At 66.5% G+C, this 47216-nt stretch carries 38 protein-coding genes and 2 pseudogenes; 17 read left to right on the top strand and 23 right to left on the bottom strand.

Translation table 11 applies throughout. The annotated features are described in order from the left end of the window. Positions 1–177: 177 nt before the first annotated feature. The 15 genes from C6A77_RS17045 to tagH form a co-directional block, all read right to left on the bottom strand. Positions 178–639, bottom strand: a complete 462-nt coding sequence (locus tag C6A77_RS17045) for a hypothetical protein (RefSeq protein WP_114170507.1) — start codon at positions 637–639, stop codon at positions 178–180. Between the two features lie 19 nt (positions 640–658). Continuing rightward, positions 659–1099, bottom strand: a complete 441-nt coding sequence (locus C6A77_RS17040; RefSeq protein WP_114170506.1) for a hypothetical protein — start codon at positions 1097–1099, stop codon at positions 659–661. Next, positions 1096–1989, bottom strand: a complete 894-nt coding sequence (locus C6A77_RS17035) for an NAD synthetase (RefSeq protein WP_114170513.1) — start codon at positions 1987–1989, stop codon at positions 1096–1098. Before C6A77_RS17035 ends, C6A77_RS17040 begins: the two co-directional genes overlap by 4 nt. 127 nt (positions 1990–2116) lie before the next feature. Further along, positions 2117–3022: a type VI secretion system-associated lipoprotein TagQ gene (tagQ, locus tag C6A77_RS17030; RefSeq protein ID WP_114170505.1), complete on the bottom strand. Its 906-nt coding sequence runs from the start codon at positions 3020–3022 to the stop codon at positions 2117–2119. 73 nt (positions 3023–3095) lie between these two features. Continuing rightward, positions 3096–4922 (bottom strand): SUMF1/EgtB/PvdO family nonheme iron enzyme, encoded by a 1827-nt coding sequence (locus tag C6A77_RS17025; RefSeq protein WP_241507435.1) that lies wholly within the window; start codon positions 4920–4922, stop codon positions 3096–3098. After that, positions 4915–6117 (bottom strand): ABC transporter permease, encoded by a 1203-nt coding sequence (locus tag C6A77_RS17015; protein WP_114170504.1) that lies wholly within the window; start codon positions 6115–6117, stop codon positions 4915–4917. Before C6A77_RS17015 ends, C6A77_RS17025 begins: the two co-directional genes overlap by 8 nt. Then, complete coding sequence (locus tag C6A77_RS17010) at positions 6117–6821, bottom strand: ATP-binding cassette domain-containing protein (protein WP_114170503.1); 705 nt, start codon at positions 6819–6821, stop codon at positions 6117–6119. The genes C6A77_RS17015 and C6A77_RS17010 overlap by 1 nt, the downstream gene beginning before the upstream one ends. Continuing rightward, positions 6821–9826, bottom strand: a complete 3006-nt coding sequence (locus tag C6A77_RS17005) for a serine/threonine-protein kinase (protein ID WP_114170511.1) — start codon at positions 9824–9826, stop codon at positions 6821–6823. Before C6A77_RS17005 ends, C6A77_RS17010 begins: the two co-directional genes overlap by 1 nt. 8 nt (positions 9827–9834) lie before the next feature. Next, the gene (locus C6A77_RS17000; RefSeq protein ID WP_114170502.1) at positions 9835–10554 is read right to left on the bottom strand and encodes a protein phosphatase 2C domain-containing protein; all 720 of its coding nucleotides are present in this window, start codon (positions 10552–10554) and stop codon (positions 9835–9837) included. Further along, positions 10551–11207, bottom strand: coding sequence for a type VI secretion system-associated protein TagF (tagF, locus tag C6A77_RS16995; RefSeq protein WP_114170501.1), 657 nt, complete (start codon positions 11205–11207; stop codon positions 10551–10553). The genes C6A77_RS17000 and tagF overlap by 4 nt, the downstream gene beginning before the upstream one ends. Further along, positions 11204–14713, bottom strand: coding sequence for a type VI secretion system membrane subunit TssM (gene tssM, locus C6A77_RS16990; RefSeq protein WP_114170500.1), 3510 nt, complete (start codon positions 14711–14713; stop codon positions 11204–11206). Before tssM ends, tagF begins: the two co-directional genes overlap by 4 nt. After that, entirely contained in the window at positions 14710–16005 is a 1296-nt protein-coding gene (locus C6A77_RS16985; RefSeq protein ID WP_114170499.1) for a DotU family type VI secretion system protein, read from the bottom strand. Before C6A77_RS16985 ends, tssM begins: the two co-directional genes overlap by 4 nt. Positions 16006–16011: 6 nt before the next feature. Continuing rightward, positions 16012–17346, bottom strand: coding sequence for a type VI secretion system baseplate subunit TssK (gene tssK / locus C6A77_RS16980; RefSeq protein WP_114170498.1), 1335 nt, complete (start codon positions 17344–17346; stop codon positions 16012–16014). Positions 17347–17361: 15 nt separating this feature from the next. Further along, positions 17362–17859 (bottom strand): type VI secretion system lipoprotein TssJ, encoded by a 498-nt coding sequence (gene tssJ, locus C6A77_RS16975; RefSeq protein WP_114170497.1) that lies wholly within the window; start codon positions 17857–17859, stop codon positions 17362–17364. 39 nt (positions 17860–17898) lie between these two features. Then, positions 17899–19284: a type VI secretion system-associated FHA domain protein TagH gene (gene tagH, locus C6A77_RS16970; RefSeq protein ID WP_114170496.1), complete on the bottom strand. Its 1386-nt coding sequence runs from the start codon at positions 19282–19284 to the stop codon at positions 17899–17901. Between the two features lie 393 nt (positions 19285–19677). Between tagH and tssA the strand changes: the two genes are divergently transcribed. The 14 genes from tssA (at position 19678) to C6A77_RS16900 (ending at position 37793) form a co-directional block, all read left to right on the top strand. Beyond that, entirely contained in the window at positions 19678–20709 is a 1032-nt protein-coding gene (gene tssA, locus C6A77_RS16965; RefSeq protein ID WP_114170495.1) for a type VI secretion system protein TssA, read from the top strand. Positions 20710–20781: 72 nt separating this feature from the next. Further along, positions 20782–21297 carry a type VI secretion system contractile sheath small subunit gene (tssB, locus tag C6A77_RS16960; protein ID WP_025340314.1) on the top strand — a complete coding sequence of 172 codons (516 nt, stop codon included), beginning with the start codon at positions 20782–20784 and terminating at the stop codon, positions 21295–21297. An 11-nt stretch (positions 21298–21308) separates the two neighbouring features. Continuing rightward, on the top strand, positions 21309–22805 hold the full coding sequence (gene tssC, locus C6A77_RS16955; protein WP_114170494.1) for a type VI secretion system contractile sheath large subunit: 1497 nt from the start codon (positions 21309–21311) through the stop codon (positions 22803–22805). Between the two features lie 71 nt (positions 22806–22876). Next, entirely contained in the window at positions 22877–23365 is a 489-nt protein-coding gene (locus tag C6A77_RS16950) for a type VI secretion system tube protein Hcp (RefSeq protein ID WP_114170493.1), read from the top strand. A 70-nt stretch (positions 23366–23435) separates the two neighbouring features. Beyond that, on the top strand, positions 23436–23876 hold the full coding sequence (locus tag C6A77_RS16945) for a type VI secretion system amidase effector protein Tae4 (protein WP_114170492.1): 441 nt from the start codon (positions 23436–23438) through the stop codon (positions 23874–23876). After that, the gene (locus C6A77_RS25795; RefSeq protein ID WP_178082389.1) at positions 23873–24316 is read left to right on the top strand and encodes a hypothetical protein; all 444 of its coding nucleotides are present in this window, start codon (positions 23873–23875) and stop codon (positions 24314–24316) included. The genes C6A77_RS16945 and C6A77_RS25795 overlap by 4 nt, the downstream gene beginning before the upstream one ends. Then, positions 24310–24825, top strand: coding sequence for a type VI secretion system baseplate subunit TssE (gene tssE, locus C6A77_RS16935; RefSeq protein ID WP_114170491.1), 516 nt, complete (start codon positions 24310–24312; stop codon positions 24823–24825). The genes C6A77_RS25795 and tssE overlap by 7 nt, the downstream gene beginning before the upstream one ends. After that, the gene (gene tssF, locus C6A77_RS16930; RefSeq protein ID WP_114170490.1) at positions 24822–26684 is read left to right on the top strand and encodes a type VI secretion system baseplate subunit TssF; all 1863 of its coding nucleotides are present in this window, start codon (positions 24822–24824) and stop codon (positions 26682–26684) included. The genes tssE and tssF overlap by 4 nt, the downstream gene beginning before the upstream one ends. Next, on the top strand, positions 26681–27697 hold the full coding sequence (tssG, locus tag C6A77_RS16925) for a type VI secretion system baseplate subunit TssG (protein WP_114170489.1): 1017 nt from the start codon (positions 26681–26683) through the stop codon (positions 27695–27697). The genes tssF and tssG overlap by 4 nt, the downstream gene beginning before the upstream one ends. Beyond that, positions 27690–30365 (top strand): type VI secretion system ATPase TssH, encoded by a 2676-nt coding sequence (gene tssH, locus C6A77_RS16920; protein WP_114170488.1) that lies wholly within the window; start codon positions 27690–27692, stop codon positions 30363–30365. Before tssG ends, tssH begins: the two co-directional genes overlap by 8 nt. Positions 30366–30376: 11 nt before the next feature. Continuing rightward, the gene (locus C6A77_RS16915; protein ID WP_114170487.1) at positions 30377–32314 is read left to right on the top strand and encodes a type VI secretion system tip protein VgrG; all 1938 of its coding nucleotides are present in this window, start codon (positions 30377–30379) and stop codon (positions 32312–32314) included. 11 nt (positions 32315–32325) lie between these two features. Then, entirely contained in the window at positions 32326–32760 is a 435-nt protein-coding gene (locus tag C6A77_RS16910; protein WP_114170486.1) for a DcrB-related protein, read from the top strand. Positions 32761–32769: 9 nt separating this feature from the next. Continuing rightward, entirely contained in the window at positions 32770–37128 is a 4359-nt protein-coding gene (locus C6A77_RS16905; RefSeq protein WP_114170485.1) for an RHS repeat-associated core domain-containing protein, read from the top strand. Between the two features lie 14 nt (positions 37129–37142). Next, positions 37143–37793 carry a hypothetical protein gene (locus tag C6A77_RS16900; protein WP_241507436.1) on the top strand — a complete coding sequence of 217 codons (651 nt, stop codon included), beginning with the start codon at positions 37143–37145 and terminating at the stop codon, positions 37791–37793. A gap of 90 nt (positions 37794–37883) precedes the next feature. Here the strand turns inward: C6A77_RS16900 and C6A77_RS16895 are convergent, their stop codons facing one another. From C6A77_RS16895 to C6A77_RS26010, 8 genes and pseudogenes are all read right to left on the bottom strand, one after another. Continuing rightward, entirely contained in the window at positions 37884–38780 is an 897-nt protein-coding gene (locus tag C6A77_RS16895; RefSeq protein WP_114170483.1) for a LysR family transcriptional regulator, read from the bottom strand. Between the two features lie 172 nt (positions 38781–38952). Then, positions 38953–40989 (bottom strand): pyridoxamine 5'-phosphate oxidase family protein, encoded by a 2037-nt coding sequence (locus C6A77_RS16885; RefSeq protein WP_114170482.1) that lies wholly within the window; start codon positions 40987–40989, stop codon positions 38953–38955. A gap of 26 nt (positions 40990–41015) precedes the next feature. Further along, positions 41016–41645 carry a glutathione S-transferase gene (locus C6A77_RS16880; protein WP_114170481.1) on the bottom strand — a complete coding sequence of 210 codons (630 nt, stop codon included), beginning with the start codon at positions 41643–41645 and terminating at the stop codon, positions 41016–41018. Between the two features lie 277 nt (positions 41646–41922). Further along, positions 41923–42477: a UPF0149 family protein gene (locus tag C6A77_RS16875; RefSeq protein ID WP_114170480.1), complete on the bottom strand. Its 555-nt coding sequence runs from the start codon at positions 42475–42477 to the stop codon at positions 41923–41925. An 84-nt stretch (positions 42478–42561) separates the two neighbouring features. Beyond that, positions 42562–43551, bottom strand: coding sequence for an asparaginase (locus C6A77_RS16870; protein WP_114170479.1), 990 nt, complete (start codon positions 43549–43551; stop codon positions 42562–42564). Continuing rightward, positions 43548–44702 carry a hypothetical protein gene (locus C6A77_RS16865; protein WP_114170509.1) on the bottom strand — a complete coding sequence of 385 codons (1155 nt, stop codon included), beginning with the start codon at positions 44700–44702 and terminating at the stop codon, positions 43548–43550. Before C6A77_RS16865 ends, C6A77_RS16870 begins: the two co-directional genes overlap by 4 nt. A 10-nt stretch (positions 44703–44712) precedes the next feature. Further along, positions 44713–45609 (bottom strand): nitrilase family protein, encoded by an 897-nt coding sequence (locus tag C6A77_RS16860; RefSeq protein ID WP_114170478.1) that lies wholly within the window; start codon positions 45607–45609, stop codon positions 44713–44715. Positions 45610–45754: 145 nt separating this feature from the next. Beyond that, positions 45755–46069 (bottom strand): annotated as a pseudogene (locus C6A77_RS26010) (amine oxidase); the annotation flags it as partial. Positions 46070–46205: 136 nt separating this feature from the next. Here C6A77_RS26010 and C6A77_RS25525 point away from each other — a divergent pair. From C6A77_RS25525 to C6A77_RS16840, 3 genes and pseudogenes are all read left to right on the top strand, one after another. Continuing rightward, positions 46206–46445, top strand: coding sequence for a hypothetical protein (locus C6A77_RS25525; protein WP_161959676.1), 240 nt, complete (start codon positions 46206–46208; stop codon positions 46443–46445). Between the two features lie 17 nt (positions 46446–46462). Further along, positions 46463–46726, top strand: a pseudogene (locus tag C6A77_RS16845) (transposase); the annotation flags it as partial. Between the two features lie 67 nt (positions 46727–46793). After that, positions 46794–47054 carry a DUF6429 family protein gene (locus C6A77_RS16840; protein WP_114170508.1) on the top strand — a complete coding sequence of 87 codons (261 nt, stop codon included), beginning with the start codon at positions 46794–46796 and terminating at the stop codon, positions 47052–47054. Positions 47055–47216 lie beyond the last annotated feature (162 nt).

Here is a 47216-nt window from a genome sequence, read left to right as displayed (position 1 = left end):
TGGGAGCGGCCATGGCCGCGAACACCGGCGTAGCCGGTGCCATCCACCGCGTCGCCTGCTTCGCGGGCTTGCCCGCTCCCACAGGTACTGCGCTGGCTTGGGGTCCACGCTATACCTGTGGGAGCGGCTTTAGCCGCGAACACCGGCGCAGCCGGTGCCATGCAAAGCTCATTACCGCTACTTCCCCTCCCCAACCGCCTCCACCCGCTGCACCACGATCTGCATGTGGGTCGCCATGTCAGTCAGTATCACCTCGCCGTCCTTGTACTCCGGGGTAATCATCAGCGAGCGAACAAAATGCTCGTTGCCGCCTTCGCGCTTTTGCACGTTCTCGAACGCCACGATGATCGTGTCATTGCGCCAGTTGCTGATGTCGAAACCACCCGCTGCAACGAACTCGCTAATGTCACGCTCGTCGTTGAACACCTTGGCCGGCAGGATTAGCAAGCGGTCGTTGAGAAACACCTCGTAGTACTGCCGAGGCCCCACCGGCCAGTTCTGTGCCACGACATGCTCGATGCGCCAGTGATGGACGGTGTTCTGGTAAACCACCACGCGCTCGACCTTGTGCCCGTTGCAGGCGGCAAGCAGTGACAACAACAAGGCACCCAGCCCCATACGCAGTCGGCGCACACTCATACAGAAGCCTCGCTAAACATCACTTGCCAGCTTTTGCCGCCTGGCGGTTGGCCCGGCGAATGTCACGGTAACCCGCCAGGCGCACGCGCATCTCCCGGTAGCGCTGGCTATTGATCACCAGCAAGGCCAGCAGCCCGAACACCAGCACCGAAACAAACGCGCCCATGTGTGGGCGATAGGCATAGCTGGGCAGCACGGCCAACACGGCCAGCCCGTTGATGCCGATCACACCGCGCACGCCCCACGCATAACCGCGCACCATGGCGATATGCGACGCGGCGCTGACTGCCCAGGCCAGCGCCAGGGCCAGCATCGACAGCCCCCGCTCGGGGCTGCGCAGCCAGGTGGAGAACACCAGCGACACACAACCACCGATGGCCAGGCAGGACAGAAAGAATTCAACGAGGAAAACGCCGAAATAGCGGGATAGAAATTGCTGCAGTTCCTGGCCGCGACTCACTCGCTGATCTCCTCGTAAAGCCCCACGGCAACGGATTGCACGAAGCTGCTGCTGCCAAAGCCGGACAAGGCGCCAATCGAATCCTGGATCAGGGTCCGCGTGGCATGCTGGATCTGCGTCGGGGTGAAGCGCTTGATCGCCGTGCCCGCCGCTTGCTGCAACTTCAACTGCCTGGCAGTCAGCGAAGGGTGGCGGATCAGCAGCAACTCCTTGGCCAAAGCCTTGCGTTGCTGGCGGCTGAGGTTGTGGAACAGTTCGCTCCAGCTCTTGCCGGTAGCCGCCTTGCGCACTTGCAGAAAACGCACCGTATTCGCCCCGGAAGCACCTACCCCCAGCAGCGCCACGCCGTCGAGAATACTCATGACGGTCTGCACGGTGTCATTGCTGTCGAGCCAATCGTTCTGCTCCGGGTCGTTCATTTCGTTGTACACACGGTACGCGCCCATCATGCACTGGCCGGTGCCCGCCGCCGCCGCAGCGTAACCCACCGCCGTCAGGGCCAGGCTGGCGCCGCCGGTGAACGGCACGGCGACGGTGCCGCTGAACATGACGATCCAGCCCAGCGCCGCCGACAGGCAGGTGGCGGTCGCGTTCATCGCCTCGCTGACCACCTTGCGCTCGCGCGCGCCGGTTTGCAGCTGGGTCATGAACTGTTCGGGCGAGGTGTAGGGGGGTGCCTCCTGCAGGATGATGCGCTTGGGCGCGATGCTGCAGATCGGCTTGAATTCGCGCAGCACGATCACGTTGTACTGGGCATCGATGTAGACAACACCAGCGCCGACGATGCCCGGGTCGGCATCGATGGCCCTGAACAGCTTCTGCTGGTCGAGGGTCAGCAACAACCGCTGGCGTGCCATTTGCTGCCGGTAGCCGCCGAGCACGCCGGTCATCAGGTCAGTCACGACAACTCTCCTTGTTTCAAAAAGCCGCTGCGCCGGCGCACCTGCGGCCCGGGCAGGTCAGGCGATCTGCACACGGGCTGCGGGTGCAGCGGCGCGAGCGCAACGCAGCGTGGGGTTAAACGTTAGGGCACGGTACCGGCGCCCAGTCACCCATGTCGGGGCTGCGGCACATCTTGTTGACCTGGTCCACGCCAGCGTTGGCCACCTGTTGCGCCTCGGCCTTCTTGGTGGTGGCCTTCTGCAGGGTCTTCTCGGTGGCGACAGCCTCTTGCGGCACGGCCTTGTTCACCTTGACGGCCTGGGTTTTCTTCTTGCCGGTGGTGGTCTTTGGCGGTTCAGCCACGGTCGCTACGTCGGTACGGGCCACGCCAACCTGCTTGAGGTCCTGCTCGTAGGCCTGGGTGTAGCTGTCGAGGTTTTCCGCGACGCGGCCATTGACGGTCGCCAGCAGCTTGTTCGACTCCTGCAGGCCCGAGACGATCTCGGCCAGGCGCTTGCGCCCTTCGGTGTCGTTGATGCGGTTGGCCTTGCGGCCTTCGATCAGGCTGGTGAACTCACGCTGATAGCAGCTTTGCGAAGCCTTGGCATAAGCCGTGGTGCGGTCGAGGTCGGCGGCGCTCTTGTCGATATCGGTGGCGTACGAGGCGATGCGCTGCTTGTCGTCGCTGATCTGCTTCTGGCGCTCGGTGTAGTAACCGGCCGCGCCACCCACCAGGGCACCACCTGCTGCACCGATGGCGGCATTGCGGCCACGGTTGTCGCCGTCGACCAGGGCGCCGGTCAGGGCACCGCCGAGGGCACCGATAACCGCACCGCTGGCCACCGAGCGGGTCATGTCACCGTCGGTGGAACGCAGGTGCTGCACCGGCTCGTAGCAGCTCGGGTAGTACTCGACCTTGGTCGTGGCACCTACCTTGGATACCGGCGAGCTGGAGCAGCCGGCGACCAGGACAGTGCTGAAACCTGCGGCGAGCAGCAGGGCGGAACGGGCATGGGAAGCCGTGAAGAGGGTCTTGAACATGTCACTTTCTCACGTGGTTGGTTAAAACGGCGGGCCTCATGCCCACCGCGGGTACGTCAGGCAGAAGCCACTACTACGAGGGCCGCGCCGCGGCCGATGCCAGGAGCTCCTTGAGGATCGTCGCCGGGTCGGCCCGCCGGTTCTGGCGGTACTCCCCAACGTGGCGGACGAACAGGGTCGCGCGGCTCACCAGGCTGTTGCCCAGGACCGGCTTGCGGTTGAGTTCTTCCTTGACCCGCTGGAACTGCGCCTGGATCACCGCATCGGTGTAGCGCGTGCCACTGGCCAGGTTGTCGATGTAGATCGCCACCGCGCCATCGAGGGCGGCGCGGCCGTTGCTGATGGCGGCGGCGTACATGCGCACGCTGGTCTGGTCGCCACGCGCCTGGGCCTCGGCCTGGGTGTTGCGCAGGTTGGTCAGGCGGATGTTGTAGTTGTTGATGGTCTCGGCCACCAGCGCGGCGGACTGGATCAGGTTGCCGGCAGCTTCCTCGCGCTGGCGGCCGAGCAGCGACACACTGCGCTTGAGTTCTTCGTTGACCAGGCCCAGCTCGGCTTGCTGGCGTGGGTCGGTGGTGGTGGCGATGATGCTGTCCAGGCGCTTGGTCGGGTCCTGGGCGGCGTCGATGTCGTCGGTCAGGCTGGTCAGGCGGCCTTGTTTCTGCCACTGCTCGAACAGTTCCTGGTAGCGCGAACGGGGTGCCGACAGGGCACCGATGGCCACCCGGAAGCCGGTGGTCTCGTTGCGCTGCTCGGTACCGTCGGCGCCGAACAGCGGGTACTCGCGGCGCATGCCGGTGAACAAGGTGCCCTCGCCTTCCAGGTAATTGCCGCCCTTGACCACGAAGCCGCCATAGGCGCCTTGCAGGCGGCCGGCATGCACCAGCTGGAACGACTCCTGGACCATCTCTGCGGCATTGCCGATCACATCGAACAGCCCCAGCGGGTTTGCCAGGCGGGTGCCGATCGGCATCAGCCGGGCGGCCTGCCCGGTGCCACCGGCCACCTGATTGAACACCGCCCAGTCGGCCAGCGGCCCGTCGCTGTCACTGCCCGGCACCTTGCGCGGGAACAGGCGCCCTTCCAGCTCCTGGCGGCTCACCGCCGAGCCACCCCGGGCAGCGAATTCCCACTCCACTTCGGTGGGCAGGCGCACGAAGCCGACCCCGCCGTCCTCGGCCTTGCTGCCGCGGCCACTGACCGGCAGCAGCTCGCGGTGATGCTTGAGCAGCCAGGCGCTGTACACCGCGGCAAAGCGCTCGGCCTCGAAACGCGACAGCTTGACCTTGGGCAGGCGCCCGGCCGCCGCGGTGTCGGGCTGGCAGGCCGGCGCCGGCTCGCCGCTGGCCAACGATTGCGCCTGGGCCATCACCTGGGCGTATTGGCGGGCGCTGACCTCGTACTTGCCGATGAAATACATCATCGGCTTGAGCGGGCCGGCCTGGTCGAGCTTGGGCAGGCTCGGGGCCACGGCTTTCTGCCAGTCGGCGGAAAGGTCGTGGAGGCTGAACTGGCCGTTGATGAAGTCACGCCGGTAGCCGGAAATGAACGACTGCTGGTAGCCGGCCTCGCCCTCGCTGAATGGGTAGCCGAGGTTGACCTCGCGGTCGTCCAGGCTGCCCTGGGCCAGCACATAGACACTGCGCAGCACCAGCTCGCCGCCGCACGGCAGCGGCAGGCTGACGTCACCCGGCAACGGCTTGGGGTTGTCCAGCTTGCTGGTGTCGACTGCCTGTGCCTGTGCCTGTGCCTGTGCCTGTGCCTGTGCCGGGGCCTGTGCCGGGGCGCTGGCAGCGCTGGCCTGCGGCTTGGCAGGCGGCTCTTCGGCGCCTGGCGAGCAGGCTGCCAGGCCCAGCGTGGTCAACAACAGGGTCGCAGCCCCAAGGCGAAGTTCAGACATCACGGATTCCTTGACTGGCATCGATGCGCGTCACCCGCCAGCCGCCCAGGGCAGCGGCGGCGGTGCTGGCCAGCAGCACCGCAGACAACGCAACGAGGTAATGCATCGGCAACAGATGGCTGGCGTATTCGCCGGGCACCTGCGTGAATATTCGGTTCAGGCCCTGCTCGGCCAGCAGGTACAGGCTGCCGGCAACCGCCGCCGCCAGCACGCCGCTGTACAGCGCCTGCAGCACCACGAACAGCAGCAGCGCCGCCGTGCCGAACCCCAGCAGGCGCAGCACCGCCAGTTCGCGCTGCTTGCGTTGTACCGCCGCCACCGCGCCAGCGGCGACGGCTGCCACGGCACCGGCCACGGCCAGGCTGGTGATGATCCAGAACACCAGGTCGAGGTTGCGGCTGAGCGCCTGCACCTGGGCGATCTGCGCCGCCTGGGTCGATACCAGCCACTTGCGTTCGGCGAAATACGCGCGCAGCGGCTCGACATCGGCCAAGCCCCGGGCATACAGGCGAAACGCCGGGTACACCCGCCGGGCATCGCTGCCTGCGGCCTCGCCCGGCCAGCCCAGCGCCGGCACGCCGCGCCCGTCGCGGTAGTCCTCGACCGCCTCGAGCAGGGCCAGGGAGGCGAACAGGCCATCGCGCTCGAACGCCGCCAGCGGCAGCACCGCCGCCACCTGCAGGCGGGTCTGGCGCCATTGCAGCTGGCCGGCCTGCTGGCGGCTGAAGCTGGCCTGCAGCTCGTCACCGGCCGTGGCACCGAGCTTTTCCGCGGCGGTAAAGCTCAATACCACCTGCTGCAGCCCCTGCGGCGGCGCCACCTGCTGCAACAACGGGTCGCCGGCGGCGGTCGGCAGCATCTCGACGGTCACCGCACGCCCACGTGCCGGCAGCAACAGCTCGGCAGTGGCAGCGATCTGCCGGGTGCGGGCGATGGCGAAGGCAACGTCCGGTCGCTGCGCCAGTGCGTGGATGAAATCGGCGCGGAAACGACCACCGCCCAGCGGCACGATCTCGCGCACCGCCGGGTCGCGTTGCAGGCGCTCGGTCAGGCTGCCGACCAGGCCAAACTTGAGCCCGAACAGCACCAACAACGGTGCGATCACCGCGACCAGCGCCAGCACGCTGCACGCCGACAGCCGCGCATCGTTGCGGTAGTCCTGCCAGGCCAGGCCGGCGATCAGCCACGGGCGCATCAGCAGGCCTGCCCCAGTGTGGCGGTGACGCCGCCGTCGGCATCGCGGCGGCAGGCCATGCGCAGCACGCTCAACCCGGCCCGGCGTGCCAATGCTTCGTCATGGGTGGCCAGCACACAGGTCACCTGGCGTGCCTGGGCCTCGCGCAGCAGCAGCTGCATGACCCGCTCGGCGTTCACCGGGTCCAGCGCTGCGGTAGGTTCATCGGCCAGCAACAACGCTGGCGCATGCGCCAGGGCGCGGGCGCAGCTGACCCGCTGGCGTTGCCCCAGCGACAACGCGGCAGGCTTCTTGGCCAGTTGATCGTGCACATCCAGCGCCTCGGCCAGGCGCTCGACGCTGCCGTCCTCGGCCAGCCCCAGCAGCTGCCGGGGCAGGCGGATATTGCCGCGCACATCGAGAAAGCCGAGCAACCCGCCAGCCTGCAGCACGTAGCCCAGCTGGCGGCTGCGCAGCGCTGCCAAGCGGTCCAGGCGGCCCTGCTGCCACAGCCCGGCCACGTCGCTGCCAGCGACGACGAAAGCGTCGGCGGCATCCGGCGCCAGGACCAGCGCCAGCAGGTCGAGCAAGGTGCTCTTGCCGCAGCCGCTGGGGCCTACCAGCGCCACCCGCGCGCCCGCCGCCAGTTGCAGCCGGTCGATCTGCAGGCTGTAGCGCTGGGCGCCCTGCCCGCGCGTTTTGCGCACCCCGTGCAGGCTGATCATCACGGCAGCGTCGACAACGGCACACGGTACAGGGCATCGCCGGGCTCGGCCTTGCCGAAGCGCACCCAGTTGGCCATGTCGTTGTGGAAGGTTTCGTACAGGCGGATCTTCGAGTCCAGCTCGTCGATGAAGTCCTCCTGTTCGGCCACCGACAGCGACAGCCACAGGTCCTCGGTCATGCTCAGCGACTTGCTGCGGTACGGCAGGCCTTCGAGGTATTCGCCGAGCACCCCGCCCTGGGCCAGGTTGGCGCCCTTGCGCAGGGCGCCGGGGTCGCGGCTCATGTAGGCGCTGGCGCTGGCGATCTCGTTGAAGAAGTCGCCCGGCGAGCTGCGGGTCTTGCGCGCGGCATCGACGATCAGCTTCAGCGACTGTTGCAGGTCGTTGAGCTGCAGCTTGGTCAGCATCACGCACACTTGCAGGCTCGGCAATGCCGGGTTGCTCAGGTCGCGGTCGGCGGCCCAGGCGCTGACCAGCTGCGGCGCCTGGCTGGCGCCGGCGCGGCCGAGGAAGTCCATGTGCATGGCATAACCGATGGCCTGGGTCTTGGCCGCCAGGGTTGCCCCGGCGTTCAGCTGCGGCAACGGCTGCGGCTGCTGCTGGCGCACCTGGTGCACCAGCTCGGCGAACGTCGAGCCGATTTCGCGCACGCGCTCGCCAAAGGCCCCGACATCGCCGCCCGGCACACCCACGTAGAGGTCGCCGATCTGCGGGTTGCTGTCGGCGGTCAGCACGCGGTACTGGCTTTCGGCTGCGCCATGGTTGTTCGCCCCGACTGGCGTGCGCAGGTGCAGGGCGTAGATCTTGATCTGCTTGCTCAGCGCAGCCTGGCGTACCTCGGCCTCGTTCATCTGTGTGCTGCTGTAGGGGTCGTTCTTGCGCAGCGCGCCGGCATCGCTGACCAGCAGCACGATACGCCCGCCGTAGCCGGACCAGTCCATGCCCTCGACGGCCTGCATCACCCCGGCGAAGGCATCTTCGTTGAACGAATGGCTGGAAACGCTGGTGGCCTTGACCTGCGCGGCGGCCTTGAGGAAGCGCGCCGGGTCGCGGCCCTGCTCCAGGCTGACCAGGGTCTTGCTCAGGTAGTCCAGGCCGGGGGTGCGCTTGACGCTGTTGCGAAAGCCCACCAGGCCGAAGCTGACATTGTCCAGCTCGCCACGCGCGGCCAGTTGCGCCTGCAGTTCGCTGACCACCTGGCGCACGCGGTCGATGTAGGGCTGCATCGACACCGAGGTATCGACCACCAGGACGATGCCGGTGCGGAAGCGGTTGTCCGCCGCCAGCGCCGCGCCGGCAGCCGTGGCCGCCTGGCTGCGGGCGCGGCTGCCGGGGTCGATGGAGGCGACATTGAGCAACTGCACCGGCTGGCCGTCGGCACCGAAGCTTTCGCGGTAGTCGAAGATCGGCATCAGGTAGAACTGGTTCTGCGGCACCGCGCTGGCGGTCGGTTCCAGCGCCAGCACCTGGGGCACCTGTTCCGGCTGCTGCTGCGCCTTGAGCAGCTCGGCGCGGGCCTTGCCGCTGTCGTCGAGCAGCTGCTGCAGGTCATCGGCCTGGCGCATGAACATCACCGGTGAACGGCCGGAACGCTCGGTGAACTTGAGCACCAGGCTCTGCTTCCAGTCACTGGTCTGGGTCGCCGGCAACCAGCCATCGCGCTGGCCGGCGCTGGAGGCGCCAACTTCCAGCCATTGCTGGCCGTCGATGTCCTTGCGCTGGTACACGTACAGCACCGAGAACGCCGGCAGGGGCTCACCCGCGCTGTCGCCGGGCCGCGCCAGCAGTTGCGCCTCGGGCTTGCTCAGCACGCGCTGGAACAGGGTTTTCTTGCCCGGCATCAGTAATGGCCGGCCGTCCTCGCTGGCGGCGAGTGGCGGCGTGGCCGGCGTCTGCGCCTGGCTGGCGGCTTGCGCCACGGGCGGCGGCGCAGCCGGCTGGTCGCTATCCGCCGGCCACCACAACCAGGTCGCGCCCAGGCCCAGCGCCGCAGCGATGGCCACGGCCAGCAGCGCTTTGGCCGGTTTGCCCGGGCCGGCTTGCGCTGGCGCACTCGGTTGCGGCCGGGTCGGCTCGGGCGCAGGCGTGGGGCTGGCGACTGGCGCAGCCACGGCCTGCGGGATATCGATGGATACCGGCGTCAGTCCGCCCAGCTCAGCCTTGCCCGGCATCGCCACTGGCAATGGCCGGATCACTGTGCTGTCCGGGTCATCGACAGGCAAGCGGTCGAGCGCCGCCAACAGCGCGGCGGCATCGGCAAAGCGCTGCTCGGGGTCCTTGGCCAGCAGCCCGCGCAGGATGCTCTGGTAGCGCCCATGCTCGATCGGCAGTTCCGGCAGCGGCTCGGTCAGGTGCGCCAGTGCGGTCGACAAGGCATCGGTGCCACGGTACGGCAGCTCGCCGACAAGGATCTCGTACAGCACCACGCCAAGCGCGTACAGGTCGGCGCGGCCGTCGATGTCCATGCCACGCGCCTGCTCCGGGCTCATGTAGCTCGGGGTGCCGACGGCGAAACCGGCCTGGGTGAACTGGGTGCGGTCATCCAGCGACTTGGCGATGCCGAAGTCCGAGAGCACCGCCGTGCCGTCGGCGCGGAACAGGATGTTGGCCGGCTTCACATCGCGGTGCACCAGGCCCTGGGCGTGGGCATAGCCCAGCGCCTGGGCGATCTGCCGCACGTACAGCAGGCCCTGCTCAGGCGCAAGCCCGGCGGCGATGCGCTCCTTGAGGGTGCCGCTGGGCAGGTACTCCATGGCCATGTAGTACAGCTCGCCGACATTGCCGATGTCATGGATGGTGGCAATGTGCGGGTGCGACAGCCGCGCCAGGGTGCGCCCTTCGCGCAGGAAGCGCTCGCAGAAGGTGGGGTCGGCGGCAAGGCTTGCGGCCATCACCTTCAGCGCCACCTTGCGCTGCAGCGAGCGCTGGGTGGCCAGGTAGACACTGGCCATGGCGCCCTGGCCAATCTCGCTGTCGATGTCGAATCCGGGAATCTGCATGTTCAGGGTGCTCTTCAATTCGCCTTCACCACCACGGCGGTGATGTTGTCGGGCGCGCCACGGGTCAGCCCCAGGTGCACCAGGCTGCGGACCACCTGGTAGGGGTCGGCGTGGCCGAGCACATCGGCGATCTCGTGGTCTTCGGCGGTCTTGTTCAGGCCATCGCTGCACAACAGGTAGGTGTCGCCGGGCTGCACCTGCACGCTCACCGCCTGCAGGTCGAGCTGGTCCTCGACGCCGATGGCGCGGGTGACGATGTTGCCGCGTGGGTGCACGCGGGCCTCGGCCTCGTTGAGCAGGCCGCTGTCCTGCAGTTCCTGGACATAGCTGTGGTCATGTGACAGGCGCTCGATGCGGCCGCCGCGCAGGCGGTACAGGCGGCTGTCGCCGGCCCACAGGCCCACGGCGCGGTCGCCGCGTGCGGCCAGCAGCACCACGGTACTACCCATCATCGCCACGCCCCGGCGCAGGGTTTCCTCGCGCACCGCGCGGTTGACCCGGGCCAGGGTGTCGCGCACGGCCTGGGTGAATTCCTCCAGCCCATCGATCAGCGGCAACTGGCGCAGGCTGTCCACCGCCAGGCTGCTGACATAGTCGCCGGCGGCATGCCCGCCCATGCCGTCGGCAACGGCCCACAGGCCATCCCAGGTCAGCTCCAGGCAGGCGTCTTCGTTGATCTTGCGGACCATGCCGACATGGCTGTAGCTGGCCGCGCTGTAGCGCACGCTGCTCATGCCGGCCTCACCTCGCTGCCCAGTAAAAACGCGGCGAACTGCTCGCTGCGTGGCAGGCCCTGGCTGCGCAACAGGCCTGGCGCGATCCGCTCGCTGCCCTGCCCCCACCACAGGCTCATGCCGTCACAGGCGCATTCGGCCAGGGCCAATGCCCGGCCTTGCGCGGTGGTGCCGTCCAGCAGCTGCAAGCCACCCACGGTCAGCCGTGGCCCCTGCAACAGCGGCCGGGCGTCGCGATAAGGCTGCAGGGCTGCCGCGAAATGCTCGAAGGTCGCCTCCGCTTCAAGCGTGCCCAGCAACGCCGCCTCGACCCCTTCGAACCATTCATCCGCGCCGCCAACGATGCTGGCGAGCGCCACGCCGGGCTCCAGTAGCTGCGCCACGCTCAGCGGAAAGTAGCGCCCGACCCGGTCGATGCTCGGCATCAGCACGCCGACCACCGCATCCGGGCCACACACCCCGGGCGCCAGGGCAAAGCGCCACAACGGGCTGACCAGGTAGGCCTGCAGCCAGCCCTCGCCGAGCGCCTGCTGGCTGGCCTGGATGCCGGCGGCCAGCCACTGGTCCCAGGGCTGGATGAAACTCTGTGGCAGGCCACGGCTGACGAAGTCGCCGCGACAGGCCAGTTTTCCGTAGAAACCCACGTCGTTCACAGGCGCTCCGGCAGGCTGAAACCGCTGACCACTCGGCTGCGGAACGGGTTGAAGGCGCTGCTGGCACGCAGCTCGTACGACACGCTGGCGCCGTCCACGCGCAAGCGCAGGTTGAAGCGCTCCGGCGAGCTGCCGGCCACCAGGTCGGACTGGTCGAGCAGGCGGAACCACGCCCACGGCCCTTCCATGGTCAACCCGGAACGGCCGCTGGCCGCCGGCGGCGCAATTGCCAGGCGCACCACGCCGATGCTGTTGGGGTTGGGCCATTGCAGCGCCACCGGGCGGCTCGGGCCGTGGTCGTAGCTGACCTGCTGGCCGTCGAGGTCGAGCAGGAACTGGGTGATGCTGGCGTCCATCGCCACTGGTTTGAGCTCGAAGCGCACGCCTGGCTGCAGGCCATTGCCGCTGCGGAAGAAGGCATCGCGAATGGTCGCCGCGCGCTGGAAGGTGTACAGCACGTTGCTGTTGATCCCAAGCTTCTGCGCCGCGCCCGGCTGCCAGCTCCAGGGTGTGCTGGACGTATTGACGTAGGGCTGCAGGTACTTGCGGAAGTAGCTGTCCATCACCCCGCCAACGCCGAAGAACTGGCCGAAGTCTTCCAGGGTGGCGTCGCGCGAGCTGCCGGCGACCATCGGGTAGCGGCCGCTGAGCGACTGGCGGTAGACATTCAGCACTTCGCTGGCCCAGGCGGCGTTGAGCTGGTTGCGCACCCCGCCCATGACCACGCCGTGGGTCGCGCCGAGTACCGAGCTGACCAGGTTCTGCACCACCTTGGGCTGGCGCGCCGCGCCCAGGGCAACCCGTTGCGCCGCCGCCTGGGCCTGGTTCTTGGCCTCGCCGAGCAGGGCGTCGCCGCTGGCACCGACCATGGCGCTGACTTGCACGTAAAGCGCGTTGAGGTCGGTGAGCAGGCCGTCGATGGCGGCCGGCTGGCCTTCGCCGCTGTCCACCAGCGCAGCCAGTTCGGCAAAGTGCGCGGTCACCGGGTCCTGCGTGCGGGCCGCGGGGCTGTCGGCCGGCAGCGGGGCGTCGCCGAGCAGGCCGCCGAGGCGCTGGCGCAACTGGTCGACACCGGCCTGTTGGGCCTTGTCCTGGACCTTGTCGAGGGTGGTCGGCTGCGCCAGGTTGGTTTCCCGCGCCACCGCCTGCAGCAGCTGCTTCATCGGCGAGCTCGGCCCGGACAGCACCCGCAGCACATCGGCGGCCTGGCCGACGCTGGTGATCGGCACGAAGTCCAGGTCATCGAGCAGGGCGTCCCAGTGGCGGATGTAATCCTGGTAATAAAGTTGCTGCACATCGTCGGCCAGGCGCCTGGCATCGCCCGCCTCGCCCGGCGCGCGGCCGAGTACCCAGCGCTCTTCGGCGAGCGTGGTGCTCTGCGCCAGGCTGGCAGCCAGAAACGCCTGGCGGTAACCCTGCACGGTGAACAGCCCCGGCAGCGGCTCGCTCAGCGGCTTGGCGCTCTTGAAGCGAAACACCAGGGCGGCATCGCGACCGGCCGCGTCGCTGACGCGGAAGTCTTCGACCCCAGCCGGCAGCTTCTGGCGCTTGACCCGGTCGTAGACGCGCTGGGCCACCGGCAGCTGTTGCAACTGGCGCCGGGTGTCGTCGATCAGGCGCTGGTCCAGGCGGGCATTTGGCGGGCGCTTGTCGAACAGCGCCGCCAGGTGCTGCTCCAGGGCCTGGCGCAGCTCAGGGGCAAGGTCGCGAGGCAGCTGGCGCTCCCAGTCGAGGGTGATCCAGGCCTTGATGAAGTCCGCGTCGTAGTGCTCGCCGTCAGCCAGCATCAGGTAGGCCTTGAGCCCTTCGTAGAGGTAGTCCGACGGGCCGCCGGCGTACAGCTGCTCCTCGATGCGGGTGACCAGGCGCGGGGCGAAAATGGCGATCAGCAGCTTGCGGTACAGGCTTTGCGATTCGCTTTCGAGCATGTCGCCCTGGTACAGGCCCAGGCCCTCGGCCCAGCCGGGTGGGTCGTCGGCCAGATGGCGCACGGCGTTGAGCAACGGCAGCACCTCGACCACGTTGCGCTGCGCCGGGCTCAGGCTTTGCACGCTCTTGCCCAGCGGCTGCAGGCGGCTGTCGACCTCGGCGATGTATTGCTGGTTGGCGCGGTAGCTGAGCGCCCACAAGGTGCCGACCAGCAGCACCAGCGCCACGCTCAGGGCCAGCGCGCCACGGGCGATCCACCTGCGCCGCTGTTCCACCTTGGGGTTGCTGCCGACCAGGCCGCGCTCGGCGAAGGCCACAGCGGTGAACAGCCGCTCGATGAAATAGCTGCGCCCGCTACCGCTCTGGCGCGCCAGCTGCGCGCGGTCCAGGCCCATGCTCTGGGCCATGCTGCCGATCAGCCGGTCGATGGGGCTGCCTTCCTGGGTGCCGCTGGTGAGATACACACCGCGCAGCAACGCCCGCGCCTCGAAGGCGTTGGGCTTGAAGATGCCATCGAGGAAGCCCTTGAGGTTGCCGCGCAGGGCGGCGAACTGTTGCACGAAGCCGTAGATCAGGTCGCGCCGGGCCGGGTCGCGCTCCTGTTGCAGGCGCTCGACCAGGCGCTCGCCAAGGCGCTGTTCGAGCAGGCCGAACTCGTTGTCGAACTGCGCCAACGGGCCATCAGCGCCCTGCTCGAGGGTATCCAGCGGGAAGGTCATGCCCCACACCTGGGCGCGCTCGTCCTTGCCCAGGTTGTCGAAGAACTCCATGAAGCCCGGCACCAGGTCGAGCTTGGTCAGCATCAGGTAAACCGGGAAGCGCACACCCAGCTGGCTGTACAGCTCCTGGACGCGCGCGCGGATCGCCACAGCATGGGCGGCACGCTCGGCGTCGCTGCCCAGCAGCAGGTCGGACAGGCTGATGGCAATGAACGCACCGTCGATCGGGCGGCGCGAGCGCTGGGTCTTGAGCAGGTCGAGGAAGCCCAGCCAGGCCGCCTTGTCGACCTGGGCGTGGCTGTCCTGGGTGGTGTAGCGGCCGGCGGTGTCGAGCAGCACCGCCTGGTCGGTGAACCACCAGTCGCAGTTACGCGTGCCGCCTACCCCACGGATGGCGCCCTCGCCTAGTTGCGCGGCCAGCGGGAAATGCAGGCCGGAATTGACCAGCGCAGTGGTCTTGCCGGAACCGGGCGGGCCAATGATCACGTACCACGGCAGCTCGTAGAGGTTGCGCCGCTCGTCACCGCCCAGGCGAGCCTTTTTCAGCAGCGCCAGGGCTTCGTCCATGCGCTGGCGCAGGGCGGCCAGCTCTTCGGCGGTGGCCACGCTGGCCGGGTCCGGGGCGGTCTCGGCGGCCAGGCTCTGCATGACCTTGGCAGCCTGCCGGCGCGCCTGCACGATGCGCCAGGCGCGGTAGGCGCCCCACACGGCGAATAGCAGGACGATCAGCAGCCAGCGCGGTGCGGGCGGCGTCAGCGCTTCCAGCAACGGCCCGACGAACCAGATGATCAGGCTCAGGGCGATCAGGCCCAGCAGCGGGATCACCCAGCGAATGACAAAACTGAAAAACGCCTTCACTCGACGCCCTCCGCCAGCACGGTGATTTCAACCCGGCGATTCTTCGCCCGGCCTTGCGCGGTGTCGTTCGACGCCAGTGGTTCGGTGTCGCTCAAGCCTTCGGCGCTGAAGCGCTCAGGTTGCCCGGTGCGCGCGGCGAGCAGGCCCTTGACCTCTTCGGCACGCGCCTGCGACAAGGCCCAGTTGGACGGGAAGCGCAGCGTCGCGATGCGCTGGTTGTCGCTGTGCCCGGTCACCCGCACATTGCCCTTGACCTTGGCCACGGCCTCGGCAATGCGCAGCATCAGCGGCTGGAAATCGCCCTTGATGCTGGCGCTGGCACTGGCGAACAGCTCGTCGCCGCGAATGGTCACCACCGAACGGTCCACCGCATCTTCGACCGCGACCCGGCCGGCCTTGATGTCCTCGGCAAGGAACCCGGCCAGGCGCGGGCGCTGCACCGGCTTGGGCTGCACCACCGGGCGGTCCATGGCTTGCACCGGGATTTCGCCCAGCGCGTGGATACCACGGAACACCGGCTCGGCATCGGCGGCCAGCTTCAGGCGCAGGCCGAACAGCAGCAGCAACAGCAACGCCACGGCCACCGCCAGGCCTACCCATGGCGGCACGAACTGGGCCAGGCGATCGCGGTTGACGGTGACCCCGCGCCAGTGCGGCGACAGTTCGCGCTCGCGCTCGCCACGGGCACTGCGAATCGCCGCAGCGGCGCGCTCGCGCAGTGCTTCGAGCTGGGCGCGGCCATCGTTCATGACCCGGTAGCGGCCTTCGAAGCCGAGGCTGGTGCACAGGTACAGCAGCTCCAGCAGGTTGAGGCGTTCGCGCGGGCTTTGCAGGCAATGCTCCATCAGCTGGAACACCTTCTCGCCACCCCAGGCCTCGTTGTGCACGGTGATCAGCAAGCTCTGCCGGCTCCAGTCGCTGGCACTGCCCCACGGCGTGCTGAGCACCGCCTCGTCCAGCGCGGTGCACAGTGCGTAGCGCGCCAGCAGCACCTCGTTGCGCGCCACCCCGGCAGCTTCGGCACGGGTCTCGAACTGGCGCAGGTAGGCCAGCAACTGCGCGCGCAGGCTGGCCGGCGCCGAGTGGGCGATGGTGTTGCGCAGGCGGGTAAGCAAGGCCAGCAACGGCCCGGCGGCCTGCTCCAGCGGGTTGAGGCCCACGCCCTGGCCGGGCGCCAGCGGCTCGGCCGGCACCTGCAACGGCGCGGGTGCCGGGGCCGGTTGCGCGGCGCGGCCGCCGGGGCGCGGCATGAACTGGGTACGGTCGTTGGCCAGCGGATCGTCCGGGTGCATCGCGGGTTATCCTCGAATGGCCCAGAAGGCCAGGCTCAGGCCGGGGAATTCGCCGGCGACGTAGAAGGCAAAGCCACCGGAATGCTGCAGCTGCTTCCAGTGTTCGCTGCCACGGTCGAGTTCGAAGTAGGTGGCACCGGCGTGGAACGGAATCTGCCGTGGCGCCACCGGCAACGGCAGCAGGCCGATGCCCGGCAGTTGCAGGTTGACCAGGTCGCGAATGTGCTCCACCGAGCCGATCTTGCTCTGTTGGCCGAAGCGGCTGCGCAGGGTCTCGCTGGGCACGTCGGCGCGCACCACGAGGATGAAACTGGCGCTGTCGAGCAGGCTGCGGTCGGCGAGCATGCCGACATGGATACCGTAGGCCTTCTCGACGATCGGAATCGCCACCGCCTTGCTGTCGATCAGCGTCGACAGGGCCTCGCGCAACGCGTTCATCACCGGCGCGAAGGTGGCTGCCAGGTCGTCGTGCTGGTACACCGGGAAGCTGTGCGGGCGCCGGCCATCACGGGTGAAGGTGGCGAACTCGCCGGCCAGCGCCACCAGTTCGCTGTACAGGCGCTCGGGGTGCAGCGGGCTCAGCTGGTTGAGATGCTCGACCAGCGGCTGGGCGCGGTTGACCAGTTGCAGCAGCATGAAGTCGGCAATCTCCGACGCCCCGCCGTTGGCCGAGGCGACCACCCGCCCGGCCAGCGCTTCGCCACGCTGGTGCAGCAGCCCCAGCAACTCGCCGCAGAAGCCGGACAACTGCTGGCTGGCGGCGACGTCAAGCAACGGCGGGATGTAGCTGTCATCCACCACCAGGGCACGGTCGGCGCGCTTTTCGCGGATGCGCAGCATGCCGAGGGCGGCGTAGTCGCTCAGGCCGTCCTCGCTGAGCAGCAGGCGCAAGGCGCGGCTGCCGAGGGCCAGCGCGGCACGGTTCTCGAACGGTGCGTTGTCGTCACGCACTTCACTGACCCGGCTGATGTAGCGGGCGCCGGCGCTGGCCTCGCCTTCGTCGACGGTGTCGCGGGCCCCGGCGCGCTTGAGCGGCAGGCCCAGGTGGACCACGCCATCGCGCAGTGCGTCGGGCACCTCCAGCGGCGCCGGCGGCAGGTCGTCGCGGGGGATGTCGAACGGCGTGCCGTCGGGCAGCAGGCCGCGGGCACTGATGATCGCCACCTTGCCTTGGGCGAGCAGGCCCTGGTCGAGCAGCAGTTCGGAAAAGCCCCAGGCAGCCGCGCTCAAGGGCCGGCTGCGGGCATCTACCAGGTGTTCGAGGTAGCGGTCGTGCTGTTGGAAATGCTGGGTCGTGATGAACATGCCTTCCGACCAGACCACGCGATTGTTCCAGGACATGGGGGCTCCGATTGCCTAGCGGGCAGGTTCAGGTTGGGGGGTGGCCTCGGCGCTGCGCACATCACGCACATCGAGGCTGATCTGGTAGTCGCGCGGCGGCACTGGCAGCACACTGCGCCACTGGGCCTGGTCGATCTCGCGATAACCGACCACCAGGCCGATGTGGCGCGTGGCGGGGTCCAGCGGGCGCTCCAGGCGCAATTGCCCGCCGGGCTGCAACAGCACTTCGTCCTGGTCGATCAGGTCGGCGCCGAGGGTGGCCTGGGCGCGTTCGGCCAGGGCAAAGTAGTCGGCGCGGGCGAAGGCGGCGCTGTTCTTCAGCTCGAACAGGCGCACCCGTACCGGCGCCGGGGCGCCACCAGGGCCCGGGTTGAGCCCGGCGGCGGCGCTGAAATACAGGGTCACGGCGGCGCGCTCCGGCACCTCGTCGGCGACCGCGGCAACAGGCGTGTCCTTGCTGCAGGCAGCGAGCAGCACCAGGCTCAGGGCGGCTACCAGTGGTATTGCTTTCATCCTTGTCCTCATGACGTACCTTGGGCTTCCGGGGTGCACTCAGCGACGTTGCGCACGGCTGCTGTGGGCCTGGTAGGCGCGGCTGAATTCGCGGCCGAGCAGCTCCTGGAAATCGTCTTCGGCCTCGCGGGAAATCTGCCCGTAAAGCTCGGTGAACTGCTGCCAGCAATGCGCCTGGCGCGAGCCGCCGAACAGCTTGGCCAGCCCGGCGGCCGGTGCCAGGTGCTGCTCCAGGCGGGCCGGCTGGAAACACGCCAGCAGGTGCTGGATGGCAGCCTGCACGCCAGCCATCACCGCCAGCTGGTGGGCGCGCAGATCATCGAAGCTCTCGCGCACCGCCTGGTCTGCCGGCATGAACGCCTGGTTGCCGTGGCGCAGCAGCAACAGCAACGCCTCGTCGGCATTGGGGGCGAATTTCAGCGGGTTGTTCTGCACCGGGGCAATGGTGGTCTGCTGCATGCGGAACTCGCCCTTCAGGCTGCTGCGCGCACGCAAAACGTCGATCAGGCCCTCTACCATCAGGCGGTAGCTGCGGCCGATGGCCTCCATCTGCGCGGCAGCATCGGCGGCGTCGATGCGCAGGTGCTCGATGCCGGCGCCGCGCAGGAACGCCTGCAACAACGCGTCGCTGGTCATGGCGGGCGCGGGCGCAGCGGCCGGTGGCGCGACCGCCGCCGTTGCCACCGGCGGTGCAGGCGGTGGCGGTAGTGTTTCCGCAGTCGGGGCCGGGGCCGGGGCCGGGGCTGGAGCTGGTGCAACTGCCGGTGCTGCAGCCGGCGTCGAGCCGAGCAGGTCCCAGTCTTCCGGGATCATCCCCGGCGCGGCCGGGGCGGCAGCTGGCACCGGCGGCGTCAGCGGGGTTGGCGGACGGAAGTCATGCTGCTGGGCGGGGACATGGTCGGGCTGGCTGACCGGCGGCACGCTGGCCGGGCCGAGGAAGTCGAACAGGTCAGGCAACGTGTCGTGGCTCGATGCCCCCTGCAGGAACGCAGCCGGCGCACCGGAAATCGCCGGGGCAGGCATGGCCGGGGCCGCCACCTGGTTGGCCATCAGCGCTTCGAAACTGTGCGCCTGGGGCTCGCCCTCGAGGCTGCCGGGCAGGCTCGCGTCGATCCGCGCCTGTATCTCGTATTCACCAATACGGATAACTTCGCCATCCATCAATGGCTCACTGTTACCACGACGCAAACGAATACCCGCGCAAACTAACTCGACGCCATTGGTACTGTCGTCGGTCAAATAATACTGGCCATCCTTGAACTGGATCACACAATGCCGGGACGATACCAACCGCTCCGGGTCGGGAAGTACCCAGTCATTGTCGGCCGCGCGACCAATAGTGATGGCACCGCTCTCCAGCCGCATTTCCGGACATTGTCCAGGGGTAATCTTGTGATAGCTGGTGATAGTTAGGCAAAGTGCCATCATGCCTCCTTGCATCCGTTTAGAACGTCGATCCATCCATTCGAGTTAGTTTGCGCAACCACTCGAACATCGCTGCAACCCTTGATTCACGTGGCCCAGGTAAAAACCACAAATATATGAAGGGTATGTAAAGCCATCGCCAAGGCCAAACCAGAGTCACCGACAAGCGATGCCCGGCGACTGCCAACAAAGTCACAGCAGGCACTCGGCGGCGCGTAGCTTACCTTGACACCCTCGAATAAATAAACCATAAATGCGCAACTTCGAAGTGCCAAAATAATATCACCGTGATATCACCTCGGCACACGTTGAAAAGTTTGTGCGCCAGTTCACATTTGCAACTTCGCACAAGAACACGCCCTCACCAAGGGCCGATAGGGAGATCGAATTCTGGTGAACGCATCGCCGTTGCTCGCCGCTGTTTCCGCTGACTTCCCCTGCGGCGAAGACCTCGAATATGACGCCGAGTTTCTGCAACTGGAGCGTGATGCCCAGGGCCGCCCCGAGCGCGTCATGGGCGATGCCGTTCAGCCCGCCGAACCGCCGCAGTGGCGCGACATCGAGCAGGCCTGCAGCCGCTTGCTGCAACGCAGCAAGGACCTGCGCATCACCCATTTTCTGCTGCAGGCCAACCTCGCCCTGCATGGCCTGCCAGGCCTGGCCGCCAGCCTGGAACTGATCCGCGACCTGCTCGCCGAGTACTGGCTGTACCTGCACCCGCAGCTGGACGCCGCCGACGACAACGACCCCACGGTACGGGTCAATGCCCTGGCCGGCCTGACCTGCGACACCAACATCGCCCTGCTGCGCGACGCCGTGCTGGTGCGCTCGCGCGCCTTCGGCCCGGTCACCCTGCGCGCCGCATTGCATGCCGCCGGCGTGCAGCATTTCGCCAGCGAACAGCTCAGCGCCGAGGAACTGGCCGCCGCCCTGCGTGACGCTGACGAGGAGCAGTTGCAGCAGTGCCAGGCGGCCCTGCAACTGGCCCGCGAGGCGGTGGACGCCATCGAACAGCGGGTCAACGACCAGGTCGGCTCGGCCAGTGGCGTCGACCTGTCGGCCCTGCGCCAGCCGCTGCGCCAGGTGCAGCAGGTGCTCGCCGACTACGCCCCGGCCGGCGCAGGCCCTGCCCTGGCCGCCGCCGACACACCGGCCACCATCAGCGAGCAAGCGCCGCCCGCCGCCACCAGCCCCAGCGCCCGGCCTGCCGCCCGCCCGGGCGAAGTCAACAGCCGCGAGGATGTGCAGCAGAGCCTCGACCGGCTGTTGCAGTACTACGCGCGCCACGAGCCCTCCAGCCCGCTGCCGGTGCTGTTGCACCGGGCGAAGCGGCTGGTCAATGCCGATTTCGCAACCATTGTCCGCGACCTGATCCCCGATGGCTGGTCGCAATTCGAGAACCTGCGCGGCGCCGAGGACAACTGACGCCCTCGGCCCGCATCAACACCGACGCCCGCAACGAACAGCGCCGCCGCACCGGCGACCAGGAGGAACAACGTGGCGAAAGACAGCTCCCAGAAATTCATCGCGCGCAACCGTGCGCCGAGGGTGCAGATCGAATATGACGTCGAACTCTACGGCGCCGAGAAGAAAGTCCAGCTGCCGTTCGTCATGGGCGTGCTGTCGGACCTCGCCGGCAAGCCGGCCGAACCGCTGCCTGCGGTGGCCGAACGCAAGTTCCTGGAGATCGATGTCGACAACTTCGATTCGCGCCTGAAGGCGATGAAGCCACGCGTGGCCTTCAACGTGCCCAACGAGCTGACCGGCGAAGGCAACCTGAGCCTGGACATCACCTTCGAGAGCATGGACGACTTCAGCCCGGCCGCCGTGGCCCGCAAGGTCGATGCCCTCAACCAGCTGCTCGAGGCGCGCACCCAGCTGGCCAACCTGCTGACCTACATGGACGGCAAGACCGGTGCCGAGGACATCATCCTCAAGGCCATCAAGGACCCGGCCCTGCTGCAGGCCCTGGCCAGCGCGCCGAAACCCGTCGACAACGAGCCCAAGGCCTGAGGAGACAGCCCATGAACGACCCATTGCGCGAAGCCCAGGCCCAGCCGGCCGGCGCCACCCAGGACCCGAGCGAATTCGCCAGCCTGCTGCTGCAGGAGTTCAAACCCAAGACCGAACGCGCCAAGGAAGCGGTGGAAAGCGCCGTGCGTACCTTGGCCGAGCAGGCGCTGGCGCAGACCAACCTGGTGTCCAACGACGCCATCGGCTCGATCGAGCAGATCATTGCCGCCATCGACGCCAAGCTCACCGCCCAGGTCAACCAGATCATCCACCACGATGATTTCCAGCAGCTGGAAAGCGCCTGGCGCGGCCTGCACTACCTGGTCAACAACACCGAAAGCGACGAGCAGCTGAAGATTCGCGTGCTCAACGTGTCGAAGACCGACCTGCACAAGACCTTGAAAAAGTTCAAGGGCACCGCCTGGGACCAGAGCCCGGTGTTCAAGAAGCTGTACGAAGAAGAGTACGGCCAGTTCGGCGGCGAACCTTACGGCTGCCTGGTCGGCGACTATTACTTCGACCAGTCGCCACCCGACGTCGAGCTGCTGGGCGAGATGTCGAAGGTCTGCGCCTCGATGCACGCGCCGTTCATCGCCGCCGCCTCGCCGACCGTGATGGGCATGGGCTCGTGGCAGGAGCTGAGCAACCCGCGCGACCTGACCAAGATCTTCACCACCCCGGAATATGCTGGCTGGCGCTCGCTGCGTGAGTCGGAAGATTCGCGCTACATCGGCCTGACCATGCCGCGCTTCCTGGCGCGCCTGCCATACGGCGCCAAGACCGACCCGGTCGAGGCCTTCGCCTTCGAAGAAGACACCGATGGCGCCGACAGCAGCAAATACACCTGGGCCAACGCCGCCTATGCCATGGCCGTGAACATCAACCGCTCGTTCAAGCACTACGGCTGGTGCTCGCGCATCCGCGGCGTGGAGTCGGGTGGCGAAGTGCAGGGCCTGCCGGCGCACACCTTCCCCACCGACGACGGTGGCGTGGACATGAAGTGCCCGACCGAAATCGCCATTTCCGACCGCCGCGAAGCGGAGCTGGCGAAGAACGGCTTCATGCCGCTGCTGCACAAGAAGAACACCGACTTCGCCGCCTTCATCGGCGCCCAGTCGCTGCAGAAGCCGGCCGAGTACGACGACCCGGACGCCACCGCCAACGCCAACCTGGCCGCGCGCCTGCCGTACCTGTTCGCCACCTGCCGCTTCGCGCACTACCTCAAGTGCATCGTTCGCGACAAGATCGGCTCGTTCAAGGAGAAGGACGAGATGCAGCGCTGGCTGCAGGACTGGATCCTCAACTACGTCGACGGCGACCCGGCGCACTCCACCGAGACCACCAAGGCCCAGCACCCGCTGGCAGCGGCCGAGGTCGTGGTCGAGGACGTCGAAGGCAACCCGGGTTACTACAACTCGCGCTTCTACCTGCGCCCGCACTACCAGCTCGAAGGGCTGACCGTGTCGCTGCGCCTGGTATCGAAGCTGCCTTCGGCCAAAGGGGCCTGACCGCCCCCGGGGCTGCCTGACAGCCCCACCTGCACCCAACCGCCAACCTGACGCGTAACACCGAGGACATCATGGCTGTAGATATTTTCATCAAGATCGGCGACATCAAGGGCGAGTCCCACGACAAGGCCCACAAGGACGAAATCGACGTGCTCAACTGGAGCTGGGGCATGTCCCAGTCCGGCAACATGCACATGGGCAGCGGCGGCGGCTCGGGCAAGGTCAACATCCAGGACCTGTCGATCACCAAGTACATCGACAAGTCCAGCCCCAACCTGATGGCCCACTGCTCCAGCGGCAAGCACATCGACAAGGTCAAGCTGACCGTGCGCAAGGCCGGGGGCGAGAGCCAGGTCGAGTACCTGATCATCAACCTCGAAGAAGTCATCATCAGCTCGCTGAGCACCGGTGGCTCGGGCAGCGACGACCGCCTGACCGAGAACGTGACCCTGAACTTCGCCAAGGTCACCGTCGATTATCAGCCGCAGAAAGCCGACGGCAGCAAGGAAGGCGGCCCGATCAAGTACGGCTGGAACATCCGCTCCAACGTCAAGATCTGACCGACCGCGCCCGCGCCGCCTTGGCTGGCGCGGGCGCCCTTCCCCACCTCACCCGCTTACGGTGAACCCCATGGCCAAGCCTTCTTTCATCAACCTGTGGAATGCCTACCCGACCGACTCGTCGCCTTGCGACGGCGGCTGGGACAACCAGTGCGCCATTCGCATGAGCATTGCGCTCAATGGCGAACACACCATCAAGGTGAACGCCGGCAGCTACAGCGAACCGCGCTGTGCCCATGGCCATGCCCGCGGCGCCGAGTCGCTGGCCAACTGGCTGTGGAAGCACCACCTCGGCGCACCGCTGCAACTGAGCGGCAGCGCCAGCGACCGCCGCAAGCTCAGCGAGAAGCGCGGCATCATCTTCTTCAAGGACTGCTTCGCCCGTGCCGGGCAGGCCTTCGACAACCGTACCGGCGACCACATCGACCTGTGGGACCGAGGCCGGGTCACGGGCTATTTCGCCGACCAGGCGCACCGCTCCAAGGCTGTCTGGTTCTGGGAGCTGAAATGAGACCTGCATGCACAACCCTGCTGCCGGCGCTGCTGCTCGCATTCGCCTTGAATGCCTGTGCCCAGGCGCCCGCTGCCTCGTCGGGCGCGGCGCCTGAGGTGACCCTGGGCGGGCACACCCTTGCGCTGGTTAACCACCAGGGCCGCTGCGCGCTGCGCAAGGCCGATGCCTCGCTGCTGCAACTGGACATGCCCTGGCCCTGCCAGCTCAGCCCGGAGCGCGACAGCGGCAAGCCACGCGTCGAACAGTTCAAGGGTGCGCAAATCATCATTGTCAGCCATGTGCAGCCAGACCCGGCGCAACCTGGCCGTTGCGACAGCCAGTTCCAGGCCGTGCGCCAGCTTGGCACGCGCCTGGAGCCCTCCATCCTGGCCCGTGGCGGCAGCTGCTCGCGCGGCCCGGTGGACCAGAAGAACTTCGTGGGGCTGTTCGAGTGGTAGCCGAGATCGCCGCCCGCGACCGCCTGCAGCCGTCGCTGCTGGACCGCCTGACCGACGACGACCCGGGCAACCCGCAGGAAGCCCCGGACAAGCGCGTGCTCAGCCTGCACCAGCTCAAGGCCTCGGTGCTGCGCGACCTCGCCTGGTTGCTCAACACCACTTCGCTGCTCGACAGCGCCACCACCCTGGGTACCCCGGCCGGGGCCTCGGTGGTCAACTACGGGCTGCCGGCGCTGGCCGGCAACAGTGCCTCGAACATCGACCTGGCCGCCCTGGAACGCATCATTCACCAGGCCATTGCCACCTACGAGCCACGCATTCTCGCCCACACCCTCAAGGTGCGGGCCCAGGCCGCGCCCGGCGAGATGAACGCCAACGCCTTGAGTTTCGAGATCGAAGGCGACCTGTGGGCCCAGCCGGCGGCGCTGCCGTTGCTGCTGCAGACCGACGTCGACCTGGAGTCCGGGCATGTGCGTGTGGCCCCCGCCGAACGCCGGAGGCGTGCATGAACCCGCGCCTGCTCGAGCTGTACAACCAGGAGTTGCAGCACATTCGCGAGAGTGCCGCGGAGTTCGCCAGGGAGTACCCGAAAATTGCCGGGCGCCTGACGCTGTCCGGCATCGAGTGCGCCGACCCGTATGTCGAGCGCCTGCTCGAAGGCTTCGCGTACCTCACCGCCCGGGTGCAGCTCAAGCTCGATGCCGAGTACCCGACCTTCACCCACAACCTGCTGGAAATCGCCTACCCGCACTACCTGGCGCCGACCCCGTCGATGACCGTAGTGCAACTGCAGACCGACCCCGACGAGGGTTCGCTGGCCGGCGGTTTCCGCCTGCCGCGTGACAGCGTGCTGCGCGCCAACCTGGGGCGCAACTCGCAGACCCCGTGCGAGTTCCGCAGCACCCAGGACGTCACCCTGTGGCCGTTGCAAGTGGCCGCCGCCGACTACTTCGGCAACCCCGGTGCGGTGCTCGGGCGCCTGGCCAGCAGCGTGCCGCAGGCCCGCGCCGGCCTGCGCCTGACCTTGCGCAGTGGCGCCGAGGTGCCGTTCGCCAGCCTGCCGCTCAGCCATCTGCCGCTGTACCTCAACGGTGCCGACGAAACCCCGTTCCGCCTCTATGAACAACTGCTGGGCAGCGCCTGCGCGGTGTTCGTGCGCCAACCCGGCGCGGACTGGGTGGAGCGTATTCCCGTCGAGCAGGCACTGCGCCCGTGTGGCTTCGACGACCGCGAGGCGGCATTGCCGGTGGTGCCACAGGCGTTCCAGGGCTACCGCCTGTTGCAGGAATATTTCGCCCTGCCGCAGCGCTTTCTGTTCGTCGATTTCGCCGGGCTGGAGCGGGCGGTGCAGCGCTGCAGCGGCCAGACGCTGGAAGTGCTGGTGTTGTTCGAGCGTTTCGACCAGAGCCTGGAAAGCAGCGTCGGCGCCAGCCAGTTCGTGCCGTTCTGCACCCCGGCGATCAACCTGTTCCCGCGCCGGGTCGACCGCCTGCACCTGACCGATCGGGTGCATGAGCACCACGTGATCGCCGACCGCACCCGGCCCACCGATTTCGAGATTCACTCGCTGCAGCGGGTCACCGGCCACGGCACCGGCCCGGACCAGGAATTCCTGCCGTTCTACGCCGTGCGCGACCCGTCGCGCTATGGCCGCGACCAGGCCTACTACATCGTGCGCCGCGAGCCGCGGGTGTTGTCCAGCGACCAGCGGCGCAACGGTACCCGCTCCAGCTACATGGGCAGCGAGACGTTCATCAGCCTGGTCGACGGCCAGCAGGCGCCGTACCGCCACGACCTGCGCCAGCTGGGCATCAGCGCCCTGTGCAGCAACCGCGACCTGCCGCTGTTCATGAACGTGGGCGATGGCCGCAGCGACTTCAGCCTGGCCGACAGCGCGCCGGTGGCGGGCATCCGCTGCCTGGCCGGCCCGAGCCGGCCCAAGGCCAGCCATGCCCACGACAACCGCGCCTGGCGCCTGATCAGCCAGCTGTCGTTGAACTACCTGTCGCTGGCCGAACACGGCCAGGGCGCCGCTGCCCTGCGCGAACTGCTGCGCCTGTACGGCGACCCGCAGGACAGTGCCCTGAACCTGCAGATCGACGGCCTGCGCGAGGTCAGCAGCAAACCCTGCACGCGGCGCCTGCCGATGCCGGGGCCGATCGTGTTCGGACGTGGCCTGGAAATTACCCTGACCTTCGATGAAAACGCCTTCCGCGGCACCGGCGTGTTCCTGCTGGGTGCGGTGTTCGAACGTTTTCTGACCCGCTACGTATCGATCAACAGCTTCACCGAAACCGTACTGCGCACCAGCGAACGTGGCGAGATCATGCGCTGGGCCGCCAAACCCGGGCGCAGGCCGACCTTATGAATACCTTGCAGGCCATGCAGGCGCAGCCCTGGGCGTACGATTTTTTCCAGGCGCTGCGCCGCCTCGAGGCGCAGAACCCCGAGCTGCCACGCTTCGGCCATTCCCTGCGCCTGGCCGACGAGCCGGTGCGCCTGGGCCAGCGCCTGGACTGCGGGTTCGCCCCGGCGACCCTGGCTGCGGTCAGTGCCGACGGCGACCAGCCGGCGCGCCTGGAGCAGTTCTTCTTCGGCCTGGGTGGCCCCAACGGGCCGCTGCCGCTGCACCTGACCGAATACATGCGCGAGCGCCAGCGCAACCACGCCGACGCGACCAGCAAGGCGTTCCTCGACGTCTTCCATCACCGCCTGCTGAGCCTGTTCTACCGCGCCTGGGCCGAAGCGCGCCCGACGGTCAGCCACGACCGCCCGGGCGACGACTACTGGGCCGCGCGCCTGGCGGCGCTGAGTGGCCGTGGCCAGCCCGAGCTGCAAGGCCAGGGCGCGCTGGCCGACACCGGCAAACTGCACTGGTCGGGCCACCTGAGCGCGCAAACCCGCTACCCGGACGGCCTGTGCAGCATCCTTGGCGGCTATTTCGGCGTGCCGGTGACGCTGGAAGAATACGTCGGCCAATGGCTCGAGCTGCCCGAACGCAGCCAGCTTGGCGTGCGCGCCAACCGCCTGGGCACGGACCTGTGCCTGGGCCGCTACGTCTGGGACCGCCAGCACAAGTTCCGCCTGTGCCTGGGCCCGCTCAGCCTCGACCAGTACCACGCCCTGCTGCCCGGCGGGCAGGCTTTCGTCGAGCTGGCGGCCTGGGTCGCCGAGTACCTGGGCCAGGAACTGGACTGGGACCTCAACCTGATTCTCGCGCAGGACCAGGTGCCTGCGCTGCAACTCAATGCCGGCCAACGCCTGGGTTTCGACACCTGGCTCGGCCGCCCTCCGCACGATGCACGCGACCTGAAGCTGGCCCGGTACTACGCCGACCAGCCGGCCGCCGCCCACCACACAAGGAACCAGGACCATGGGTGAAATCAGCCGCGCCGCGCTGTTCGGCAAACTCAACAGCGTCGCCTACAAGGCCATCGAGGCCGCCACGGTATTCTGCAAGCTGCGGGGCAACCCCTATGTCGAGCTGGTGCACTGGCTGCACCAGTTGCTGCAACTGCAGGACAGCGACCTGCACCGCATCGTGCGCCAGTGCGATATCGAGCCGGCGCGCCTGGCCCGTGACCTGACCGATGCGCTGGACCGCCTGCCGCGCGGTTCGACGTCGATCACCGACCTGTCTTCGCAGGTGGAAGAAGCCGTCGAACGCGGCTGGGTATACGGCAGCCTGATGTTCGGCGAAAGCCAGGTGCGCACCGGCTACCTGCTGGTCGGCATCCTCAAGACCCCGAGCCTGCGCCATGCCCTGCTGGGGCTGTCGAGCGAGTTCGGCAAAGTGAAGGTCGAGGCGCTGAGCGAACGCTTCAGCGAGTACGTGGGCGACTCGCCGGAAAACCACCTGGCTGCCACCGACGGCTTCAGCGCTGCGCTGCCCGGCGAAGCCAGCGGCGCCGTGGCGCCGGCGGCGATGGGCAAGCAGGAGGCGCTCAAGCGCTTTACCGTGGACCTTACCGAACAGGCGCGCAGCGGCAAGCTCGACCCTATCGTCGGGCGCGACGAAGAGATTCGCCAGCTGGTCGATATCCTCATGCGCCGCCGGCAGAACAACCCGATCCTGACCGGCGAGGCCGGTGTCGGCAAAACCGCGGTGGTCGAAGGCTTCGCCTTGCGCATCGTCGCCGGCGACGTGCCGCCGGCGCTCAAGGACGTCGAACTGCGCAGCCTGGACGTCGGCCTGCTGCAGGCCGGCGCCAGCATGAAAGGCGAGTTCGAACAGCGCCTGCGCCAGGTGATCGAGGATGTGCAGGCGTCGCCCAAGCCGATCATCCTGTTCATCGATGAAGCGCATACCCTGGTCGGTGCCGGTGGCGCAGCCGGCACCGGCGATGCGGCCAACCTGCTCAAGCCGGCCCTGGCCCGTGGCAGCCTGCGCACGGTGGCGGCGACCACCTGGGCCGAATACAAGAAACACATCGAGAAAGACCCGGCCCTGACCCGCCGCTTCCAGGTGGTGCAGGTGGACGAGCCGAGCGAACCCAAGGCCCTGCTGATGATGCGTGGGGTGGCTTCGACCATGGAGCAGCACCATCAGGTGCAGATCCTCGACGAGGCACTTGAAGCGGCGGTCAAGCTGTCGCACCGCTACATCCCGGCGCGCCAGCTGCCGGACAAGTCGGTGAGCCTGCTCGATACCGCCTGCGCGCGCGTGGCCATCAGCCTGCACGCGGTGCCGGCCGAGGTCGATGACAGCCGCCGGCGCATCGAGGCGCTGGAGGTCGAACAGGCGATCATCGCCCGCGAAGCCGCCATCGGCGTGGCCACCGGGCAGCGCCAGGCCCAGGCCGACAGCTTGCTGGCCGAGGAGCGCCAACGCCTGGCCACCCTGGAAAACCGCTGGGCCGAGGAAAAGGCCCTGGTCGATCAGTTGCTGGCCACCCGCGCGCAGCTGCGCGAGCAGGCCGGTGTGGTCGACCAGGACGCGGCGTTGCCTGGCAACCCCGAACTGCGCGAAACACTGGCCGACCTGCAACAGCGCCTGAGCGCGCTGCAAGGCGAGAGCCCGTTGATTCTGCCAACCGTGGATTACCAGGCCGTCGCCTCGGTGGTGGCCGACTGGACCGGAATTCCGGTGGGGCGCATGGCGCGCAACGAGATCGAGACCGTGCTCAACCTCGACAGCCTGCTGGCCAAGCGCATCATCGGCCAGGACCACGCGCTGAAGATGATCGCCAAGCGCATCCAGACCTCCCGCGCCGGCCTCGACAACCCGAACAAGCCGATCGGCGTGTTCATGCTCGCCGGCACCTCCGGCGTGGGCAAGACCGAGACCGCACTGGCCCTGGCCGAGGCGTTGTACGGCGGTGAGCAGAACCTGATCACCATCAACATGAGCGAGTTCCAGGAAGCGCACACCGTGTCCACCCTCAAGGGCGCCCCGCCCGGCTATGTCGGCTACGGCGAAGGCGGCGTGCTGACCGAGGCGGTGCGCCGCCGGCCGTACAGCGTGGTGCTGCTGGACGAGGTGGAAAAGGCCCACCCGGACGTGCACGAGATCTTCTTCCAGGTGTTCGACAAGGGCGTGATGGAAGACGGCGAAGGCCGCCAGATCGACTTCCGCAATACCCTGATCCTGCTTACCACCAACGCCGGTACCGAGCTGATCGCGCGCACCTGCAACGACCCGCAGGCCCTGCCCGACCCGGACACGGTCGCCAGCCAGCTGCGCCAGCCGCTGCTGGAGATCTTCCCGCCGGCGCTGCTCGGCCGCCTGATGACCATCCCCTACTACCCGCTCAGCGACGCCATGCTCAAGGCCATCACCCGCCTGCAGCTGGAGCGCATCCGCAAGCGCGTGGAAGGCACGCACAAGGTCGGCTTCGCCTACGACGACGGCGTGGTCGAGCTGATCGTTTCGCGCTGCAGCGAAACCGAAAGCGGTGGCCGCATGATCGACGCCATCCTCACCAACGGCCTGCTGCCGGACATGAGCCGCGAGTTCCTCACCCGCATGCTCGAAGGCAAGCCGCTGGCCAGCGTGCGCATCAGCCGCCGCGACAACGACTTGCACTATGACTTCGGCGCAGCCGACTGACAGGACCGACCATGCTGTTCACGCAGTTCACGCGCCTGGCGCAGATCAACAGCCCGTTGGGGCCGGACAAGCTGATCCTGGCCGAAATGGGCGGCAGCGACGAACTCGGCCGCCTGTTCGACTATGAGCTGCGGCTGACCAGCGACGACCCGGCCATCGACCTCAACGCCCTGCTGGGCAAGCCGATGAGCCTGAGCGTGCAACAGGGCTTGGGCACCTCTCGCTACTTCCATGGCATCGTCGCCCGCTGCAGCCAGGCGGTCGATCAGGGCCAGTTCGCCAGCTACCGGGTCACCCTGCGGCCTTGGCTGTGGCTGCTGACCCGCACCAGCGACTGCCGCATTTTCCAGCACCTGAGCGCGCCGCAGATCATCAAGCAGGTGTTCCGCGACCTGGGCTTTTCCGATTTCGAGGATGCCCTGAGCCGCAGCTACCGCGAGCGCGAGTACTGCGTGCAGTACCGCGAGACCAGCTTCGATTTCGTCAGCCGGCTGATGGAAGAGGAAGGCATCTACTACTTCTTCCGCCATGAAGCGCAGCGCCACGTGCTGGTGCTGGCCGATGCCTACGGCGCGCACCCGCAGGTGCCGGGCTACGAAAGCGTGCCCTACTACCCGCCGGACGGGCAGCATCGCGAGCGCGACCACATCAACGACTGGCACCTGGCCCAGGAAGTCCAGCCCGGTTCGCTGGAACTCAACGACTACGACTTCCAGCGCCCCAGCGCGCGCATCGATGTGCGCTCGGCCATGCCGCGCCCGCACCAGGCCGGGGATTACCCGCTGTACGACTACCCCGGCGCCTACCAGCAAAGCCAGGACGGCGAGCATTACGCGCGTACGCGCCTGGAATCGCTGCAAAGCCTGCACGAGCGCGTCGAGCTGCGCGGCAACGCCCGTGGCCTGGGCAGCGGCCACCTGTTCAGCCTCGGCGGTTTCACCCGCCAGGACCAGAACCGCGAATACCTGATCGTCGCCGCGCGCTACTACGTGCATCAGGAGCGTTTGGAGAGCGGTACCGGCAGCGGCGCCGCGCAGTTCGAGAGCAACCTCAGCTGCATCGACGCGCAGCAGAGCTTCCGCCCCGAATGCAGCACCGTGCGGCCGATCGTCAAGGGCCCGCAGACCGCCGTGGTGGTCGGCCCCGCCGGCGAGGAAATCTGGACCGACCAGTATGGCCGGGTGAAAGTGCACTTCCACTGGGACCGCCACGACCAGTCCAACGAGAACAGCTCCTGCTGGATTCGCGTGTCGCAGGCCTGGGCCGGCAAGAACTGGGGCTCGATGCAGATCCCGCGGATCGGCCAGGAGGTGATCGTCAGCTTCCTCGAAGGCGACCCCGACCGGCCGATCATCACCGGCCGGGTGTACAACGCCGAGCAGAGCGTGCCTTACGACCTGCCCGCCAATGCCACGCAAAGCGGCATGAAGAGCCGTTCGAGCAAGGGCGGCAGCCCGGCCAACTTCAATGAAATCCGCATGGAGGACAAGAAGGGCGCCGAGCAGCTGTACGTGCACGCCGAGCGCAACATGGACACCGTGGTCGAGCAGTGCGAGACGCTGGCGGTCGGCATCAACCGCACCCAGACCGTCGGCATGCTGGAAACCATCACCATCGGCCAGGACCGCATCCGCGCCGTGCGCCGCGACGACATGCTGCTGGTCGGCGCCAGCAAGACCGACAGCGTCAGCACCAGCTACCTGATCGAAGTAGGGGAAAACCTGCGCCTGGTGTGCGGCAAGAGCGTGATCGAGCTGAACGCCAGCGGCCAGATCAACATCAGCTGCGAGCAGTTCAGCTTCCATGCCAGGCAGAACGGCGAGATCAATACCGACGGCACCCTCGACCTCAACGTCGGCAGCGGTGCGCAGACCGCGCCTGACAACCAGGGCGTGAAACAGACCATCGACAGTTCGGTGAAGGCGATCTTCTCCGGCTCCGACCAGTAACGAGACCTGCAATGAGTTATCGCATCAACGAATTCCGCCTGGCCCTGCCCGATGCCGCCGTGCAGGACAGCAGCATCAATATCCTGCGCTTCGAGGCGCTGGCCACCTCACTGATCATTAGCCGCAGCCTGCTGGCCGAAGGCGAAACCTTGCAGAGCAATTTCGATGGCCAGCTGCAGCGCCTGCAACAGCAGGTCAAGGACTTGCGCATGCAGCCGGCCCAGGCCGTGCAGGTGGGTGCCGGCCAGACGATCGCCGCCATCGAACTGAGCAGCCAGTTCAGCAAGGGCCAGGAAAAGGTCCACCAGTACCAGCTGGCCCTGGTGCTGCCCGGCACGCGCAAGATGTTTGCCCTGAGCTACGTCAAGGCCAGCCCGCTGGGCGCGGCCGAAGCGGCGCACTGGGCAACCATCAAGCAGTCGCTCGACTTCGACAACCTGGGCTGATCGCGCACCATGTCCGACGCCCTGTGGGCCGCCCGCGAAGGCGACGCGCTGATGCACACCTCGATGCTGGCAGACATCGTCGGCGGTGTGCTGGAAATTGCCGCCACCGTGGCCATCGGTGCCCTGGCCACTGCCGCCGTGGCGGCGGCCTTCGGCCTGACCGTGGCCACCGGCGGCCTGGGCTGCTTCGTGCTCGGCGCGGTGGTCGGCCTGGTGGTCGGGGTGGTCATGGCCAAGACCGGCGCCGATACCGGGCTGAGCCGATTATGCGAGGGCATCGGCAATTTCCTGTTCCCGCCGTCGGTGCAGGCGACCATTGTCAGTGGCTCGTCGGATACCCGCACCAACGGCAAGCGCGCGGCACGTGCCGCAGGCGTCGTCACCGGCCCGCCGGCACCGCTGGAGCAGGCCGGCGCTGCGGCTGGCGAGGCGAAGGAAGAAACCTTCCTCGACATGGCCAAGGGCTTCTTCTCGCAGATGTGGCGGCCAACCGTGGCCAGCCCCGCAGCCAACACCCTGCCGGTCCCGGACGACAAGGTGCTGTGCAGCAAGCACCCACCGATGCCACCGCAGTACCTGGCCGAAGGGTCGAGCAAGGTGCTGATCAACGGCCACCCGGCCTGCCGCAGCGGTGACCGCAGCACCTGCGAAGCGGTGATCGTCGATGGCGGCCTGGTGTCGAACAACGTGCGCATCGGCGGCGAACCGATCGTGGTGCGCGAGATTCGCAGCGGCAAGACGCCGGGCATCGGCCTGGCGGTGACGGCGCTGATGCTGCTGCGCGGGCGCGGTGGCAAGTTTTACAGCAAGTTCGGCTGCATGTTGGTGGGCGGGGTGAGCAGCGTCGTTACCGGCCAGGTGACCGGCGCCCTTACCCAGGCCATGGCCGGGTCGCCCAACCCGGTACATGCGGCGACCGGCGGCAAGGTCCTGTGTGGCGATGAAGACCTCGATTTCACCGTGCAGGCTACCCTGCCGATCGCCTGGCAACGCTTCTACAACAGCCACGACGAGCGGATCGATGGCTTGTTCGGCGCGGGCTGGAGCCTGCCTTACGAAGTTTCGGTAGAAGTTGGCACAGACGATCACCTGGTGCTGGTCGACGAGCAGGCCCGCCGGGTGGACATGGGCATCATCACCTTGGGTGATGCGGTGTTCAGCGTCGGTGAAGGGCTGAGCGTGCGCCGGGCGCACAACGGCGAACTGCTGACCGAAAGCCGCGAAGGCGAATATCGGCTGTTCCAGCCGACCCCAGGGCGGCCCGATCGATTGCGCCTGAGCCAGATCGGTGATCGCAACGACAACCGTATCTACCTGGACTACGACAACCAGGGCCGTCTTTGCCAGTTGCGCGATACCTTCGACCAGGTGCGTGTCAGCCTGAGCTACAGCGAACAATGGCCACAACGGCTGAGCCATGTCGACCTCCGCGCAGCGAGCGGTGAATCGCAACGCCTGGCCAGTTATGGCTATGACGCCAGCGGCGACCTTGCGCAGGTGCTGGATGGCGCAGGCCAGCCGCTGCGCAGTTTCGCCTATGACGCTGCCCGACGCATGATCGAACACCGCACCGGCGGCGGGCTGCGCTGCTTCTACGAATGGGCGCAGCATGAGGACGCTTGGCGGGTGGTGCGCCATTGGACCAACGGCGGCGACAGCTACGCCTTCGAATATGATGTGGCCGCAGGCATCACCCGGGTGACCGACAGTCTTGGCCGCGTTGCCGTGCGCCAGTGGAACCCGCAGTATCAGATCACCGCCTACACCGATGCACTCGAACGGACCTGGCGCTTCGAATGGAATGACGAGCGCCAGTTGCTCGCGGCGAGCGACCCCATGGATGGACGCTGGCAGTTTTTCTACGATGAGTCGGGCAACCTTGCCGAAACGGTCGACCCGCTGGGGCGTAGCGAGTCAACCGAGTGGCTCGAGCACTGGTCGCTGCCGCGCAGCCAGACCGACCAGGCGGGGCACCGCTGGACATTCGCCTACGACCAACGCGGCAACTGCACACGCGAAACCGACCCGCAGGGCCAGCACACACGGTATCGCCACGACAGCCAGGGCAACCCTGTCGAAATCATCGATGCCAACGGTTCCAGCCGCCACCTGCGCTGGAACGAGCAAGGGCTGCTGGTCGAACAGCGGGACTGCTCCGGCTACCTGACCCGCTTCGCCTACGACGCCTTGGGCCACCTGCAATCGATCACTGACGCCCAGGGCGAGCGTACCGACTACCAGCATGACGGCAAGGGTCGCTTGCGTAGCGTGACCTTGCCTGATGGCCGCAGCGAAGCGTTTGCCCTCGATGCCAGCGGCCTGTTGGTTCAGCACCTTGACCCGGCAGGCCACGTTACCCAGTACCGGCGTAACCGCCGCGGGCAGCTGGAACTGCGCATCGATGCGCTCGGCCGGCAGGTGCGCTACCAGTACGACAACCATGGGCGCCTGCTCGCGCTGTACAACGAAAATGGCGAAGCCTACGGTTTCGAATGGGATGCAGGCGACCGGTTGATCGCCGAGCGCGACCTGGACGGCGGCTTGCGGCGCTACCAGTACGACCCGCTGGACAACCTTGTCCAGGTGACCTTCCTGCCTGCGCCGGGCAGCGCAGAGGCGCCGATCATTCATCGCATGACGTACGACGCAGGCGGTAGGTTACTGACCCGCCATAGCGATGACGGACGCACCGACTACTGCAACGACCCGCTGGACAACGTGGTTGCCATCCGTCGTACCGCCGCAGATGGCCAGGTCGAGGAACTGGGCTTCGCCTTCGATGCACTGGGCCAGTTGCGGGAAGAACGCAGCGCGCACGGCAGCGTGCAGTACCAGTACGACCCGCTTGGCAATCTCACCCGTACGCGAGTCCCCGACGGCCGCTGGATCAACCGCCTGTACTACGGCAGCGGGCACCTGCACCAGATCAACCTCGATGGCAAGGTGGTGTGCGATTTCGAGCGTGACCGCGTGCACCGGGAAACACTGCGCCTGCAGGGCAACCTGGCGATTCAACGCCAGTACGACCGTGGCGGGCGCCTGCGCACCCTGCTCCGTCGCCCGGCAGCACAACCCAGCCGCCTCCCGGCGCCGGACCAGCAGCGCTACCAGTTCGACGCGGCCGACCTGCTGGCCGTACGCGAGGTGCAGTACGCGGGCAACGGTTATGTGCAGGCTTATCAGCATGATGGCTGCGGCCATGTGCTGGGGCGCCAGGACAGCCCTGTCGGCCAGCGCGAAGCATTCCGCTACGACCCGGCCGGCAACCTGCTCGACCCGGTGGCGACAGGCGCCGGGCTGGTCCGGCACAACCGCCTGCTGACCTTCGAGGACAAGCGCTATCGCTACGATGGCTTCGGTCGCCTGGTGGAAAAGCGCAGCCGCCGACGCGGCACCCAGCTTTTTCGCTATGACGCCGAGCACCGGCTGGTGCAGGTGCGCAACCTGCAACCCGGGCGGGAACGCATCATCGACATGCGCTACGACCCGATGGGCCGGCGCACCGAGAAGATCGAATCGACGCTCGACGGCCAGGTGGTCGGCCGCACCCGCTTCAGCTGGAGTGGCCTGCGCCTGCTCGGCGAGCAGCACAATGGCCGGCAGGCGCTGTACCTGTACGAGGACGATGGCCACGAACCGCTGGCCCGGGTGGACGGCCTGGGTGCTCACCAGCGGGTGCTGCATTACCACAATGACATCAACGGCCTGCCGGAGCAGTTGACCGATGACGCCGGCGAGGAGGTGTGGTCGGCGCGCTACCTGACCTGGGGCGCAAGCTGGGATGAACAGCGGGCTACCCGTCTCCCGGAAGCACAGAACCTGCGCTTCCAGGGCCAGTACCTGGACCGCGAAACCGGCCTGCACTACAACCTGTTCCGCTTTTACGACCCGGAGATAGGCCGCTTTACCCAGCCTGACCCGATTGGTCTGGCCGGTGGTTTGAACCTTTACGAGTATGCGCCCAACCCGTTTACCTGGATCGACCCATGGGGTCTGTTGAAGGAAGGTGAGACCGCGGGCTATGGTGCCAAGGCGCACCGAGGCGATGGCCTTGAAGCTCATGAGATTCTGCGTAACAAGTTCTTGCAGGATACCGGTATTGCACCGACAAACCGCAGGATGCGCGGCAACCCTTCGATTGCCCTGACGCCAAAGCATCATGACCAGGTGCATGCCGCAGAGAACCGGTTGCGCAAGGCAATGGGCCTCAAGCCTAACCAGATGCTTAAAAGCGGCAAGCTTGAGATCCGCCTGATGTCCAAGGCCATCTACCAATCGTTGGTGACTCAGGGAGATGTCACAATCCAACAACTGAGAACGGCCCGGCGCTACGCCAAGTCGTTCGCCAAAAGCAAAGGGTGTTACTAGCCATGAAGAAAATCGTGTTGTCCCAACAAGACCGCGGCTTCGGCCAGATCGGTGGTGCGCCTTTGCTCAAGGACCTTTCCTTGTGGCCGGCCAACCCGCAAACCGGTGGGTTGATGACGCCGATCCTGACCCTGACCGAACAGTTCCAACCGGCCCGGTTCGTCCCGCCAGGCATGGCTATCACGGTTTTCCTCGCCGTCGAGCAACAGCAGGACGGTGGCTTCAGCCGCCCGCTCCAGCGTCGCTATACAGTCAATCAGCAGTCGGAACTGCAGAACGTCATCAGCGGTGGCTTTGCCCGGGTCATCCTGCATGAACTCGCCAGCCACCCACTGGAGCCCAGCACCCCGCCCTTGCTGCTGGAGCGAGCGTTCATCGATTTCGAAGAGATGACCGACGAGGAGCATGACGAGGAGCATGAGGACGAGGACAGCGGGATCGGCCTGAGCAAGCCCAGCGGCCGCCCCTGCTGGCTGCAGGATCCGATCTACGAACCACCGCGCTACATGTTCATGATGCAACTGGTGGACGCCGACGTGGCCGAAGCCAGTCCGGCACATGGTGGGCTGTTTGGCGAAGGTAACGGCTATCTGTTCGTGGACATGCAGGCGCGCCGTGGCAAGGAAGGCGACGACGCCGGGTTCTTCTTCATTCAATTCACCTGAGCCATGAAGGATATTTTCTGAGCGAAAGAGCCAAGGAATGGCTGGAACAGCAATGCCCGGGTTGTTTTACATTCCCCCTGCTCCGTTGAATCAATCCAGCTGCTGAGCCCTCAGTGTCTGCGCCAGCAGGTCAATGAACGCCCGGACCTTGGCCGAACCGTACTTGCTCTCCCGATGCAGCACATGGATCGGCCACGGCGCCTCTTCGTATTCGGCCAGGATCACCTGCAGCTGGCCGCTGGCAAGCTCGTCGGCCACCTGGTACGAGAGCAGGCGGGCGATCCCCAGCCCGCCACTGGCGGCAGCGATTGCGCCGTCGTTGCTGGTGACGGTCAAGCGCGGCTTGACGCGCACCAGGGTCGGTTCGTCGGTCACCCCGAAACGCCAGCCGGCGCGCGGCGACAGGTTGGTGGTACCGATCACCGCATGCCCTGCCAGGTCGGACGGGTGCCTGGGCACGCCATGCCGGGCCAGGTAGTCGGGTGACGCGCACAACATGCGCCGCACCCTGCCCACCCGCAGCGCTTTCAGGCCGGAGTCGGGCAACGGGCCGATGCGTACGGCCACATCCATGCCCTCCTCGACCATGTTGACGATGCGGTCGAGGAAGTAGGCGGAAACATCGACTTCGGGGTATTGCTGCAGGTAGCGGACGATGCACGGCATGACGAACTTCTTGCCGAACAGGATCGGTGCGGTGACGGCCAGCTCGCCCTTGGGCGTGGCGTTGATGCCGGCGGCCGCTTCGTTGGCCTCGTGGATGCTGGCGAGGATATGCCGGGTGTCCTCCAGGTAACGGCCGCCGGCTTCGGTCAGGCGCACGCTGCGGGTGGTGCGCAGCAGCAGCTTGACCCCGAGTTGTTCTTCCAGGGCGCTGACCGCGCGGGTGACCGCAGCCGGGGAGATGTCCAGGCGGCGGGCGGCGGCGGCGAAGCTTTCCAGTTCGCCTACAGCGACGAACACCTTCATCAGGTGGATCTGGTCCATGCGGGCTCCTGGGGCCATGAAGTGCCGGGATTATCTTTCATCTGGGCGTTTTGTGTTGTCTGCTCTGGCCTCATCGCCGGCAAGCCAGCTCCCACAGGTACTCTACAGCTGCCGAAACCTGTGGAGTACCTGTGGGAGCTGGCTTGCCGGCGATGAAGCCGGTACAGGCATATCAGATATCCAGTACCAACACCTGCCCTCCCTCTTCCACCCGCGCCGGTATCGCGCAACAGATCAGCGCAGTACCACTTTCCGGCATTTCCGCTGGCGGATTCGGGTAATGCACCTGGCCACTGAGCAAACGGGTCTTGCAGGTACCACACGATCCACCCCGGCAACTGAACTCCGGCGACAGCCCGCGCGCCTCGGCCAGCTCCAGTAGCGTGCCGCTGGCGGGTGACCAGCGCGCCTCCTTGGCCGAAGCGGCAAAATACACCGGTACCGGCTGGCTGGCAGCAGGCGGCTGCTGCAGGGTTGGCTGACCAGCATCGGTATGCCGCCGCAGGGTCGACGGGCCGAAGGCTTCGGCATGAATGCGCGCATCCGGCACATGCACTGCGCGCAGGCCCTGGTACAAGTCCTGGGTGAAACTGCCCGGGCCGCACAGGTAGAAATCGTAGTCGTCCAGCGCCAGCGTCGCCTTGACCTGCTCGATACCCAGGCGGCCGGCAAACGCATAATCACGGCCCGCCAGGGCGTGGTCTTCCGGCTGGCTCAGGGCGCGGTGCACCTGCAGCAGGCCTCCGGCGTTCTGTTGCAAGCGGGTCAGCTCCGCCCGGAATGGCAGGTCGGCCAGGCTGCGTGCGCCGTGGAACAGATGAATGTGCCGTGCCGGGCCTTTGTTCAGCTGCTCGCGAAGCATGGCCAGCAGCGGCGTGATACCTACACCGGCACCGATCAGCACCAGCGGCCGGGTGCTCTGCGGGTCCAGCATGAAGCTGCCCATCGGTGGGCGCACGTGCAGCACATCACCTGCCACGACCCGCTCATGCAGGTGCCGCGAAGCCGGCCCCTGGGCCTTGACGCTGATGCGCAGGTAGCCGTCGGAAGGCGCGCTGGACAGGCTGTAGGTGCGGATCAGCGGCGCCTCTTCGTCAAGCGGCACTTGCACCGGCACATGCTGCCCCGGGGCGAAGGTCACTGCGCTGTCGGCAGGTGGCTGAAGGTAGAACGAACGGATATCGCGGCTCTCCTGCTCGACCCGCAGCACCCGCCAGGCCTGCCATTGGCGTTGTTGCCGGCGTTGCAGCTGGCGCGCTTCGGCTTCGGCCCAGGTGCCGGTGGCCAGGCTGGTCGGCGCGTATTCCCTGAACGCCCAGCGCAAGGCAACAGCGGCCGGGCGCCACACCACCTGCTCGACGTCCAGGGTCCACAAGCGCTCGGCGCCTTCGAACGCCTGGATGGCGGGGCTTTCCAGTACGAGCTCGGCATGCCCGTAAAGCTGCAGCACGTTGCCGTTGCTGAAGTCGATGAACAGCAACCCGGCCTGCGGGTTCACCAGCAGGTTGCCCAAGGTGTTGAAGTGCAGGTTGCCGGCGTAGTCGGGGATGCTCAGGCGGTTGCCTTCGACCTTGACGAACCCGGGCCGCCCGCCACGGTGTGAGACATCCACCGAACGCCGGCCGTCGTCGTGCTCGACGTAGCTGGCGACGAAGAAGGTGTCGGCTGCCTGGATCATGCTGACCGCCGTGGCATCCAGTGCTGTCGCATCGACTCGCCCCTGGGCGGGTTCCTCGACGCGGGTGTAGTCACGCAGCTGGATATACTGCGGGCAGTTGCCGAACGACTGCTCGACCATCACTTGCAGACGGCCATCGACCGCCTGCCGGATCCGCCCGTTGAGGCGATTGCGCCGGCGCGTGTGCAGTTCGATACCCAGCAGGCCGACCGCCTGCCCGGCAGCCAGCCCCGGGGTGGCGGGGTCGTCGGCTGGCAGTTGGGTGTCGATCGTCAGCTGGCGCGGGTCTGGCGAGCTGACGAACCCTTCCGGCCCTTCCAGCAGGGTCGCCCACGGCCGGCCTTGTGGGTCGACGCTGGCGGCGACCATGAACGGCAACTGATGGTAGAACTCGCGATGCTGGTCAGGCATGTAGTCACGAATGACCTTCTGCCCGAACGCCTCCATGCGCTGCGCTACACCCACCTTTTCCTGCAGGGTTTTCTCGCCCGCATGCCATGGCGAGAGGCGTTGGTCAGGGTTCTGCTGCATGGCGGCGTCCTCGTGGTGGCGGGGTATCAGGCGCTGGTCTGCAGCCCGATCACAGTGCGTGGCATGGCCACGAAGCCCGGCAGCGCCTCGATCCGCGCCAGCCAGTCGCGCACGTTGGCGTAGGGCTCCAGCGACACATTGCCCTCCGGCGCGTGGGCGATGTACGAGTAATTGGCGACGTCGGCGATGGTCGGCGTATCGCCTGCCAGGAACGACCGGTTGGCCAGCTCGGCGTCGATCACCTTGAGCAGGGTGTGGGCGCGGGCAATGACTTCATCGGTGTTGAACGCCGCACCGAACACGGTCACCAGGCGCGCGGCGGCCGGGCCAAAGGCCAGCGGGCCGGCGGCGACCGACAGCCAGCGTTGCACGCGGGCGGCCGCAGCAGGCTCTTCGGGAAGCCAGCTGCCGGTGTCGTACTTCTTGGCCAGGTACACCAGGATGGCGTTGGAATCGGCGATCACCGTACCGTTGTCATCGATCACCGGAACCTGGCCGAACGGGTTGAGGGCGAGGAAATCTGGTTGCTTGTGCGCACCTTTGGCGAGGTCGACGAACACCAGCTCGGTGGGCAGGTTCAGCAGCGAGAGCATCAGTTCGATGCGGTGGGCGTGGCCGGACTTGGGGAAGTTGTAAAGCTTGATCGGATTCGACATGGGCTTGGCTCCTGGTCAGCACCGGGATGGGCTGGTGGAGCACATGCTGCACTGGTTCGGCTGACAGCAGAATCCGCGTGGCGGGGAAACCATAATTTCGCAGGGCGGAATAATGGAGATTTCAGCCCGCCCACGCTTTGTGTAGGAGCGGCCTTGTGTCGCGAAAGGGCCGCAAAGCGGCCCCCGGATTTCAGCGTCAATGCAACGATCGCGGGGCTGCTTCGCAGCCCTTTCGCGACACAAGGCCGCTCCTACAAGCCGGTGCCGGCCGGCAGCATCACTGCAGTGGCTGTTTGAAATACCGGAACAACGCACGTGCTGCTTCGGTCACCTGAGGCACGCAGGCCTGGATATCCGCTTCGCTCATCTGGTCCAGCAGCTCGAAGTTGTCCTCCAGCCCATGCAGCGAAATGGCCTTGAGCAGTTGGTCCTGTTCCAGCGGCAGCTCGGCCCAGCCGGCGACCTGGGTGCCGCGCATGTAGCCAAAGCACCACTCCTCCATGATGGTTACACTGCCCTCTTCGCCTTCGCTTTCTTCGAACAGCGGCTCAAAGTGGTCGACATCGTCGCCCAACTCCTCCGCCACCTGGCTGGCATAGCGCAGCATCAACGCCGTATACGCCTCTTCATGCGCTGGCTTCTTGAATTTCGGCACCTTGCCGCCGGCCACCGCAGGCAGCCACTGTTCAGGTATGACAGTAGTCGGCGAGCTGGCCAGGGCAGTGAAAAAGCCATTGAGCTCGGCCAGGTTGAGCACCGAGTAGTCATTGCCGTAGGTGATCAGCAGGTCTTCGAGGCGCGCGAGTTCTTTTTCGCTGAGTGCGGGGAGCATGGGTGGACATCCTGAAAAGCAAAAGTGTGTGCACCCTAGCACAGAACCGGCCAAGGGCTGCCCGCAGCAGTGCGGGCAGCTTGCTCAGTGTGGCAACCAATGAGGCAGCTGTTGCTGCCGGCCGCTAGCGATCAACAGCCACAAGAGCATGCGGCACTTGCGCGGGCACAGCAGCCCGGCCATGTGCACGCCCTTGGCCTGCAGGTCGATCTCGGCTCCGGCAAACCCGTAGGTCGCGCGGGCGGTAGGGCCGCAACCGGTACGGCTGGCAACGATCACCGGCATGGCAGGCGCCAGGTCGTCCAGCACCTCGGCCCAACCAGCGGAAACATGCCCGGCGCCGAAGCCTGCGATTACCAGCCCCTCGTAGCCCAGGCTGCGCACAGCCTGCAGCAGCGCCACATCGGCGTCCAGGCAGGCTTCCAGCAGGGCTACGCGATGTTCGGTGCGCTGCGGTAGCGGCAGCACCTCGCGTCGCACCGGCGGTTGCCGATAGACCACCGCCCCCTCCTGCACCTCACCCAGCGGGCCACAACCGGGCGATTCGAAGGCAGCCATCGCCAGGCTTGCCGTCTTGCGCACCCTGTCGGCACTGTGAACCTGATCGTTCATCAACACCAGCACACCGCGCCCACGACTGCACGGCGCCAGTGCAACCTGTGCCGCCGCCAGCAGGTTGGCCGCGCCATCACTGCCCGGCTGGCTGGCCGCGCGCATGGCACCGGTCATCACCAGCGGTGTATCGAACGGCCAGAGCAGATCGAGGAAATACGCCGTTTCCTCGAGGCTGTCGGTACCTTGGGTCAGAATCACCCCCTGTGCCCCACGCTCCACCTCCGCGCGAGCCCAGGCCAGCACCTCGAGCAATGCCACAAAGCCCAGCGAGGCACTGGGGAGCAGCCCCAGAGTGGCAAGTTCAAGCTGGGCCATCTCACGCAGCTGGGGCACGTTGGCCAGTTGCTGATCGCAGCCCAGTTCTGGCCTCACCGCACCTCCACGGTCACGCGCCTGCATGCTCACCGTGCCACCCAGGCTGGCGATCGACAGCCTGGGCAGGTCTGATGGCTGTTTCATGCGCCACCTCCCGTCAGCACGCCAACCAGCGGCACGATCACCAGCGTGCTGATGGCCATCGACAGCACATTACCGATGTAGCCGTGCATGTAGGCCGGCAAGCGCTGAGTAATGGCCACCGCCAGCGGCGGGGCCATCAGTGCCCCCAGAACGGCACTGGCGACAACCACTTGCCAATTTCCCCCGTGAGTCAGCACTGTCGCCGGTACGATCGAGACGATGGGGATGTAGGTGGGATACCACCCTCGCGCCTGCCACTGGCGGCGCCAGAACACCACGCCGAACAACGACGCCAGTGCCTGCCCGGCGACCATCGGCCCCAGCAGCAGCGAACCATAGGCCGGTGCTGCAGGGGCCAGCAGGTACGCCAGCAGTACCCCCAACAGCAGCCCGAGGCTGGCCAGCTCATTACCGAAGAACGGCGCTTCGCTGAAATCTGCCAGCACCCGTCGCAAGGTCCAGACCGTGCCGTAGTCGGGCGGGGCAGCCATGGCGTCGGGTGCAGCGGGCCGGTGAGCGTGCCGTACCCAGGATGGAAAGCGCCGGCACAGCATGAACGCTGCCAGGCTTGCCAGCGCCATGCCGCTCACGTTACCGACCACCACCGGCAGTTGCAGGGGGTAGCACAGGAAGTTGACCATCAGCAGGCTGGCGGGGGTAACCAGCAGCGCCCCCAGCAGTGCGCCGCTGATCGCTACCTGCCAGCCCGCACCGAACAACAGCACCATGGCCGCTGGCAATGAAACGAAGGCAACAAAGGTTGGTTGCCAGCTACCACTGGCCAAGGTCCATCCCCATAGCGCGTGGCTGAGTAGCAGCCCCAGCAGCGAACTGATGAACACCCATGGCCAGAGCCCGCTGCCATAGCAGACGGCAAAGCCCTGCCAGCGATACCCTCGCAGGTGGGCCCAGTGCGCCAGGCAAGCCCCCAGCAGCAAGCCCAGCGCGGGCAGTTCATGCTTGTAGAAAGCCACCTCGCTGATATCACCGATGATCCAGCGCAGGCGGCTCAGCGGCTGATCGAGCGTCGCCGCCAGTTGCGGGTAATCCGGCCATTGGCCATGGGCGAGGCTGACACTCAGCAGCACCAGCAGGCAACCGAAGGTCAACACCGGCGCAGCTTGCCGGTTCGAGCACAGGAGCGTTTTCATGTGCGAGCCCTCAGCGCGGCAGCGCGGCATGCAGGCGATAGCCAAGGGTCGCATCGTAGAGGTCGGTGCGCCGGTCGCGTGGCAGGTCGTTGAGGTTGTTCCAGATCGGCGCCGAGCGCGCGCTGCCGAGGTCGACATCGGCGTAGAGGATGCCCTCCTCTTCTGCGCTGGCCACCTCACCAATGGGCCAGCCGTTGGTACCGGCGATCAGCGAGCAGCCCAGAAAGCGACCACCGCGCTCACTGCCGATGCGGTTGGCTGCGGCGATGTAGACGTTGTTGACATGTGCCGCCGTCATGGTCAGGTATGAGGCCATGCAGCGCCCTGCTTCATCGAACAGCGGTGGTGGGGTCCATACCCAGTTGTTCAGGCTGCAGATGATGTCGGCACCTTGCGCTGCCATCAGCCGCGGTACCTCAGGGAACCAGATGTCCCAGCAGATCAGCAGGCCGATCCGGCCGATCGGCGTCTCGAACACCGGGAAGCCGAGGTTGCCGGGGGTGAACCAGAGCTTTTCCTGGTTCCACAGGTGGGCCTTGCGGTAGTGACCGAGCAGGCCTTCAGGGCCGAACAGCACGGCACTGTCGTAGAGCTTCAGCCCGTCGCGCTCGGCAAAACCGGCGGCCAGATAGACCTGGTGTTCCTTGGCGAAATCGGCCCAGGCTTGCAGGCTGCGGCCTTCCTCGAGCGTCTCGGCATGGGCATAGGCTTCTGCACGGGTGTGGAAGGTGTAGCCGGTGTTGGCCAGCTCGGGCAACACGATCAGGTTGGCGCCTTCACGCGCCGCGCTGCGAGCCAATGCCAGGCCCCTGCTCAAGTTGCCATCGCAATGTTCGAGCCCAACCTGAGGGTCGTACTGGAGCACAGCAATGCGTACGGGGCTGACGGGGGTGCGGTGTTCAGACATGGCGGCTTCCTATTTATGGTTGTTTTGGAAGGGCGCCAGTAAAGCGAGATCGGGCTGGGGAGTGACAGTCGGGGCGTTCCTATGGGGTCGAAGGACAAGAGACATGCTCAAGTGGGAGACTTCCCACAAAAACGCCCGGATGCAGCTATTTCCCAGCTTGATAATGTGGGTAGTGATTCAGGGTGAAGCCACCATTGAATGATGCCGAAGTTCTGCTGCACAGATTGATGACCGCATCAAGCGCAGTGCGCAGACAGGGCTCGGTCCAGCCGGCGTCAACAGAGAAGGACTCTCCAGCCAGATACAAGCCTGAACTGGCACTCAGATCACGGTTGTATTTCATCAGGCTTACGGCGTCGTAGTAGGTGCCAGCACGGTACAGTTTTGCGCAACCGAGCGCGTTTCGATCTGTCATCCAACGCTGTATGCGAATGTTTCGGGTATCGATGTAAGGCGATAGTCAAAGCAAAGATCCGGAGGATTAGGGTAACGCGCAGCCCACGGCCGCATGGGCAGGGATGGCTCGATGGCCAGGTCTGCGGGATGGTTGTGGGTTGAACCTATGGTCATTTTCTCGTGATCTCCCGGAGTTGAAGATGCTGAGAGTGATCATTTATGCGATGCCGGAAGAGGTTGTTGATTACTACCTTCGACGGCGCTGGCCTCTGGCTTACGCTGAACCTGTGGGAGCGGCCGTGGCCGCGAACACCGGCGCAGCCGGTGCCATGCAGCGCGTCGCCTGCTTCGCGGGCTTGCCCGCTCCCACAGAGGGGCTGCGCTGGTGCCTGGTTTTTTGTAAGCGCTCCATGAACCCCACATTCAAAGCGCTTACCTGATCCCCGATACTGTGCTCCACATCGAGCACGGCTGCTTACCGATCGACAACAACGCAGCCGAGCGTGCGATCCGCCCGTTTGTCATCGGCAGAAAGAAACTGGTTGTTCAGTGACACGCCCAGAGGGGCGACGGCCAGTGCGCAACTTTACAGCCTGGTCGAGACGGCCAAGAGCCCTATGCGTGGCTGCGCCACGCACTGGAACGCCTGCCGCAGGCGTCCTCCGTGGAAGACTACGAAGCACTGCTGCCATGGAATTGCACGCCTAAAATACATAGTTAAGTGCTCCCCCATCGTGGGTCAGATGGGGCCTACGAAGCGTTTGAAGGACAAGAGCGGGGTAACGACCATGGAATACGACGAAAAACTGATTGAAGACGCAGTGCTTGCCTTGTTGGCAGCCTATAGCTCCGACAAAGGTAACGCGTGGAAAGGATTTGACTTCGAAATCATGAATCGACTGCATGAACGGGGTTTAATCAGTGATCCGGTTAATAGAAACAAATCCATCTGGTTGACGGCGGAGGGGCTGGAGCGAGGCCGACAGCTAGCTGACCAGTTGTTCGGGTTAAAGACTCGAGCGGGGCAGGTGCCCGACTCGAATACCTGATTTCCCCGTCCTTCATGTAACGGGTGGGGTTTATGGATCGCTTACGGTTTTTTGCGGCATAAAGACAAAACCCCTACCTGCATGCGCAGATAGGGGTTTTGCGAAATGAATCTTGACGATGACCTACTCTCACATGGGGAAACCCCACACTACCATCGGCGA

The organism is Pseudomonas sp. AFG_SD02_1510_Pfu_092 (assembly GCF_003331055.1).
GTDB lineage: Bacteria > Pseudomonadota > Gammaproteobacteria > Pseudomonadales > Pseudomonadaceae > Aquipseudomonas.
The sequence above is the reverse complement of the archived record's forward strand: the minus strand, read 5'-3'. Positions and strand labels throughout refer to the sequence as shown.

Excerpts from the sequence above, each read along its gene's own strand:
- C6A77_RS17045 (WP_114170507.1), bottom strand. The coding sequence starts at position 639 with ATGAGTGTGCGCCGACTGCGTATGGGGCTGGGTGCCTTGTTGTTGTCA.
- C6A77_RS17035 (WP_114170513.1), bottom strand. The coding sequence starts at position 1,989 with ATGACCGGCGTGCTCGGCGGCTACCGGCAGCAAATGGCACGCCAGCGG.
- tagQ (WP_114170505.1), bottom strand. The coding sequence starts at position 3,022 with ATGTTCAAGACCCTCTTCACGGCTTCCCATGCCCGTTCCGCCCTGCTG.
- C6A77_RS17025 (WP_241507435.1), bottom strand. The coding sequence starts at position 4,922 with ATGTCTGAACTTCGCCTTGGGGCTGCGACCCTGTTGTTGACCACGCTG.
- C6A77_RS17015 (WP_114170504.1), bottom strand. The coding sequence starts at position 6,117 with ATGCGCCCGTGGCTGATCGCCGGCCTGGCCTGGCAGGACTACCGCAAC.
- C6A77_RS17010 (WP_114170503.1), bottom strand. The coding sequence starts at position 6,821 with ATGATCAGCCTGCACGGGGTGCGCAAAACGCGCGGGCAGGGCGCCCAG.
- C6A77_RS17000 (WP_114170502.1), bottom strand. The coding sequence starts at position 10,554 with ATGAGCAGCGTGCGCTACAGCGCGGCCAGCTACAGCCATGTCGGCATG.
- C6A77_RS16985 (WP_114170499.1), bottom strand. The coding sequence starts at position 16,005 with ATGCACCCGGACGATCCGCTGGCCAACGACCGTACCCAGTTCATGCCG.
- tssK (WP_114170498.1), bottom strand. The coding sequence starts at position 17,346 with ATGTCCTGGAACAATCGCGTGGTCTGGTCGGAAGGCATGTTCATCACG.
- tssJ (WP_114170497.1), bottom strand. The coding sequence starts at position 17,859 with ATGAAAGCAATACCACTGGTAGCCGCCCTGAGCCTGGTGCTGCTCGCT.
- tagH (WP_114170496.1), bottom strand. The coding sequence starts at position 19,284 with ATGGCACTTTGCCTAACTATCACCAGCTATCACAAGATTACCCCTGGA.
- tssC (WP_114170494.1), top strand. The coding sequence starts at position 21,309 with ATGAACGACCCATTGCGCGAAGCCCAGGCCCAGCCGGCCGGCGCCACC.
- C6A77_RS16950 (WP_114170493.1), top strand. The coding sequence starts at position 22,877 with ATGGCTGTAGATATTTTCATCAAGATCGGCGACATCAAGGGCGAGTCC.
- C6A77_RS16945 (WP_114170492.1), top strand. The coding sequence starts at position 23,436 with ATGGCCAAGCCTTCTTTCATCAACCTGTGGAATGCCTACCCGACCGAC.
- C6A77_RS25795 (WP_178082389.1), top strand. The coding sequence starts at position 23,873 with ATGAGACCTGCATGCACAACCCTGCTGCCGGCGCTGCTGCTCGCATTC.
- tssF (WP_114170490.1), top strand. The coding sequence starts at position 24,822 with ATGAACCCGCGCCTGCTCGAGCTGTACAACCAGGAGTTGCAGCACATT.
- tssG (WP_114170489.1), top strand. The coding sequence starts at position 26,681 with ATGAATACCTTGCAGGCCATGCAGGCGCAGCCCTGGGCGTACGATTTT.
- tssH (WP_114170488.1), top strand. The coding sequence starts at position 27,690 with ATGGGTGAAATCAGCCGCGCCGCGCTGTTCGGCAAACTCAACAGCGTC.
- C6A77_RS16915 (WP_114170487.1), top strand. The coding sequence starts at position 30,377 with ATGCTGTTCACGCAGTTCACGCGCCTGGCGCAGATCAACAGCCCGTTG.
- C6A77_RS16910 (WP_114170486.1), top strand. The coding sequence starts at position 32,326 with ATGAGTTATCGCATCAACGAATTCCGCCTGGCCCTGCCCGATGCCGCC.
- C6A77_RS16905 (WP_114170485.1), top strand. The coding sequence starts at position 32,770 with ATGTCCGACGCCCTGTGGGCCGCCCGCGAAGGCGACGCGCTGATGCAC.
- C6A77_RS16895 (WP_114170483.1), bottom strand. The coding sequence starts at position 38,780 with ATGGACCAGATCCACCTGATGAAGGTGTTCGTCGCTGTAGGCGAACTG.
- C6A77_RS16885 (WP_114170482.1), bottom strand. The coding sequence starts at position 40,989 with ATGCAGCAGAACCCTGACCAACGCCTCTCGCCATGGCATGCGGGCGAG.
- C6A77_RS16880 (WP_114170481.1), bottom strand. The coding sequence starts at position 41,645 with ATGTCGAATCCGATCAAGCTTTACAACTTCCCCAAGTCCGGCCACGCC.
- C6A77_RS16875 (WP_114170480.1), bottom strand. The coding sequence starts at position 42,477 with ATGCTCCCCGCACTCAGCGAAAAAGAACTCGCGCGCCTCGAAGACCTG.
- C6A77_RS16870 (WP_114170479.1), bottom strand. The coding sequence starts at position 43,551 with ATGAAACAGCCATCAGACCTGCCCAGGCTGTCGATCGCCAGCCTGGGT.
- C6A77_RS16865 (WP_114170509.1), bottom strand. The coding sequence starts at position 44,702 with ATGAAAACGCTCCTGTGCTCGAACCGGCAAGCTGCGCCGGTGTTGACC.
- C6A77_RS16860 (WP_114170478.1), bottom strand. The coding sequence starts at position 45,609 with ATGTCTGAACACCGCACCCCCGTCAGCCCCGTACGCATTGCTGTGCTC.
- C6A77_RS25525 (WP_161959676.1), top strand. The coding sequence starts at position 46,206 with ATGCTGAGAGTGATCATTTATGCGATGCCGGAAGAGGTTGTTGATTAC.
- C6A77_RS16840 (WP_114170508.1), top strand. The coding sequence starts at position 46,794 with ATGGAATACGACGAAAAACTGATTGAAGACGCAGTGCTTGCCTTGTTG.